Raw genomic sequence first — 57,671 nt, 5'->3', positions numbered from 1 at the left:
TCAAATGGTCGGCTCCAGGCTTGCTTATCGTCTGGTCCATCGGTTGCGATTGCACCTGCTGAACGGAGCCCGGATAACACAACTGGGGAGAATAAATATTCCGCTCCACCTGCTAAAACTAAATCCACTTCACCGCGCTTAAGCCAATACATGGATTCACCGATTGCATTGGCCGATGCAGCACAGGCAGTAGTGTACGTCATGACCGGCCCGCGAATAGTATACTCCATGGCAATCGCTGCGGCAGCTGCATTGGGAATTGATTTGGAAAGTAACCTGGGGCTCATTCGTTTGTCGGGATTCATTGTCAGTGAACTAGCTCCATCTGCCAATGATTCAACGCCGCCATATGCAGTTCCAACCGATATCCCCATCCGATGTGGTGGAAGATCAACAGACCAGGACTCCTCAGACGCGGATGATAATCCAGCATCTTTAATTGCTTCAGCTGTCGCAATAAGGCTAAGCTGAGTAAACCTGTCTGTTTTTTTGATGAGCTTTTTGGGAAGGTAGTCTTGCAGATTGATTTCGGGTAGTTGTGCCGATACTGGAATCCATTTCTGCCATTCGTTTTGTTTTGTTTCCTGGACAGCGGATTTTCCTTCTAATAAAGTATCCCAAAAGAGAGGGACACCGACACCAAATGGGGTGATGGCACCGACCCCAGTAACAACCACTTTTGGTGTAGATACTGTCATTGCTTTACCTCCTCCTTGTTTCTTGCGTTTTTTCCTAAGTATTGCTTAGCCATTTCAACTAAGCGAAATTTCTGCAGTTTTCCATTTCCTGTATATGGCCAATCTTTTTCATCAATAAACCAAACATAACGGGGAACTTTGAACTTTGCCAGTTGTTCACGGCATAAATATACAATATCACGTCTTTCAAGTTGTTTGCCAGATTTTAACTCAACAAAAGCTGCTCCAATTTCACCGGTAATGGCATCAGGTACACCAACGACATACACTTGCTTGACAGCATCGTGGGTAGAAATCACTTCTTCCACTTCTTTTGGTGCAACATTCTCCCCGGAAACAATATATAAATCTTTGCTTCGTCCCAGAAATTCGATATAACCATGGTCGTCAATCCTTCCCAAATCACCTGTATGAAACCAACCGTCTTTATCGATGGCAGCTACTGTTTCTTCCGGTTTTTTGTAATAGCCTTTGGTTACAATGTTTCCGCGGACGGCAAGTTCACCGGGGGTTCCTGGATTGATATCTTTTTTTGTGAATGGATCCACTACTTTGTATTGTGTATTGGATCCGCCGAATTCAGCTAAACCACTACTGCCGCCAGGTTTCATCCGTCCTACTCTGGTTGAGACAACTTCAAGTGGATCGCCTACCTCTGTATGAACGGTTGATGCCGAGGCTTCCGTTCCCCCATATGCTGAGCATATTTCGGTCAAACCAAGAACCTGCGTTGCCTGCTTCCAGACAGGAATTGGTGCGGGGGCTGCCGCACACAATAAGCTGAATAACGATGTCAGATCATACTTTTTTACATCTGGATAATGCAGAATAGAAAGCAACATGGAAGGCACACCGAGGAAGTCAGTTGCCTGTGTTTTTTCCATTAATGTCAACATAGATTTTGGTGTCGATTCCGTTGTTAATATAAGGGAACCACCCACGTATGTGGCAGAAAGGATCCCTTCAATATAGGCGAAAACGTGATACATTGGCAGGGTGGTAAAGACACGCCGTCCGTCTTCAAATGCCCGGCTGAGAGCGGTACTAAATGCACAGCGCAAAATCATATCATGGGTAAGCATAACCCCCTTTGGCAAGCCGGTAGTACCTGAAGTATAAATGATATCAACTACTTCATCGGGGTACTCACTGTCATGGATTCGTTTTTGTAATGCATCCTCAGAAGTGGATTGGGCCTTAGCCAAAAAGTCCTTCCATACAACAAAATTGCCGTCCGTTATTGTAGCTGCCTGGTTAGGGATACAAACTGCTTTCTTCAGCGACTTTTCGCCATCGATATCCTGAAGCTTGTCCTGGTTTATTAAACGGCCAATGATCGCTGCATAATTCGTCTTTTTAATCGTTTGATGAAAAAATAACCAGTTGGTATCGGATTGTCTTAGTGTGTATTCCAGTTCTTCTTCACGAAGCATCGTGTTGATTGGTACACATACAGCGCCAACTAAGGATATAGCGATTTTTAGGGGCATATATTCCAGCTTGTTTTCCATTAACAGGGCAACATGATCGCGGCGGTTAATTCCCATTGCCATCAATGCTTTGGCAATATTTAAGCTGTCATTCCACACTTGCCTGTATGTATATTCCCTGTCAGTCGTTAATAATAACGGTCGATCAGGAAACTTTTGTGCTCGTTCGGCAAAGTGGGCTCCTAATGTTTTTCGTTCCCAGGTAGGGAATTGACGTTCAATCTCCCTTCTGCGTTCGGTTACACTTTTTACCATTGATAACACTCCAATCAATTTAGGCTGTGCAAATTTCATTGATTAATTGTAAATAGTAGTTCATTCATATCTGTCTATATTTGTTGTTTGCCAATTACATGGAGAAACTCTCTTCTAATATGAGTATATTCTCATTGCTGGTTTTATATGTAATTTATCCTACTCTTAACGAGCAATAAGACTCCCACTTCAAGATTTTAGGGTGAATCAAAAAAGATAAGCGGGAGTCAACTGCATGACAAAGGTCCGGTGCTGTTTAACTACTATTCAGTGGAGGAGGAAAGGGGCAGGCTAAGAATATCAGATCCTTATGTCTTCGCCTGCACTAGACGTCTAAGTTCGTCGAACCCCCCACTGAATGAAGTTTTACTTTATTTATTTAGTTCGCTGGACGCGCCAAATTATCCTGATCGCTATCCTTTTGCTGCCACTTTTTCAACAAAGCGTCTGCATCTGATGTTAACGTTTGATACCCCTTCTTAGAAATCAATTGGGCGTTTTTGTCATGGTCAAGCAAGGCTTTGAAACCTTTCATGTGTTTGACCACTTTTTCGGAGCGGTTTTGCTTTTCGTAAAGATTGACCGCTGTCAGATGTGTTTTCAAAAGACGAGCAGCTACATCACTACTGAATTCGCCGTCTTTTTCAAGTTGCTCCACCGTTTTCTTGAGTTCAGCAGCGTTGGTGGCGGTATGAGCTGTTGTGAAATCATCCGCGGATCGCGGTTTCAACAAGTATACGCCCTTGAACACCGAACCGATACCGGTGATCGTCAGCTTATCGCCTTCCTGGTACGTTTCGGTAAATTCATCGTAATCAAAGCCGGAACGATTATCAACACGAATTCGGTTGGTTGTGTCCCCGCTCACGGCATCAAATTCAAAAGTCCCGTATGCGTCCGGATCTTCGATGTTTTGTACCTCGATGTTTTCAAGCTTCAATAATTGACCTTGGTTGACGTCATCGACGGCGTTAACCACTTTCGCTTTTGGCAATACACCGTCTCCCTCGTCTGTAACTTTAACTATATCTTCCAACTCGATTTCATCATTAAACGTTGTGCGTTTTGCTGTCACCGTCACCTTTTGACCTTGATGGAATGTGCCGTCAGATGGGAAGACATAGATTCCACCAGTGTCATCCTGGAGATAAAAACCGTCTCCACCCCAAATGCCAGGTTTTGTGGTGATCACCCCTGCAACTGTGACAAGTTCCCCATCCGATACTTTCCGTGCATCGGCAATCGATAGTTGATCTGGTATGGGGGTTTCATATGGCGGCAGTGGCTCAACGTCTACGTCCGCAATGTTAACCGATACTGTCTTCTTGTTGTTTCCTTTTACTTTCAAACGAAGTTTCGCATCTCCTGTATAATTGGGATCCAGTTTCAATGTGAGATCTTGATGGGCTTGTCCTGTTGCGTTCGCCGTCACATCAAATTCCTTACTATATCCAGGATTGGCTGCCCAACCGTCATCATTTTTGAATGTGGCCAGCTGCTGTCCATCCTTTTTGTAGATGCCTACTTTCATATTGGTGACGCGTTCACCTGGCAGCAGATCATCGACAACAAGCCGAATTTGGAATTCGTCTTTATTCGGTAATGTATCCTGATGAACGAAATCATAAGCTGGGTTGGATGCTTCTTCATCTGATCCGTACGATCCTGCAGCAAAAGTGCTTGGATCCCACCATTTATAGCCAGTCGGTGGTTCGGACCAAGGTTCATGTTCCGGTTCGGTTGATTTGGATAGATCTTTTTCGAAATCCTTTAGTGGTGTCTTGTCGCTAAGGGTTACCTTACCGTTAAATGATGTGTAATCCTCTTGTTCTGCCAGCCAATCCATGGTTTGGATTAAAAATGTCGCGTTGTTACCCTCTCCCCAAAACCCGTCATAGGTTGTCTTTACCTGTCCATTTTCTTCGCGAAGATACTTTGGCGTGGCATCTTCAACGGGCGAGGAATCCCCGATGAAAGCCGCTTTTCCTTTACCAACCTTGGCAATGGCCGCGAAGGCTCCTTCGTCAATTCCGCCACCGTTATAAACGCCTTCATCGACAGCCGGCCCCCATTTTGGTGGATTTTCCGGCAAATAGACCAATCCTTTGGCATGATTAGGATCCAGAATCGCCAGGGTCGCCCCGGCATGCATCTCTACTGTTTCCACGTCCTTCGTAATCCCGAAAGAATCATCTTCCGGTACGACCGTTTCGCCTGATGTTATATCCCCAATAGCATTGGAGCGAAACCGGATACCGAATTCCTCTCCCAACCAGTCCGTGCTTGTCACTCCTTGCATGGCCTCGGAATTTGCTTCTTCCTCTCCCATTCCTTTCGTAGGATCTTCGAAAGCACCGCGGCGATAACCATTGAATACTTCACCAGCATCCCAGCGGTTCAAGTTGCGGTCAGCGTTGTAATGATCTCCGATGAAGAAAATACTTCCGCCTTGTTTGACGTATTGAAGCATGGCATCCTGTTCCGATGATTTAAAAGGAATGTTTGCCTCCCCAAGCACAAAAACCTTGTAATCTTTCAAATCATCGTACGTAATAGGGGATGTCTTTCGCAATTCATCCACGTCATATCCCTCATCCGCGATGGCATGACCAAAATCGGAAAACGCCCCATCGATCACCCAATCTGCCGCACCCGCCGTTTCACCATGTGTGTTATCGAACAATACTTTTCCGCGGAATTCCCCTTGATGCGCAATATGTGGCGCTGGGTCAATTGCCGACTCTGCATGTACCTGGTTATTTGTTTGGCTATCAAGAGCCGGAAACGTGGCAATAATTATCAGGACAATCAATAGTCTTGCTAGTTTGCTAACGTTCAAAATCTCGCACCTCCAATATTTTAATAGTCTGAACAGTATGAGTTTATCATGAAAAATAGTCGCGCACAATCAGCCTTCAGGACCCATTTTTTAACATATAGCGGTATATCGGTCACTTTTTTGCTCCTCATGTACCTAATTATGTACACTCCGGTGCTCCAAACTACGCCACCTTGAACTTCTCGGCCCTTTTTATCCTCCTTTTTGAACGCACTCTGTTAAAAAAGTCCATTGAACAGGAATTGGTAAGACAAAAACCATCTAGTAGTTTATAACTAAACCGGTCATTCCACTGTTCCTCCTTTTTCAGACAATGCAATTTCAAGTAGTATTCAGGGCTGCTATTTTTTCGTGGATCTTAAGAAAATCTTAAGATATCTGTTCGCAGGTTCTTAAGATTTTTCTATTATGATAACATTATCGGCAAAATCGAGGTCTTGCGTTAGGTTAGTCGAAACGATTGTCATCTTGCAGGGCGATTAAAATGGTGTATTATATAAGATTTGTCCCATCTCTATATTTTTATTGGAACTACGGCTTGCGTGAAACTGTAAAGATTTTCATAATGAAGATAGACTTGATGGGTATCATGAACGACGATTGAACGCATTCATACAAAGGAGTGACCCTTTATGAACATACTGGTTTGCGATGATGACAAAGAAATTGTTGATGCAATCGGAATCTATTTGGAAAACGAAAGCTATCAAATTTTCAAGGCTGCAAATGGAATAGAGGCACTGGAAATCATTGAGGAACAGGAAATTCATCTGATTATCATGGACATTATGATGCCAAAGATGGATGGAATCAAAACAACGATGAAAATAAGAGAAATGAATAATATTCCATTGATCATGCTTTCCGCCAAATCAGAGGACTATGATAAGGTGCTGGGATTGAATATAGGTGCGGATGACTATATGACCAAGCCATTTAACCCCTTGGAGCTCGTTGCCAGGGTTAAATCGCAGCTAAGAAGGTATACCGCATTAGGAAGTCTTGTCGCGGAGAATCACGTATTTGGAACTGGGGGACTTGTTATTGATGATGAAAGTAAAACAATCACCGTCGATGGGGATATGGTTCATTTAACACCCGTACAGTATAAAATTTTAAAGCTGTTAACGGCAAACGCTGGAAGGGTATTTTCTATTGAGGAGATTTATGAAAAGGTGTGGAATGAACCATCTTTTAATCCGGAAAACACCGTCAGCGTTCATATAAGAAAAATCAGAGAGAAAATTGAAATCAATCCAAAAGAGCCAAAATATTTAAAAGTAGTATGGGGAGTTGGATATAAAGTTGAAAAAATTTAGCCATGCAATATTAACAAAATTAGTCGTTTTTATTATCGTCATTTTATGTTTCACAGGTGCCATTCATGCATTAGCCAAGGTCATGGTCGAGAATGATGGCCATGTAGGAATTATTTTTGAAGACAACTATTTCCACAGTATGTCCTATATAGAAGAAAGTGAAGGCCTAGTGAATGACCTCACGACTTTGCTAGGGGAATACAAGAATGAGGACAATGTTTTAAAGGGCAATACAATTGATGAAGATGATTTGCGGTTTGAAGAAGAGGACTTATTTTCAAATTACTTGGATTCGGAAGGTTCTGGTTCGGATCTTAGTCAAGAGAATAATTTTGAGCAATTTAAAAAGGAACATGCTGATAAAATCGACCACGTAAAGAAAAGGCTGATAAATGATGAGTTACGCGTCTATCATTACATTATGCAAAATATAGAAGACGTAAAGCAACCATTGTACTACGCCAGTGATGGTAAGAATGTTTATACAAACAGTAAGAAGCTGGATAAAAAACAGCTTCAAACCTATCCGTCTTATATCGCGCTGGACGAAAATAAAAGGGAGTTCTATCCAAAAGATATCGAGGCGAACAGGTTTACAGATCGAATAACCGGCCAAATGGATCAATTGGATTCCAAAAGTCATGTTTATATTGCCTTTCCAGAGGAGTATCTTCAGTCGAAAATAAAAGATTGGCAAGCAAATAAAGCACACGCAACCAAAAACATTTATCAGTTTATCGGATTTTTGGCAGGATTCATTGTTTCCTTTTTCTATCTAGTGATAGTGAGCGGAAGAAAGCCCGCAAAGGAAGGGGACGTACATATGCATGCAATCGATGCATTATACGTTGATATTAATATCGCGATTTGCATCGGGCTTATCACAGTATGGATTGCATTGCTGGATGTTGTCGCCTTTTACGATATCCCTAAAATAGTCATTCCAATCACGATTCCCATCTCTGCAGCTGGATTTGTTCTCTTTTATTCCCTTATTAGGCATATAAAAAAGCGAACATTCTTCAAGCATACCTTAATTTACCAAATTGTTTATTGGCTGGCTCGATTTGTAAAGCGTGTCTATGATAATGGAAATATTGCGGTGAAAACCGTACTGATCGTGATTGGTTATCCGCTATTGATTGCTGCAACATTTTTCATGTTCCCGATAACGATTGGAATTGCTGCCTGGTTTGCTTTAAAGAAGGTTCAATCCTTTCATAAGATAAAAGATGGGGTTGAGAAAATAAAAAATGGAGATATCCATCACCGCATTGATGTTGGTGAAAAGGGTGAATTCGCTGAACTCGCTGCTAACATTAACCGTATCTCCGATGGGGTGAAGTATGCATTAGATAATGAACTTAAAAGTGAACGATTAAAAACAGAACTGATTACCAATGTCTCCCACGATATACGTACACCTTTGACTTCGATTATCACGTATGTTGACCTATTGAAAACAGAGGAGGATCCATTAAAAGCAAAAAGCTATATTGAAGTACTGGATAAGAAATCGAAACGACTTCAAACGTTAACAGATAATTTATTTGAAGCCGCGAAAGCATCCAGTGGAAATATACCAGTCCATTTAGAACAAATCGATATTGTATCGTTAATAACGCAAGGATTAGGTGAGGTAGCGGATAAAATTGACGCATTGAATTTAGACTTTAAGTTCCATTATCCCAACGATAAGGTTTATATTCTAGCAGATGGGAACTTGTTATGGCGATCCATTGAAAATCTGTTATCCAATATATTTAAATATGCACTGCAGGGTTCCAGGGTTTATGTTGATATTGAGGATGACGGCGATGAAATCCTTCTCACCTTCAAAAACATCTCGGCATATGAGCTCAATGTTACACCAGAGGAATTAATGGAGCGTTTTAAAAGAGGTGATGATTCTAGATCCAGCCAGGGAAGTGGGTTAGGTCTATCCATTACTAGAGAACTGATTGAGTTGCAAAAGGGAAGATTTATGATCCAAATTGATGGGGACTTATTTAAAGCAATGATCTATGTACCAAAAGTGGATCATGGAGACTGAAAGCCCGATCAACCATTAGGGCAGGGTCTGGCCCTGAATCTCATCGTATTTGAGAAACATATTCAGATAGAGCCGGGAAGATACCATGTCCGTAAGTATCTTCCCGGCTTTATAGTTGACCCTTCATGTTGCATTTGGTAGTTGCATTTTTTACATTTACATTCCTCTACACCCAGCCCAGGTATCAGAAGATCATCTTCTTCATAGGTCAGGTCCTAGCAATGCTTCGGATACAACGTACTGATACTGATACACCCGGGCTAACATTCCATAAAAATCCACATATATTAAACCAAGTAACCCTCATAAAAAGGTGGAACAAACTATGCTGAAAGCTCGGATAGGCAGCAACTATTATGAAATGCTCGGAGAATTAGAAACGTACTTTCAACCGTTTCGAGACGGAATTATTGGGAATGACCAGGAATTTCTTTCGCCTGTTGGCAGGCAAAGGATCATCTATGCTGACTGGATGGCAGGTGGGCGTCTTTATCGACCAATTGAGGATAAATTATGCAACGTTTTTGGTCCCTTTATGGCGAATACCCATACGGACTCCAATATGACTGGGGCGTTTATGACCAATGCTTATGAAGAGGCGAAGCGGGTTATAAAGGATCATGTCCATGCGAGTGACAATGATTGTTTGTTATTTGCCGGTTCTGGAATGACGGCTGCTATCAATAAATTGCAACGAATCCTTGGAATAAGGGTTCCGGAAAAATATAAAGATCAACTACATGTAAGCGAACAAGATACGCCGATTATTTTCATTTCGCATATGGAGCATCATTCCAATCATACATCCTGGTTGGAAACGATTGCTGATGTTTGTATGGTTGAACCTGATGCAGATGGCAATATTAGTCCGTCTAATTTGGATGATCTTCTCAATACGTATAAAAACCGTAAACTAAAAATCGGATCATTCCTTGCTTGTTCCAATGTAACGGGGATCGAAACGCCATATCATGAATTGGCTAGTGTCATGCACAAACATGGTGGTTATTGCTTTGTTGACTTTGCAGCTTCGGCCCCTTACACCCACATAAACATGCACCCTGAAAATGATAGGGAAGCGTTAGATGCGATATGTTTCTCACCCCATAAATTTTTAGGTGGGCCCGGATCAAGTGGTGTATTGATTTTTCATTCCAAATTATATGCGAATAACGTTCCTGATCATCCGGGTGGCGGGACTGTGGCTTGGACCAATCCGTGGGGAGAAAAGCAGTATTTCGATGCGATTGAAAGGCGAGAAGATGGAGGGACGCCGGGGATACTGCAGGCGATTCGGACGGCGTTATGCATCAGGCTAAAGGAACAGATGGGGATCAAAAAAATAGTGAAGCGTGAACAAGAACTTGTTTCCTTACTACTGTACCACCTTAATGCTATTCCAGATGTACATGTGTTAGAAGGAGAGAAGACGAATCGTTTAGGCATCATATCATTCGTTGTTGAAGATCTTCACTATAACTTAATCGTGAAGCTGCTCAATGACAGGTTTGGCTTTCAACTGCGAGGCGGGTGCTCCTGTACAGGAACTTACGGGCACTACTTATTTTCGATCGATCAAGTGAAATCGAAAAAAATTACCGATCTGATTGATGCCGGTGATCTTTCGGTAAAGCCAGGCTGGGCGCGTTTCTCCCTTCATCCGACCATGACAAATCAAGAAATATATCAATTTATCTCCGCGCTGAAACAAATCATAAAACATAAGGATCAATGGAAAGAAGAATATCGATATGATGCAAAAACGAATGATTTCTATTTTGTTAACCAGAAGCGGGTGGATACTGCAGAATTATTTTTTTAATATCAAGTTTATTATATACAGGTAGCTCTCGACAAACGAGGAAAGGTTCATATTAAAGAAAGTTCAGCGGGATATAACATACGCTGTAACACGCGAAGAAATAACAATCCTTGAGATGACACTAGATGAATTGATGAGATCCATTTTCCGTCGTTATAAAAAACGGTTTGCTAATATATAAAGCAGGCCGTTTTTTGTTATAAAAAGATAGGGAGAAGTCTATGAAGCTATGTCGAGGACAAAAGCGACAAACAATTATTGAGAATTATACAAAAAAACATTAAACGAGCCTAAACAAATTCAGATCTTCATTATCATGAATCTGTGTTGGACAACTTGATGAAAAAGGCAGTCAAAAATTACAACAATCAAAATAACCAACTTCAGGAAGCTTAACAATAAATAAAAATGGACAAGAGTTCTAATAGAAACACACTAACCAAAAAGGACAAAGATTGATCTTGTGCTTTTATGTTTTTGAAATTACCTAAATTATCATTTAGCGCTCATTATCTTGGCCTCATTTATTGGTAACGGAACTGCAGCAGTGGGCGCACTTTTTATATGCTCTATTGCGGCAATGTGTTTTGTAATGGATGAATGCTTCCTATATCATATTTTCTGGATGTCTCCTTTTTTACCATAATGATCTATTCGTAAGTATTCTCCCCAAATTCTTTTTCTACCTGTTTCCGTTTCCATCCAGTTCGTTCGCGTGATCGTATGCCCGTTATAGGCAGCGTTAAACGTGTATGGTATAAAATGAATACCAGAAGGCAAATGTTTTGCCAGGGTTCGGTATTGACGTCCCGTTACGTGACTTTTACACACAAATAATAAATTGGTTACTTGATTAAAGTCATATACTTCTTTCGCATATAAGACGTTCTCTAACGTATTAGTCGATTTTTTTTCATATGTAATGATATTTTCAGGTATGCCTGCTGCTAATAAGTAAGATATGATAACATCGGCTTCTGTGACATCTTTGTATTTCCAATCTGGATGAGAGTTCCCTGTTTGACTTCTTCCCCCTGTCACAATGATAGTATCTACAAGCCCTTTTTTATATGCCTCAATTGATTTTTCCCAATGTCCAGGATGCGTACCGCTAAAGACGAACAAAGTATCACATTTCTTAAGTTCAATTTCTTTTCCAAAAACGAGAGTAGTTAAGCAGTCAATCTCGTAATCATTTAATGATGGTAACACTGGTTCCTTAGGTATCATTGGCTTCATTATTTTGTTTCTCCTAAAATCCCGTTAAAGGGTTATTTCGTTAATGGCCTAAATCTGTAATTGTTTATAATTCAGATAAGTGCCCTATAGTTGAAAAGTAAGATTAAATTATTTGCTTGCCAAAATAGTAAATTCCCAAGGTATGTTTTCGTCATGCTATCCCCGATGTTCATCGAATTTCTGTAACTTGAAACCGGACGTAATTACAGAATTCATAAGTTCACTAAGTGTATAATGCCTAATCAAAACACTTGGGAAATCTTGTTGATCTTCTTTATTAAAAAATTGTTTGTAGGCTAGATCTTCATTATGCAATTCCTTATCGAAGTAAACAGGAGTATAGTTAAAATCGGAACTTATACACTTTCCTAACGGATGATAATCACTTAGAATCATTCTTCCTCCCCATTTTAAAATTAAAAAAAGAATATCCATAAACTTACCAATATCGTTGAAATAGTGTAAGATACCACCTTCGAGATAAAGAATATCAAAATTCCCTGTGTATTTTTGAATGTTAATGTCATAAATATCGCCGATTACGTAATCTATAAAGGTGTTTGCGTATTTTGCCATCTCTAAAGCATATTTCCTGTTTTCTTCTGATAAATCAAACACTGTTACATCTGCGCCTAATAAAGATAATGGAATAGCTTTCCGTCCGTTTGAACCACATATATTTGCGATTTTCATTCCCCTGATATTTTTAAAATAATGTTGGTGTTTCTTTAGATGGCCTTTAGGATCTTTCAAAATTTTTTAGCCTTTTCTTCCGGGGAGCTATCTCTTTTTTCCCAGAACTCATACGCCGATATTCCCAAGCCTTTTTATTAATAATACTTTGATCGTTCATTGGAATGTCCCCACCTTTGTAAGGTCGATATATTTTGATGATTCAATAATATGTCTCATTAGCGAAAGAAAACGGTATATACTATAAAACACATAATGAGAATAAGAATTACTATTCCGAAGCTCTTCCAGCCTAAGCCGCCGACTAGATCAGGAAGGCCACTACCATGAATACTACTAGAAGGATTTTTCAATTCATCCTGCCGCATTCTTTCTCTTTTTTCTTCTGGTATTTCATTATCTCTATCCATTTTTTTACCCCCAAAAGTTATATGGCTAAGTCAATAAAATGGCCCAATTTAGTCACAATGCTTGTTCAACAACTGCCCGATTATGGTAGGTAGATATTCCAACGTAATTGTTAGCTCATTCACCTACATATGGAAACTCCTGACCTCCTTTTAAGCATCGATAGTTACCACTAGCGGCCTTGTTTTTCAACGCAGTTGCTCCAACCGATTGTTCAATAAAGCAATAGATAGTTTCTAAAATAATATAAAGATCTTACTTATATTTACTTACGATTTCTTCAGGTATATGACAATAATCATTTGGGCATCTAGTTAACCTATCCTGATGTTCTTCTGCACTTTTTACATAGTTTGTAAGAGGTAATACTTCCACAACTATAAGGTCATAATCATTTCTCTCACGAAGAAACGCCTTCGCTTCTTTTAAGTGTTCGGGATTTTCACTATATACCCCTGTTCTGTATTTCTCGCCAATATCCTGCCCTTGTTTATTCAAACTGTATGGATCAATGATTTCGAATAAATATCCCATTAATTCTCTTATCGTTACAACCGTCGGATCAAATTCTGTTTTTACACATTCGGCGTATCCATCATATTCACCCTTAAGTGTATGACTTGTTCCATTAGCTCTTCCTGCTTCTGTAAACGTAACTCCAGGTAACGTTTTTATAAAGGCTTGTACTCCCCATAAACATCCACCTGCTAAATATACTGCCTCCATATTGATTCCCCTTTTTGTTTAGAACACCAGAAATTATATTATTAGTCAATGAAAGAACAACCTCGTATATTCATTAACTTTCTATCCAGACGCTTACTATATAACGTGATTTTTACTCTTTAAAATTCTATTCTCCTTAGTATGTCTGTTTAAAAAAATATAGCTACTTAAAATGATACAGATTAGCAGTGTCAAATGAAACATAGTGTGAAGCGTATTCGGTACGATTCCGTTCATGACAGGCAGGAATGAATGTGTATCCCCAAACATATTATGGAACCTTTCTATTTTTTCCTCTGTTCCAGTCCCAAAAAGATACGGAATCCACCATGACATGATTGCCCCCAACAGAATAAACGAGGGATGAACGAGTAGCCAAATCTTTACTAAAAGGGGATATCTTTTCCCTATAAATAAGAGCACTCCTCCTAATATAAGTATTATTTGAACGGTGCCAATTAGGGTTGTAACGATTATTTCATGGAACGACTCTACTGAAGCAATAGCCTCAATATCATTTAATGTCCCCAAGGGAACTAAATCTTGCACAATCATAAACAGCAATATAACACTATATCCCAAAACTAACATCTTCTCAGATAGACGAATATTTCGTTTCATACACGAATCTCCAATCCATTAAAATATCCATTCAATACAAATCAGTCTGTGTAATGGCTCCATGGATTTGTAAAGTGTGCAAGAATGATTCTTTATAGCGTCCGGTAGCTTAATATTTAACATTCGCAGATCATTAAAACATTTCCATCCGGGTCTTTGAAATTAAAATAATGATTGTGTTCAATTCCTGTAAGCAAATGAATACCCTTATTACTCATAAAATGAAAAGCTTCTTCAATGTTTTTCGTATTGAAATGGAAGGCTGGTGTTTTAAATATTCTATCCTCTGAATAAATTTTGCTATCTAACACAATCCCCGTACTTTCCATAGGTATTACGTAAAGATGACCAAACTGAACTTCTCCATCTGTTTTTAATCCTAATATATTACAGTACCAATCTCTTGCTTTCTCTATATTTTTAACGGGGATAAATACTGTTCCTATCTCTTTTAATATGGGGCTATCCATAAAAGACACCTCTTTATTTTTTAATTTATAAATACCACGGTTAGTTAACAACTGTTTATATAACTATAACATCAAAAACCATAAACAATCAAAATATTCCCTAAAATAAAAGTGGTAAGGATGAAATTCTTCTATACCTTGTAATACGATGCACATCGTATTACAATAACTAAAAAGGGAGGCTCATCAAAATGGATCGGGAAATTATGAAAGGAAGCATCGATATTTTATTGCTGAACCTGCTGTCGGGCAAAGATATGTATGGCTACGAAATGGTGAAAGAGCTGAAAGAAAAGAGTGAGCAGCTATACAGTATGAGTGAGGGGACATTGTATCCAGCGCTAAAGCGAATGGAAAAAAAGGATTGGCTGTGTTCGTATTGGTCGGAAACGGAAAATGGACGAAGAAAGTATTATCGACTCACCGATGACGGAAGTGATATCTTAGAGCAAAAGTTGAAAGAATGGAATAATGTCCATAGCCTCATTACAAAAACATCAGGCGGTTTATCATGAATCGGACGGAAAAATATATCCAGCGTGTCCTTGAACAAATGCAAAGCCCACCCGATGAGCGCGAGGAGATGCGGGAAGAAATTCAACTACATTTGGAAGAAGCAAAAGAACGCTACGTGAACGAAGGACTTTCAGAAAGGCAAGCAGAAAAGCAGGCATTGGCCGATTTTGGGAAACCGAATAAAATCGGGCAGGAACTGCAGGAATCGATGTATCCGTATCAGCGCGGGTTGTTATATGCGATTGGGTTTGCGATGATTTTCTTTGGGGTTATCTTTTACCTGAATGAAACGTTTTTGCTGCATGAATCAGTCACGGGATGGCTGGCGATTCAGTTGTTCATGGGGACCATGGTTACGCTGGCGGCACTAAATATCGGGTTTGTTGGAAAATATTTTTACCTGCTTAATCTGTTAATCATGGTTTCGATTGCCTTGAGTGGCTTTGATTTGATGATGATGGAAACCCTCCCAATGGGGCAAAGCATATTTTTTGGTATTTATCTTGTTTCCTTAATCATTTGCAGTTTCATTTTTGTATTCCGAAACTCCTATTATTCGACTGGTAAGATGGAAAATAAGCAGCACAATTCAGTATTGGTCAAATTTAGCTATGTCATGAATTTATTATTCGGAGTAATGGTGATTGGAATCGGTTTATTTTTTATGTGGGCACTCGCTATTTTTGCTGGCCTAAGTCCGATTACATTTTTGCCGCTGCTTTCCATTATCGTCTGGCTCATTTTTTTGAAATTCCAGATGGGGTTTGTTGCGAAAAAACCGATGGTATCACTCGCAACGGGATTGTTGTTTTCAGCAGTAGCAGTCGTTTTACCATATATGATTCTTTTATTGCGATAGCCTGTGGAAAGAGAGGAGGTTTCGTGTTGTCTTTAAAAATGAAAAATTTGACGTTGATCACTAGTATGGTTATGTTGTTCCTTTTGTTATGGGGGGCAAGCTATTTTGCAGAACCGGCCAAAGGAACGTCTGGATTTGCTGAAAATCCTGACGTATCACCAGATGACGAAGAACTTGTTTTTTCGTATTATGATGATGGGGATGCTGCATTGTATACTGCTTCATTGGATGATGGCATGGCAACGTTATTAGCCGATCCGGAAGAAGGGGAATCCTATATCCGTCCTTCGTTTTCTCCTGATGGTGAGAAAGTTGCTTTTATTAAACAGTGGGAAGAGGAAGAGAAGCCATATGGGGAACTGATGATAGTTGACCGGACAACGGATGGCAAAGTAGTAGAACTGACAAATGGTGATAATTTGGTTACGGAGGCCGTCTTTTCATCGGACGGAAAGGATATTTATTTTACAATGGCTGGCGTATATAAAAATTATTCACCGATTGCTTCGGAGCGTCCGCATGATTTTGATATTTACCGCATGAATGTGCAAACAAAAGAGATCGAACAAATAACACACAGAAAGGCGTATGACATATCAGGTCTGGCAGCAGTTCCAAATGGCGAGCAAATCATGTATCAGAGCAATGATTCCATTGTATTTTATTCACCTGATGACGGCATACGATCAACGCTCGTACCTACAGGAGAATCTGCCCCTAAGGAACCGATCTTGTCATCTCCTGCGTTGTCATCAGATGGAAAGCGAGTTGTTTTTTCCGGCGTGGCCAATAAGGATGCGCATGGAACGTTTGTATATGAGGGTTTCCAGATGGATGTGGACACAGGGCGCGCGGAGCAGGTAACGTCTTTTCATGAACATGTTGCAGATGCGATGTATTTTAACCATCGAAATGCCTTGCTTGTGACCATTGACAAAAAGTTTGCCCAAAGTAATGATCCAGAATACAGTTATTGGCTGGTTGACTTGGATAACGAGAAGCGGAAGCGTTTAGGGATTACACTTCCGGATGATCAGGAGTGATGTGCTTGTGGAGGTGAGGGGGATACATAGAAAGTTTCGTACGGCTTCGATGTGGTTTATCGTATTTGGTTCCCTGCTGCTTGGTATTAATTGGACAGTACTACATTATTCAGAGCCGATTGCAATCGTTGGATATCTGCTTGTATGCATTGGTATCGTTCTGGCTTTTATTGCGATTTTTCGGGGAGAGCAAGGGAAAATATTTATTATGGGCATGGTCTTATATTTGATTTTCATCCTATGTGTGACGCTGTTAAAGCCTTTTGAACTTGTTCAATTAGTAGGTTGGTTGAAGCGAATCATTTAATAGATCTTAGAAAGGATGATTCGATATGAATAGTTCAAACGTACAGGAATGGCTTCCGTTGATTCTTGCAGGAATTATTGCGGCAGCTGTGATTGTTGTATTGGCGAGATTTATTCATAAAGCTGTACTTTATGCAATCACTACATTTGCGAGTTTATTGTGCATCGCGGCTGTTTTTATAAGTGTTTCACTTGTCGGTGGCTGGGAAGGGATGGGGATTGGTCTTTTTGCTGTTGCTGTTTATCTTGGGCTAATCGTTGGGACAGTTGGTAGTATGTTTGTGAGGAAAAGATAACGACTTTTTATAGAGAAGTGTATGATGAAGCGAATTATCTTATTTTCCTTGCTTGTGATTAACGCTATATACATCGTAAGTTTTCTATTCAATCTTGGCAGTTTGACATTAAATAACGTTTGGCTCGTCTTTTTGGTTATCAGTCTATGTATATCGGTCTTTTACTTTGCACATTTCAGAAGAATGCTGATGTTAATTTTTATTTATCGATTGTAGTCATCATTGTAACTATTGGTTGGTTAGGGTCATATGTTTTTTGTCTTATATATCTAATCTGATGGGGTAGAGAAATTGATGCGAAATGAGAATGTTTATTTGGAATTGTTTTAATGCTAATGTTGGTGCTTAATAAATAAAGGTTTGAGCAAACGGAAGAATACCATCAATTGATTATTCCATTCAGCGCCTGCTTATTTTAAACGGAGAGCTGATCAAAGAGGTGTGTCATGAAATTATATTTAAAAATATTTACAGGATTGCTTTTGGCTTTAACACTAACAGGATGTATAGGTGAAGATTATGATGTTGGTGTTCCAATTGCTCTTTTATACTTTGAAAATATTACGATGCCTGTGCAATTAACAGAAGCAAATATCAGTTGGAGCTCATCAAGTGGAGATGTAGAAAAAACAAAAGACGATATTCAAAGATTCGGATTATCACAAGATGAGCTGAAGGTTTCTCCTAACGAAAAAGCGTTCTTAAACTTTGAAGAGAACGAAGAAAATGGCGGAGATATTTGGACAGATCCAAAAATAACAGTTGCATTATTGAAAGATGAACAACGCGTCGAAATCGAAATGAATGATTCTAGAGAATTTCGATTTCCGATTGAAAAAGGGCATTATGTTTTAGCGGTTAAATTTATAAGTTCAGCGGGCACTGCACAATACGTGGGAAATATCTTGATTCAATAATATTATCAAGTTCATGCTACTAGTCGGTTTACAGAGTTATTTCAGAAATGCCAATAATTATATTGTTTGGGGGCCGCACTTATGGTAACGATGTTTTTTGCTAAGGAACCATTGCCATTATACCGACAAAACGTTTGTTGCACCAGAGTTTTTTATAATCCTGGTTATTTGGGGGATAGGAGCAATATTGGCATTTATCCTGTCTTTTAAGGATTCCAAAATATCTTTTGTATATATCTTTTCTATTCATGTGGGGGTCTCTTCCTGCAGGTTTTGTGATTGGGATGTACTTGGCTCAGTAGTTGAAAATAGTTGTTGTATTTTTTACATGTCAGGGAGAACACCAGTTTAAATTATTGCAATGTTCAGTTCACTTATCCACCGTATTTTCCAGAAACTTATTGGGAAGTCAGTTGCTGATTATATAAGGGAACGTCGGATAACCCAAGCAGCCAAGGAGTTAATAACGTCCGATCGCAGGGTGATTGACATTGCTTTGCATTATCGTTTTGGTTCACAGGAAGCGTTTACGAGGGCTTTTAAGAAAGTATATGATATGGCACCAGGACGTTATCGGAAATTGCTTAGAAAATTAATTTACAAAGGGGAGTCTATTGTGGTTACAAAAAATGAAGCACCTGCTGGTTGGCTGATGACAGGAGAAACACCATCGGATTATGAAACGGGTTTAGACAATACCGTTGTGCATAGCGGTAATTACGCGGCATATTTGCGGTCAAAAGATGAAAAAGCCCGAGGCTTTGCGACATTGATGCAACAAATTAAATCAGATCGTTATCGGGGAGAGCGAATTCAACTTTCTGCATTTGTTAAAAGTATGGATGTTAATGGCTCGGCCGGTTTATGGATGCGGATCGATCATTCTTCCGGAGAGGTGCTTGCGTTTGATAATATGATGAATCGGCCGATTAAAGGAACGAACCAATGGAATCATTATAGTGTCGTATTGGATGTTCCGGTAAAAAGTGATGTGATTTCGTTCGGAATATTATTAAATGGTCATGGTCACATTTGGATGGATGAACTTAGATTTGAAATGGTAGATGAAAGTGTTCCAGTAACACAACAAGATCCAGCGGAAGGTTTATCCGATGAACCTGTCAATCTTAACTTTGAAGGTAACGACTGAAAGTGATAGTTTTTTCGTTATTTAGTATGGTAGCAGACGATAGAGTAGGAGGTTTTACATGGAGAGGCGGGCATGATAATCTCATCGGCGTGAGCCAATATCCCTTTTATTATTGGAGGTTTGGCTCGTTGAACATGTCCGCAGAGGCTTCATGTTAAACTGATTACTATATAGCGAGGAGCCTCTTAGCTTGCCCAATTAGGATTAAGCAGCGTGAAGTTCAACAGCTTGATAGCTTATCTCATTACTGCGTCCGAGTGCGGAACTAGATCGATCCGTTAAAAGTTAATCAGCTACGACTTCATCTTACTAGTACAAAAAGAAAAGACATGAAATTCACTTTACTAGGATGCATGTTCATCAAATGAAAACATAGGATGAACTAATACGATTGCTGGAGGATTCTCATGTCTTTGTTGCCTATTATTCTTTCTTCTCTTTGTACAGGCCTAGGAGCTCTACCCGTGCTGTTCATAAAAAATGTTTCCCATAAAGGCAAGGATGTCCTGCTGGCGTATACAGCTGGGATCATGGTTGCAGCCTCGGCTTATGGGTTAATCCCATCTGCTATGAAATTATCAAATCTTACGGTGTTGGTTATTGGGGTATTAATTGGAACGCTGGTATTGACCGCATTGGAAAGTCTTATTCCACATACAGATCTGGACAATTCCGAACACCCGGATGATCATTCAAGTATTATTATATTATTTTTAATCGCGATGTCACTGCATAATTTGCCTGAAGGTCTGTCAGTGGGAATAAGTAATGCAGACAGTGACCAAAATTTGGGGCTGCTTGTATCTTTTGCGATCGGTCTGCAAAATGTACCAGACGGATTTTTGGTGGCACTTTTTTTAATAACACAAAATGTTAGTCGGCTAAAGGCAATCTTGTTAGCCGTCTTCACAGGGATGATTGAATTGTTTGCTGGATTAATCGGGGTGTTTTTTGGTGAATCCTTTGCATATATTATTCCTTATGGTCTTGCTTTTGCAGCGGGTTCCATGCTCTTTGTTGTTTATAAGGAATTAATCCCTGAAAGTCATGGGGATGGACATGAGCGGGCGTCAACGTGGGCGTTTATAGTTGGATTTCTATCGATGGTTATCTTGACGGAATGGTTTCGATAAATATTTTAAAATTACATAGAATCGTTTTTGGTACTGCCGATGACTTGATTAAAAAAACTAGTATGTAAACCGCAAATATTAGTTGTAAGTGCGATGGATGCTAAATATAGAAAACGTGGTATTGCCTTCTGCGTTAATGGAAAAACAACATCAATATTTAAGGGAGAAGGGTATAATGTGGTTCAAATAAACACAATGAATAAATGGCACAACTACGATAAGGATGGTAAGGTGGGGTCATTCACGTTCTTTATCGTTTATCATTGCAGACATAAATAAGGCTCCTCTCAATAATTCTTTTGCGAGGAGCATAGTTAGAAATTACTTTAATACCAAATTATGCGCTTCGTTTGCTGGCTATGGGGACTTTCCCTGCTTACGTCAATTGCTGGTCGGCAAATTTGCGGTATAGTGCATGTGATTGTGTCAACTCTTGGTGTGTCCCGCTTCCGGTCACCTTTCCTTTTTCGATAAAAATAATTTTGTCCGCATGAACAATGGTTGATAGACGGTGGGCGATGACAAAAGTTGTTCGCCCTTCCATTAACCGTGTTAAGGCTCGCTGAACGACACTTTCTGATTGACTGTCAAGACTTGCGGTGGCTTCATCCATCATAAGAATTTTTGGATCCCGCAAAAAAGCGCGTGCGATGGCGATCCGTTGCCTTTGTCCGCCGGAAAGTTTTACGCCACGTTCGCCAACTTCCGTATCCAATCCGTGGGGAAATGTACGAATAAATTGATCGGCATAAGCCATTTTAGCTACTTCCCATAGCTGTTCATCCGGTATCTCTTCCCAATTCTGTAAACCATAGCACAAATTCTCTCGTATTGTTCCAGCCATCATAGCACTATCCTGAGAAACATAACCAATTTGACTGCGCCATGATTTTGTCGATAAATCCTTAATCGGTGTGTTGCCAATTTTTATTTCACCGGAGGAGGGTTCATAAAAACGTTCCAGTAAGCCGAACGTGGTTGTTTTACCACCACCGCTTGGGCCTGCAAAGGCAACCATTTCACCAGGCTGCGCTACAAAGGAAACATCTTTTAAAACGGCCTCATCTTCATCGTAGGAAAATGATACATGATTAACGTGTACCGGTTTATTTGAGACATCAATATCCAACCCACCTTGTCCTTCTTCCAATGGGATCTCTAATATCTCGATAATCCGTTCTGTTGCTCCTTTTGCCTTTTGTAATTGCGTGAAAAACATAGCAAATGAAGTAATTGGCATAATGATTTGAAAAAGATAAAGCAGGAAAGCAACAAGAGATCCTGTTGACATGGTCCCGTTGGCAACACGTAAGCCGCCATAGGCGATGATCATGACAATGACGAGCATGATTACAAGTTGCATCAATGGCGCAATTAATGCTAATATTTTTGCCTCTTTCAACCCAAATCCGAGTAACTTTTCAATACCGGATAATCCTTTTGTTTCCTCATTTTTTTCTGCATTAGAAGATTTCATCAAGCGCATTTCACTAAGCGTCTGTTGAACATGCCCCGTGAAAATAGCTGTTTGATCCTGTAGACCACGAGATATCTTTGCCATTTGACGACCAAGCGGAATCATTATAGCGATCGTAATCGGAACAGCGAGCAGCATGACTATTGTCATTTTCCAGTCCATAATCAATAAAAATGTAACGGCACCAATGATGGAAATGATGCCTGTAATAAACTGTGGGAAATGCTCAGAAATTAAATCTTTTACGATATTCGTATCATTTACAACCCGGCTTACGGTTTCGCCGCTGGACGTTTTATCAAAATAACGGATAGGTAAGCGGATAAGCTTCACCCACATATTTTCTCGTAGTTTGGCTACGATTTTTTGTCCAACTGCGGTGAGAAGGTAAGTAGAAACGCCACTGACAACAGCTTGAATGATGAATGCAGCAACAATCGCAATGATGAGAGGGACGCTCAATGATGATACAGAGAAGCCATCGACTAAATTCTTGGTTAATAATGGGACGACAAGCCCAGCAAGTGTTGTAAACACACTCGCAATCAGACCGAAAGATAGTGCCAGCTTCGGAATATTTGTCGATAAAATAAGTGAAAAGAACGGTTTAAGCCCCTTTTGTTTAGTGTTCATACTGTGTAACTCCTTCGTTGGAGAAGAGTTCCCCAAATGTAATTCTTGTTTATAATTATAATATAGTGACAAGTGAATATTACCTTGATCTGGAGTAAATTGAATCGCATTGTTTAGCAGATTCATCCAAACCTGATCCAGTAATTTTTTATTTTAATACTATCTGCGTCATCCAGCAAAAGATACATTTTTATATGTTAGCCATCCCTTGTGGATCCGCGATAGAACGATGTGTCCACAGCTGTTTATCTAGCCGATAATGTTTTGTATCGAATACATGATGTTCTGATTCCAAGTAGATTAATTTGAGTTGAGGATCAGACCAACACGTTTGCTGATGTGTGAATATCGTCAACGACTAATTTTTGTCAATTTTACTCAGTCCCTTTTTCGTAATTGTTACTATTAGCATACAACAATTATAAATCATGCACGAATTTGGTACTTAGATGTTCACATGTTGCAAGGGAAGCACCTCCTTCCATCAACATAAAACAGCATATACCATTATTATGAACTGAATATGAACTCTGCATTAATTCCCAGAAAGTCATGGGGATAGACGTGATCGGGTGTCGACGTGGGCGTTTATCCCGCCTTAACGGGAAGTAAGACCCCCACTTCAAGATTTTGAGGGGGCAACTAAAAAAGATAAGTGGGGGTCAACTGCATGACAAAGGTCCGATTCTGTTCTTAGCCTGCACGATGTAGGTCACAAAGGCGTTGCAACTCAGACGCCTGAGAACTTAGCCTTTGTTCCTCTATTCAGTGGGGAGAAAGGGAAACCCCTACTGAATGAAGTTTCACTTTATATTTTTTTCGCAAAACGAGGGATCTCTTTTGATCTATTCTTCTTCAAAAGAGACCCCAGTTGTTTTCTTAAAATATAAGTTCGCTAGAGTATGTTGACCTAAGCCTTCAAGGCAATGATGGCTTATGCATCTGACATCGTAATATTCGCTTGCCTTTCTCTAAAGTCCACATCTGGATAATATGTATTTTTCACTAACAGGTTTGGCCCAAGACATTTCACTGCTGGGCAGTGGCAATTTAAACGTTGAGCAGTGCTTGATGCCATCCAGCGATTGTATGCATCGGGTAATGATGTGTTCTGAATGTTACCGAGTGAAGGTTCATCATCGCCAAAGTCTGTCACAATGATTTCCCCGGTAAAAATATTGACATTCAGTCGTGAACGACCATCCGGATCATTACGGACACTGACATTTTGTTCGCGGTACAGACGTTTGAGTAAATCCAGATCTTCCTTTGACGAGCTGCAAGGGTAAAAAGGCAATGTTCCGAACATCATCCAAACGTCCGCATTACGATAATCAAGCAGCCGCTCGATTCCATCCCGAATATCGGGGAGCGACAAGGTTTCCAGTTGACTGGCAAAGTCTACCGGATACATGGGGTGAATTTCATGGCGCGAACACCCCATTTCCAATACGTGATCATGAATACGTTCCAAATATGGGAATGTACGCTTGTTTAACATTGTCTCAGCAGATACCATCACACCTTCACTGGACAACTTTTTAGCATTTTCTACCATACGGTTAAAAAACATTTTGCGATTTTCTACGGAAGGTTTTCGTTCCATATTGGCAAATCCAGTTTCTGCAAATTCATCAGCCGTCCCCCAATTATGAGAAATATGCAGGACATCCAGATAGGGAACAATGGATTCGTATCTGTCGTACGGTAACGTTAAATTGGAGTTGATTTGTGTTTTTACGCCACGGTTATGGGCGTATTGCAATAAGGGGAGAACATGGTTTCGAATGGATTTTTTGTTCATCATTGGCTCTCCGCCTGTTATACTTAATGTACGCAGATGCGGGATTTCGTCCAAGCGTTTTAACATAAGATCCATCGGCAGCGATTCCGGATCCAGCTGTTGCAATGTATAGCCAACAGCACAATGTGCACACCGCATATTGCACATGGTTGTGGTTGTAAATTCAATGTTGGATAATACCATCTTTCCGAGTTCTTCTACATCCATATAGGCTTCCCATGGGTCATTCATGGGCGACATACGCTGTAATTTTGTTTGTAATGTCATTATGTTAACCTTCCTTTCTTGATTTTCTTGCTAATCATATGTATGTCATATTTCCTTCATTCCATTATTCGTTGTCAGGTGCTTGGACTATTGTAATGATACGGCAATAAAGGGGAAAATTCCACTCTGTTTTTTAAGAAGACAAACTCCCTATAATTGATGAACGGCATCTCCTCCATTCTTAAGGTGAAACTAAAAAAGATAAGCGGGAGTTAACTACATGATAAAGATCCGATTTTATATGGACTGCAGGGTGCATTTTCACTTTATTTGTGTTGCATAGATACACGCATTTTGGAATAATGGTTACCAACAGTTGAGCTTTCATAATGGTACCTGATTCAAAGGAAAAGGGCTGAATACGCATGATAAAAGCTGTCATATTTGATTTAGACGGAACCTTGTTACATCGGGACGAGTCCGTAAAAATCTTCATTAACAAGCAATATGATCGTCTACATAAATGGATGAATCATATCCCGAAAGATAAATATATAACAAGATTTATTGAACTGGATGATGGGGGATATGTTTGGAAGGACAGGGTTTACCAACAGCTAGTGAGGGATTTTGATATTAGGGGATTGACCTGGGAAGCATTGCTTCAGGATTATATGCAACAATTTCAGAATAGCTGTGTCCCTTTCCCGAACCTGTTTCATATGTTAGAAAGATTGAAAAACAAAGGTCTTATTCTTGGTATGATTACAAATGGAAAAGGCCAGTTTCAAACGGACAATATCAGAGCGTTGGGGATTGAAAAATATTTTGACACTATTCTTATATCTGAATGGGCGGGAATAAAAAAGCCCGATCCTCGGATATTTGAAAAAGCATTCGATTATCTCCATGTTTTACCGTCCGAAAGTATATTCATTGGTGATCACCCGGAAAAAGACGTCAATGCTGCTAAACGGGTAGGGATGAATGGTGTATGGAAAAAAGATAATAAGTGGGGTGTGGTGCAAGCGGATTATATTGTTACGGATTTAAAGGAAATACCTTATATGGTAGATAAGCTAAACAATCAGGATTAAACGTAAAAATAACAGGAGGTATCAGCAATGAAAAAATATATGATTTTTGCCATTAGTTTTATCGTGCTTTTTTCAGTATTCCAAGTCTTATCTGGCATGTTTCTTACGTCTCTATACACTCCGGATATAGAAGACGCGTGGAATATGAGCGATAATTTGTCACAAGTAGTTGTCATGAAAGGAAGTTCCTTTTTTCCTGCATTACTTGTTCCCTTTCTTTCTGCAACGATTGCTTATTTTATCACGGAAAGACTTGCAAAGATAAACAATGAAAATAAATAAAAGCTGCCTTTTCCCCAGCTATTTAATTGAAATAAATTGTTAGGGCGAGGTATGGAAACACTTGTTATTACTTGCCGGAAAAAAGGAATTTCCAATGTTTTTTCAAGGGATCTGTTGTATAATAGACAGTGAAGCAGGATGCGGCGCACGTCCCATTACAAAAGGAAGGTGTCTGCATTACATCCCGGCAAAGAAAGGGATGAGTCCTGTGAAACCAAATGATAGAACATTAGAATTGATAACTTTGATTGCAACCCCTTTTGCGGAATGCGAGTTGAAATATGACATTTAATCAATAATTGTTTTAAAGGGGTGTTTAAAATTATATTGACTGGAATTGGAAAAAGAATTAAGCAAGCTAGATTAAATAAAGGATTGACACAACAACAATTAGCTGATATGTGCGGCTTTACTAAAGGTTTGATATCACAAATTGAAAATGGGAAGACTTCCTCGGCAGTTGCCACTTTATCTAAAATCGCTAAGAAATTGGAAGTCCCATTATCGTGGATGCTAGAGGATAGTCCACAAAATAAATTAACAATCTTACCTCGTGCCAATCGTATTCCAAGTATAGGTGATCAAAAAATGGGGTATGCCTTTGAAATGCTTGCCAATCGTTCTCCATATAGTAAAATAGAACCGCTACTTGTAAGTGTGCATCCCGATGAACCACCAAAAAGCACTTTTACGCACGATGAGGATGAGTTTATCTATGTAATAAATGGATCAATAGACCTTTGGTATGACGGGCAGACCCATCGCATTGGGGAGGGAGATAGTGCCTATTTTGAAGGATCCACTCCCCATGTTTTTTTACCGGTGAACAAAACGGAAGCGAAGGTGCTTTCAATATACGTTCAATCTTACTAGCCTTTCTGGTGAATGAATACTTAGAAGTTTAAATGGTCAATTCGAAGTATTCAAGCTAAGGTCATGAAAGAGCTATTTGCTTTCATGACGATAATTACAGGAGCTTATAGTTTTCACTATCGAGCTCTCGACTAATTTGTGGTTTCACAACATCGATAGCTTGTTTCAATTTTAAAAGATTGATGCCTGTATCAATTCCCATTTCATGAAGCATGTAAACCACATCTTCCGTGGCAACGTTCCCTGATGCTCCAACCGCAAATGGACAACCTCCCAAACCGCCTGCCGATGAATCGAAACGGTCGATTCCTGCTTGTAGGGCAGCCAAGATGTTGGCAAGAGCCATCCCCCTTGTATCATGGAAATGCCCGGAGATCAGTATGTTTTTTGGAATTTCCTTTTGTAACCTTTGAAATAAATAATAAACATCTTTCGGGTTTGCCATGCCAATCGTATCGGCGACAATAAGTTCATCTACCCCGTAATTCGTAAATTCCTTGCACAGATTAATCGTATCTTCGGAGTCAGTTTTTCCTTCATACGGACAGTAGAAGGCTGTCGAGATACCAGCCCGCACAAAGTACCCTTTTTCTTTTAACTCTGCTATTAGTGGTTTTAGTTCTTTCATACTTTCTGATGTAGACTTGTTGATATTTTTAATGTTAAACGTTGAGCTCACCCCAACGAAAACGACGGCGTTTTTACAATCAGTTTGATATAGTCGTTCTACTCCTTTCTTATTAGGGGTTAATATAAAATTCTTGCCGCCATCTTTCAAACATTTCGTTGCTACCTCTTCAGCGTCCTTCATTTGTGGTACCCATTTCGGAGAGACAAAGGATGTTAACTCCATTTCCTGAATGCCTGCTTGTTTCAAAGCTTTTATGAAAGCTACCTTCACGTCTGTTTCTACAATTTTATCCTCATTTTGTAAACCATCCCGGGGGCCAACCTCTATAATGGTTACTTGTTTTGGCAAATACATACTTAATTCCACCCTTTATAATGATGTTTGATTTAATCTATAAAGTTATAATGAAATTTTACAAACATTTTATTTTAGGAAATATAAAATTTATGTTTACTTTTAAAAAACTTTATCATATAATCTAAGTATAATCAAATTAAACAAAGTTTAGTGATGATATACAAAAAGGGGTGATCTTTTTCATATTGAGTTAATGATATCTCCACTACTACTTTCATTGTTTTTTATTCAATAGTTCACTAAGATTCAATAATGAAAGGGATGAATGAAATGAAAACGTATTCTCTACCCGCTCTATATTATGAAGGTGAATCAAAAAATGCAGTCCCTCTTTTATCTGGAGAAAGTCATTTACAAACTGTAACAGCAGAACCTTGGTTAAAAATATCTGATGAGGGTCTGCAACTTGAAGGATTGTGCTTTAATCGTGAAGGTGATCTTTTTTTGCTTGAGGTCTTTGGGGGACAAGTATTCAGAGTGGATCTGCCCGAAAAAAAGGTTGCAAATGTCTTTAAGTCAAAAAAATCACATCCCGCTGCAGTTAAAATTCATAAGAACGGTCGGTTGTTTTTGTGCTATTTAGGTGATTTCTCAAGTACTGGTGGTATATTTTCAGTCGATTCGGATGGATCAAACATGGAAAACATTGTCCCGGATTCTACGGAATACTGTATAGATGATTTAGTATTTGACAGTAAAGGTGGGTTTTATTTTACAGATTTCAGAGGGTATTCTACCGACCTAAAAGGCGGTGTATATTATGTCTCCCCAGATTTCAAAACCGTTACACCGATTATACAAAATATGGCGGTTGCCAATGGCGTGGCGCTCAGTACAGATGAGAAGATACTTTGGGTCACAGAGACAAATGCAAACCGTCTACACCGAATTGAATTAATGGATGACGGTGTCACAATCGCCCCATTCGGAGCTTCTATACCTTATTATTTCACCGGTCATGAAGGTCCAGATTCATGTTGCATTGATAGTGATGATAATCTTTATGTCGCAATGTATGGTCAGGGAAGAGTGCTCGTTTTTAATAAAAGCGGTTATCCAATAGGACAAATCTTAATACCTGGTCGAGACAAGGGCCATATGTTGAGGTCAACGCATCCGGCATTTATCCCAGGTACAAACGAGTTAATTATATGCTCAAATGATATTGATTCTGGTGGAGGGTCTTGGCTGTATACGTGTAAAGGTTTTGCAAAAGGACATTTAAGCTATCAGTTTCAATGAAACATGATTTTATAAAAACAATTCTAAATGAAAATATGGAGATAATTATTTACTATCTAGAGGAGGAAATATAAAATGCCTGTATCAAATTCACGACTTGAAGGATTTTACAAAAAAACCATAACTGAACGACTCAATAATATTGCTGACCTTACTAGTATAGACAATTCAGAACTTGAAAAACTCGAATCAGGCAACGGGTTAAGTTCAGAAAAAGCAGATCGGATGATTGAAAATGTTGTTGGTAAATTTAATCTACCACTAGGGATTGCAACGAATTTTGTTATAAATAATAAAGATTATATTATTCCCATGGCTGTTGAAGAGCCTTCTGTTGTTGCCGCTGCTAGTAACATGGGGAAATTAACTCGAGAACATGGTGGATTTACGACATCCTATAGCGGTTCACTTATGATGGCTCAAATCCACGTTACTGACATTAAAGATGCTTTTGGGGCACGATTAGCAGTATACCAACATAAGGAAGAACTACTGCAAAAGGCAAATGAATTTGATAAAACATTGGTATCTCTTGGAGGTGGAGCTAAGGACCTTGAAATCCGTGTCCTTGAAGATACGAAAATGGGACAAGTCCTTACCATTCACCTTATCGTAGATGTTCTTGATGCGATGGGAGCTAATACAATAAATACAATGGCAGAGAAGCTAGCTCCAAGGATTGAACAAATCACGAAAGGAAATGTAATACTGCGAATTATAACGAACCTAGCCGATCGTAGGCTTGCACGTGCTAGTGTAACTGTTCCTGCTAAAGCTTTGGAAATGGACGGGTTTTCGGGTGATGAGGTTGCAGACGGGATTGTACGCGCATATCAGATTGCCGACGCTGATCCATATCGGGCGGCAACTCATAACAAAGGCATTATGAATGGGATTGATCCTGTTGTGGTTGCAACAGGCAACGATTGGCGTGCTATTGAAGCAGGTGCACATGCGTATGCTGCACGTAATGGAAGATACCGTTCGATGACTACATGGGAAAGGAACGTATCCGGAGATTTAGTTGGGACATTGGAATTGCCTATGGCTGTCGGTATCGTAGGCGGAGCCACTAAAACGCATCCTATGGCACAATTGTCATTACAAATTTTAGGAATTGACTCAGCGCAAGATTTGGCTGAAATTATTGTTGCAGTAGGATTGGCACAAAATATGGCTGGGCTGAAAGTTCTGGCGACAGAAGGTGTCCAGCGGGGGCATATGGAGTTACATGCACGAAATATTGCAGAACAGGCTGGAGTTCCAGCTGATGTAGTTGAGTGGGTCATTTCAGAAATGGTATCAAAAAAGGATGTTCGTACCGATAAAGCAAAAGAGTTAATTCAGGAATGGAACAAACAAAACAACTAACAAAAATTTAAATACCCCATTGAATATAAATTTCAACGATATTGAAATGGCATTTTCGAACATTGGTAGTTTTGTGGTATTGATTATGGTAAGCAGTCATATGAAAAAGTAACCCTCTGTAAACTTAAATTAAGGAGGAATGCTTTTTTCGCTTGAGATAAAAGTCGCCATATTTAATAGTAGATGTTTTGGGTCGTAAGTTAAAGCTTACGGCTCGTTTTTATAATTTACTTTCTATATTTATCCCACTCTTAACGGGCAGTAAGACTCCCACTTCAAGATGTTGAGATGAATCAAAAAAGATAAGTGGGAGTCAACTGCATGACAAAGATCTGATTCTGTTCGGGTCTGCACGATGCAGGTCACAAAGGCGTTGCAACTCAGACGTTGCGAACTTAGCCTTTGTTCCTCTATTCAGTAGGGGGGGGAGTGAAACCACCACTGAATGAGGTTTCACTTTATCTTAAAAGTAAATTGCCGATAAAAGTTACAAAAACGTCCGTAAAAACAGACGGAACGGTCCTCGAATGGAATATCTATGTTTTTAGTTGACTCCACAAAAAGGATCTGTCCCTCTGATTCAATCGATAACACTGTATCTGCTACCAGCCTCTTTTAAACAGATAAGAACTTCCATAAAGAATAGCCCCAATAATAGCAAACCAGAATGCGGATAGGCTTACAACATTCCCAAAGGCAGGAATTAATTTCGGGACAAAAACAAACAGGCAAATATCAATCATGCAAATGACCCAGAGCTGCAGGAACTCCACCCACTTTTTTGGTTGTTTCTCTTTAAACGACGTTCGCTTGATCCATTTAAATATAAATAGAATAAAACTAAACAGAAGTACAATATAAAATAAAACGGTTACTAATCCTTTGCCAAGTGAAATGGATATGGTATTTGTGCCCAGGTCAAACAAATAATACAAGGCTGGCTGCAAGATACCAGTTACTAGAGCAATAATTCCCAGAAATTGCAAAACAATATGCGTAATAAATGGAATTTGCTCCTTCTTTGACTCTTCTGGAAGCTCGCCAATTAGTTCTTGGCAATATGCTTTTGGATCATTCCCAAATACCTGTTTGGCAGAACGGCCTTCCGCTTGAGCTTGCAGAATATGGTCGAGCAATTCCAGTAAAATTTCTTCTGTTTGCTGTTCTGACTTATTGAAATTTAGCCGGATGTAAACAAGCATTTCCTCGTATAAAGCAAGGTTCTCTTCGTTTAAATGTTCCCGTTTTTCATTATTTAGTGCAATAAGTTCCTTTGCATTCATGTGTCATCTCCCCCTTGATCAGTCATTCGATCTACCGGCTGCTTAATTGTTTTCCAATGATAAATGAATTCTGCTAGAGCTTGTTCGCCATCTGATGTCAAATGATAGTATTTCCGCTTTGGCCCAGCTTCTGACTTTTGCATGACCCCTTCGATAAGTTTTTCCTTTTGCAAACGAAGCAAAATAGGATAAATGGATCCTTCACTAACATCCGCCAACCCGAACTGTTGTAGTTTAATCGATAATTCATATCCGTATGTCGGCTGCTTTCTGATAATAGACAGAATACATCCCTCTAGAATTCCTTTTAGTAATTGACTTCGTAATGTCATGCTCAAACACCTACCTTGTCTTACAAGATACCAAATGTAAAAATAGCTAACTTGTGTTGCAAGATAGCGTATACCCATTGTACAAATTATATATATAAAATGCAAGGTATTTTTGGTATGATAACTTTATGTATGAAATGAATTCAATGTGGGGAGTTTGACAAATGGAGTGGAAAAATATTTACCGCGGCATACTCATGGGAGCAAGCGATGTGATTCCTGGTGTGAGTGGGGGAACGATAGCAGTATTGCTGGGGATTTATGATCGGCTGATCGCAGCAATAAATGGTATTTTTGGTAGGGGTTGGAAACGTCAATTAAGCTTTTTGATTCCACTGGCTATTGGCGTTGGAATTGCCATCTTAGCATTAAGTAGATTGATAACATGGTTGCTTGACAATTATGTTGTACCTACTCAATTTTTCTTTTTGGGCTTAATTATTGGGATTTTACCATATTTGTTTCATCAAGCGGATGCAAAACGTACATTTCGGGTGAATCATTATCTTTTGTTGCTTATCGGTGCGATATTGATAGGATCGTTAGTATTTTTGCACAAAGGCAGTCCAGCCGAAATAGCAGAAATGACAACTTCTACCTATGTGTTGTTGTTTTTTTCCGGTTTTCTTGCCAGCAGTGCGATGATCCTGCCGGGGATTAGTGGCTCATTCATGCTGCTTGTCATTGGTGTGTATCCAACCATTATGCATGCGGTTAGTCATTTGCGATTGGATATTCTTGCTGTAACGGGAATTGGTATTGTGGCAGGAATCATTATTATGAGTAAAGTAATTCATTTTTTCTTAGAGCGTTTTAAACTTGCTACCTTTGCGTTAATCATTGGATCAGTAATTGGATCGATTATCGTGGTATTTCCTGGATGGCCCATCACGTTGCCGCTCGTCCTGCTCAGTATTGCAACTTTTGCAATAGGACTACTTGTTGCATACATTTTGGGACGAGTGGAATATACTAGCTGAAGCAAACCATAAGACATTCCGTTATTTAAGCCTTACAATAGAGTTAGAAGTCAGATAAGGAGTGTGTATGAAATGAAAAAGATTGCAAATGAAACAGAATTTAATCAATTGATTCAAAGCGAAAAACCGGTCATCATTAAATTCTTTGCAGATTGGTGTCCGGATTGCAAGCGAATGGATATGTTCATTGGTGACGTTATCGATGAATTTAGCCAATATGACTGGTATGAAATCAATAGTGATGAGGTCAAAGGAATCGCTGAAAAGTATGAAGTAATGGGTATTCCGAGCATACTGATTTTCCAAAACGGTGAAAAACTGGCTCATCAGCATAGTGCCTATACGAAAACACCTGAATCGGTAACTGAATTTTTGCATGAACAACTTGGGTGATTGAATTGTCTCATGGCCGATCGGGAAACCGGTTGGCCTTTTTTTAGGAACGATTACATTGACTTAAGCGATTGAGCCATATGCTGAGCGATCGAGAAATCAAGCCAAGCGCTCGAGAACACAAGCTGAGCGATCGAGAACACAAGCTGGGCGATCGAGCCATATGCCAAGCGATCGTGGGACAAGCCCTAAGCCGGAAACGTCAACCCCAAAAGAAAGAATCACCTCTCCTCTCGCTGAAACCTTTTCACCCCACTAATCGTAGTACAAGCTTATAGTTACATGAAACACTTCAACAAAGGATGTGACAGCATATGTATACAACCACTCAACCGGAAAATCAAATTTCAACAGATGCTATTAAGGTGTGGCGAATCAGTAATATCATACAGGATGTAATCGCACTCATTGTTTTGATAGGTTTGTTATGGACAGGAATACACTTTGCTTGGTTTCATTGGATTATCGTCATTCTTTGGATCCTGCTTGGGCTGACTCCAGTGGATGTGATCTGGTCCATTGGAATACAGCCAGTATTATTACATAAATATTGGCGGTACGGCATTACCGAGGAATTTGTCCAATTGAAACATGGAATCTTTGAACAAAAGTATACTGTGATACCAATGACGAAAATACAGTATGTGGAAGCAACGCAAGGTCCATTGCTAAAGAAATATGGATTATATACGATCAAAATTGGCACGATGCGCTCTTCGCATGAGATTCCAGCGTTACCAGAAGCTGAAGCATTCGTATTGCGGGAGAATATTGCAGAACGGGCAAAGCTGAAGGAGGCGGAATGATATGCAGCCGAAACGCATGCATCCGATGAAAATCGTATTCTCTTTTATCAAAACGATACGAAATAGCTTTGTCGTTATATTGTACCTGTTTATTATTAACTTTAATGATGTCTCCACGTTTATTATGATTGGCCGGATCGTGTTTCTGGCCTTTCTGTTATATCGACTGGCAGCGCTCACGATCGAGTGGTGGAAAACCACCTATGAATTCAAAAATGGTACCATTCATATTTATCGCGGGCTGTTTACCAGGTCGGATAATCGGGTCCCGGTGGAACGAGTTCAAAATGTGCAATGGGAAACACCGTTTTATTATCGAATGTTTCACTTGACCGCCTTATCGTTGCAAACAAGTGCTGCAGACAAAGAAGCATCGGTGGTGTTCGAGGCGATTAAACAAAAAGATGCGGAGCAAATCGAAACCCTTGTGCTAAATAAGGGGGCAACCTTGGAACCCCAACAAGCGAGTCCAGACGAGTTTGAACGATCAGTTGGCACGCAGGAGTTCCAAGTAGAAGAAACAACAGATTCGAAAACGATCCATTTCCGGCCAACACGAAAAGACCTATGGAAGGCTTCCTTTCTATCGTTTAGCTTTTTAGCTTTTATTCCTATTTTGGGAACGGTCTATCATCAGATGGATGAGGTGATGAACCTGGATGAACAGGCAAAAGGGCTGATCGCATTTTTAACAAGTTCGTGGCTGATGTTAGGGGCGTTCATTATCATGTTTGTGATCATCGCAATTGTTTTTGGAATGACACGAACGTTTCTGAAATACGGCAAATATGAAATAGCATCAGATAGAGAGCGCATCTATATTCGAAGTGGAACGGTGAGTAAAAGTGCATTTACGGTTCGTAAAGAAAATGTACAAGCCATTCGGATGAATCAAAATCCGCTTAAGAAGGTGCTAGGCTTACTGGAGGTTAGTCTGCTTAGTGCTGGGAGTCAGGAAGAAGAATCAGAGGAAGTTCATTCTCTTTACCCATTTCTCCCACAAGAGCGAGCTGCTGGTCTTATACAGGAACTGTTACCGGACTTTGCCATTGAACAGGAAGAAGAAATGGAGAAACTGCCTCGAACAGCTCTTTTCGTAAGGTTATTACGAATACCGTGGGTGTGGATAATTGCAACGATTCTCATTGTATGGTTGAAGCCCGTATGGTGGTGGGTGTCACCAATTATATTCCTGTTAACCTATGTCATGCGTGTCTTAGATCATCGCAATACACGCTTTCTGCTTCATGAGCAGTTTGTGCAATTTAAAACAGGGGGATTGTGGTCAACCGTGTTTATTACGAACCGGAGCAAAGTGATTGAGGCAGAGGTTGAACGCACCATCCTGCAGAGACGGTTTAGCCTTGCAACGATTCAAACGATCAATCGCACCAAGCCTGTTCATTTGGAGGAAATCAAGGATGTTCCCGTAGAAACGTCGAACAAGTTTATTACATGGTACCATGATCGATATAAGGAAATAGAAGTCAAGTGATTGAAAGAAGAACCAAGTGGGAATAAAGAAGAATAAAAAGGAGTACTATCATGCACCTGCTGTTCTCCCAATTTGCCAAGCCAACAGGACTGACCGGAGCATTTGTTGGCTGGTTTATGGCGAAGGAAAATGAACAAATAATTTGCTGGACACTGGATTTTTTAGATATCCAGGATCATGATCATATTGTAGAAATCGGTTTCGGACCAGGCCAGGCGATGAAAGAGTTATTGCTTGGCTCTAAACACCACCTGTCAATTACGGGCATTGATCCATCCGAAGTCATGGTATACCAAGCATTAAGGAAACTGAACAAATATATGAGGCATCAGTATCAGGTGCAGCTGTTTGAACAGGGGGCCGAGCCATTTCCTAAACTTTCGCGTAAGATTGATCACGTATTTGCGATCAACAATATCACATTTTGGAAAGATCCTGTTTCTACTTTAACTAAAATTAAACAGCAAATGAATCCTGGAGCTAAGATAGCGTTAACGCTAAAACCACATGAAAAAGGTGCCACCGATACCACTACAGAATTAATTGGCGGCCAATTAAAGGGACTGTTAACCCAAACAGGATTTCAGGAAATTGCCGTGTTTATCCATCCAACAAAACCAAATGATACGGTGTGTGCAGTTGGCATGAATAATGGATAAAATTGTTGATTTTGAGTAAAACTGCTGTCTGGAAAATTACAGAATTGCAAGAAGTTATGACAAATTATAAGTGGAATCGATCGAAAAAAGAAGGGATATCCGTAAGAAAGTAGAAATTATAGTAAGGACTAGTTATTTTGGCGAATAGAAGAAAGAAAAAACAGGGGATTATTGTTAAGAAAATAGGGGAATAAACTATGTGGAAGCAGTGGGATTGTCTCGTTTATAACTTGATAAAGATAACGATGCAATTCCTTATTGTCTGTACAATAAGCAGTAAGAAAGGATGAATTTTTTGATGAATACAGCAATTATTCCTGAGTTCACACTAAATGACGGCCTTGTATTGCCAGCAATTGGTTTTGGTACAGTTACATTAAAGGGAAGTAAAGGAGTTCATTCCATTCAAAGTGCGATCGATGCAGGATATCGGTTATTGGATACAGCGGTTAATTATGACAACGAGGGCGCAGTAGGGGCGGCGGTCAGTCGCAGCTCTGTTCCAAGGTCGGAACTGAAAATCACTTCAAAGTTGCCGGGACGTTACCAAACATACGACAAAGCAGTGACAGCAATTCAAGAGTCTCTGTATCGGGCAAATCTCAATTATTATGATTTATATCTTATTCATTGGCCAAATCCGAACCAAGATCATTATGTTGAGGCATGGCAAGCCATGATTGATGCCCAAAAATGGGGATTGATCCGTTCTATCGGCGTGTGTAACTTTTTGCCTGAACATATAGACCGCCTTATTCAGGAAACAGGGGTAAAACCAAGCATTAATCAAATTGAAATGCATCCCTTCTTTAATCAAGAACAACAAAGAAAGTATCACCAGGAACACGCTATTCAAACAGAAGCTTGGAGTCCTTTGAGCCGGGTAGGTGCATTATTCCAACATAAAACACTGAAAAGAATTGCAGATGATCATCATAAAGCAATCTCACAGGTGATTTTACGGTGGCACTATCAATTGGGGTCAATTCCTATCCCAAGATCTGCCTCCCTTGAACACCAACAGGAAAACATTGCCATTTTTGATTTTTCGTTGAGTGAAGCAGAAATGAGTGAGATTGCGGAATTAACCCGCCCAGATGGCAGATGGAACAATGAACTGGATCCGGCAGTTCACGAAGAGTTTTGATTCACAAGATTGACGTGCAAGGATAATACCTATACGAAAAAGACATGAATAAAAGCGGGATGTAGATGCACATCCCGCTTATACTAAATCAAACCTCAGGTTACGCTCATCACCAAAACGAATTTTACAATTTTGTAATGCCAGCAGATGTTTGTTAAGCTTTTTTGGTTTCAACTGATAAATTCGGGCAAACATATCCCGGTCAATCCCATTGTAATGAATCGTTTGGATGGTTTGTATGTTTAATAGACTTGATTCTGGATATGCATCACCGGGGTTTTCCCACTCGATCAGGAATGGCAGCATTGCTTCTGTATGGTTATACTGCGGGAAAAGCATCCGCCATTTTAAAACCGTACCGTCCGGCTTGGCTCGCTGTCCAGCAAATGGACCGGTGTAAGGGATAGCTTCCCGTTCGAAATGTGCAATATAGTCATCCATCTGGTTCGTTCGTAATGCAAATTGGAATGGACCAAGCAAATCATTGTCCACGACATAAACCAAATGCTGAATGAGTGGGTTCTCCGCATTTCTTGCCTTATCGAGATCGGTTACCCCTAGCCATTCCAAATAACTGTCATTGGAAAAATAGGACAAGTAATTATACGTGCCCCAATTAATATGTTCGCCACCCTTGATTGCTTTGATGGTGAATTGATTTCCATACTGTGCACTAGCCTGTTCCGCATTATTTCCAGCTATTACGATATGATCTAATGCTAACATGTCCTATCACTCCCCGTTTGGTTTGTCTGTCGAATTCGATGACCCTCGAGCTAGCTATTTGAATACTCATTATCAATCTCTATTTTTAACTTTGCAATATATTTGTTTTGCGTCTTGTTTCGTAAGCTACTGAAAAAGGTTTACCCGAGTGCAAAAGGAGATATGGCCATTTATTTTATCAGGCAATCTATTTTTAGTCTGATTTGTTTTCTTTAATCATGCGTTTCCTCACATAAGCCGCGCTTCAGTAGATCGATTTCTTTTAAAAAATATTGCATGGATTTGTCATACGTTAACTCTCTGGCAAAACTGAGAACAAGATTATGAAAGGCAACAGCGATTAAAATTTGGACAATGTGAAACACGTCAGCTCTATTTTCAATCGCTAGATTTTTTGTATTCATCAGTTGACGAATCTCGATCAATTGCTTTAATTTTTCCTTGCTGAAATTCTTGGTAAATGTGCGTTCCATTTGATAATTCATGTTTAAGAATGCATTCTTAAAGAAATCACGATTTTCCTGACTTTGGGAGTTTTTCAGCATCGATTGATACATGGCGATAGCAGTATCAAAAATATCACCGTCCGTCTGTCTGAGGAAGGTGACAAACTCGCGTACCCGCATTTTGCCGGACAGTTCCAGTATATAATAAAATGCGTCTTCCTTATCATGAAAATATTGATAGAAGCTCCCTCTAGGTATATCCGCCGTTTTTACAATATTGGAAATCGAAGCCTCATATAGGGACACCCTGGAAAATTCCTTCTTCACTGCTTGAATCAGGAGTTGTCTTTTTTTGCCGGGCAAATTGAAAAAAGTTGATCTTGGCATTTGTATTCCCTCAATTCCATCTGAAGTGACATGGTGTCACAATAAACAATGTGATTATTATAAATGACATAGTGTCACATGTCAATTTAAACCGTTATGGTGATGACAATTTGTATCTTTCCCACAGGAATATTGATATAGTACATGTAAAAGAAACTACTAAGGTGCGTGGAAGATATATGGATCAGCCAACTATTTTAATTGTGGAAGATGAAAAAAAGCTAAGCCGTGTGCTGGAGCTGGAATTAACGTATGAACATTATCAAACACAAATTGCTGATAATGGAAAAACCGCTCTTGAATTGCTAAGGCAAAAGAAGTGGGATCTTGTCTTGCTAGATATCATGCTGCCAGAACTCAGCGGGCTGGAGGTACTTCGCCGTGTCCGCCGCTTTGATCAGCTTACCCCAATTATCTTATTGACCGCAAGAGATGAGGTACATGATAAAGTAAGTGGATTGGATCTGGGTGCCAATGATTATATCACAAAGCCTTTTCAAATTGAAGAATTGCTTGCCCGTATTCGTGCGCATCTTCGCCATTATAAGGGAAGTGAACAGCGCAGCAATGTACTGGAATTAGGTGAGTTATATGTTAATTTACATACACGGCTGGTGAAACGCCAATCGAAAGAAATCGAACTTACCCCAAGGGAATATGATTTGCTTGTTTATTTATTGAAAAATGCAAACGTCGTCTTGACACGTGAGCAATTAATTGAACATGTATGGGGCTTTGATTACATGGGAGATACCAATGTGGTAGACGTTTATATCCGCTATCTCCGACAGAAAATGGATAAAGGGTTTGCGGTGAATTATATTCAGACGGTACGCGGTGTTGGGTATGTTATGAGGGATCGAAGCCAATGAAATTACGGACAAAAATTCAACTGTTTTCCAGCATCTTTATGCTCATTTTAATTATTCTTGTCAATGCTTCGATTTATTACTTGTTTTATCACGTTTCGATTAATGGGGAAATGGAGCAATTACAACAGCGAACAGAAATGATTGTCAGCGCATTAAACAAAAATCCAACGGTTCCGGTTTCCGACTTGCTGGATGGCTATCTCCCCGGTGAAGGAATGATCCGGGTGATTGCTCAGGATGGAGATATCAAGAATACAGTAACGAAGCGAAATAATTATCGCAGCCTTCCCGGTAAATTTTCAACATCAGAGAAGCGGGAATTTGTAACCGCAGAAACCGGGGAAGATATTGCTGTCATTTCTCAGCCAATTATCTGGGAAAACGGCGACATTGTAACCCTCCAGGTATCCAAGCATTTACTGGAGTTGCACCGAACGATGCGCGTCCTCTTATACGCAGTTATCATTGCTTCGGTTATCATGTTACTCCCTGTGGTCATTGCGGGAAGTGTGTTAAGTGTATTTTTATTAAAACCAATCAACAAGCTGATTCACACAATGAAGGAAAATAAGACGATGGGGAGGTGGAAAAAGATAACATTGGATGGACGTTCCAGAGATGAATTATATCAGATGGAAGCCACGTTTAATGAAATGATTGACCATCTAAAGGAGAATTTCGAGAAGCAAGAACAGTTTGTTTCCAATGCCTCGCATGAATTAAAGACACCCATTGCGATCGTTAAAAGCTATGCCCAATTATTGAAGCGGCGGGGCATGGAGCGACCAGAAGTTTTTCACGAGTCGGTTGGCGCGATTGATTCGGAAGCGGATCGGATGCAAAAATTGGTTGAACAAATGCTGTTGTTGGCTAAAAATAAACAAGAGGCGCATCGCCATCCGGTCAATCTTATAACACTATGTCAACAAGGTATTGCTGCCTTTAGCGGTGCCTATGAGCGAACAATTACCTTTAAATATGAAGTAGAAAATGTTTGGATACATGCGAATGCCGAACAAATAAAGCAGGTTATTTATATTCTACTTAGCAACGCATTGCAATATAGTGCCGATGACGTTCATGTACATGTAGATCGCCAGGGTGATCAGGCGATACTTCAGGTAGAGGATTTCGGGCAGGGTATTCAGCCGGAAGATCAGTCCAAGGTGTTTGATCGTTTTTATCGCGTAGATAAGGCTAGAAACAGGGATACAGGAGGAACTGGCTTGGGCCTGCCGCTAAAAAGAAAGATTGAGCGAGCAGTGCACCACGCGATACAGGAGGAACTGGCTTGGGCCTGCCGATTGCCAAAATGATTGTAACTGAACATAACGGGGGAATTTCTGTTACCAGTACGTTCGGACAAGGATCGTTATTTACCGTGAAGCTGCCACTTATAGCGGATGTTCCGGAAACATAGGAATGGTGGAGTTATTTCTAACTGTCTATCGTGTGCATATGTCAATGCTGTTCATCTAGATTATCTCCTTCTCAGCAAATTCTAATGTTTCTCACAGGGTATCTTCATTCATAGTTGATACATTGGATTTAGCAAAACGGTCTATGATGAAAATAGGAGGGAACGAACTTGGTAAAGAAAATTGGTATCATCATTGGGATAATGCTAGTCGCTCTATCTCTAGGATTTGGCATCTATCATTCCAGTGCGTCCAACTTAGAACCGGAATTATCAATGGATGAAATTAAACAGCTTGTTTCTGATCAATACCCAGGTACGATTACGAAACTGGAATTGGAAAAGAACAGCAATAAGGCTATTTACGAGGTTGAAATTACGGGGAATAATCACGTATATGAATTGCACCTTGATGGCAAGACCGGTGAAGTCGTTGACTTGCGAGAGAAAATGAAGCTGGACAGGGATCATGCCGGGCAAACGACTGATGCCGATGAAGATAAACCAGAAGAAGCAAATCAGCCGAAAAACCCTAATAATAACGAAAAAGAAGCATCAGATGCAGACACAGCTCAGGACAATAAACAGACCGGAAATAAACATATACAGCGGAAGCAAGCCGTTATCCAGTCGAAAAAGGCAATGGAAATCGCATTAAATGAATTTGCCGGAGAAATTACCGACTTTGATCTGGAGGAAGACGATGGCCGTTTGATTTATGAAATTGAAATAGAAAACGGGGATAGGGAAGCAGAAATTAAAATTGATGCGTATACCGGAGAGATTTATTCATTGTCGATTGAGAATGATGATTGAAGAAAAACCAGAAGCCCCCGTTGTTAGGGATGCTTCTGGTTTTCCCTATTACACAATCCGTCTTCTTATCGAGGACGAAATCACGTCAATAATTGTAACCATAATAATAATTCCTAAAAGGATGATGCCAACACGATCCCATGAGTGGCCGTTCAACGCGAAAATCAATGGCGCGCCAATTCCTCCAGCTCCTACAACCCCAAGAATTGTCGCGGCACGGACGCTTAATTCAAACCGGTAAAGGGTATAGGACATAAATGCAGGTAAAACTTCTGGTACAACTGCAAACCAGAGTGTCTGAATCTTATTTGCTCCTGAAGCGGTCAAGGATTCGGTTGCTCCGAGATTCGTACTTTCAATAGATTCACCGATTAATTTACCGAGCATACCAATCGAATGAACACCTAATGCCAGTATACCGGCAAATGGTCCAAGTCCAACAGCTTTGATAAATATTAAGGCTAAAATGAGTTCCGGAAATACACGGATCGCACTTAAAATAAATTTAGCTGTGGATGAGATCCAGCGATGTTTACTCATATTACGCGCTGCAAGTAAGGCAAGCGGAATACAGAGTATGGCCGAAATAAAGGTACCAAGTACAGCAATGGCAAGCGTTTCTAGTAGGGATCGTAACAAATCCTCTCCAGCCGGGTCATAGACATAGCCCCAGTCCGGGTGAAAGAGTCCATTGATCATTCCCTTCATTGCTGTTATTGCCGTATCTTTTACTTCAATAGCGGGTGCGCCCCAGAACGCCCAAGCATAAATAAGAAGTACAATCACAATAATAGTCCATTTTTTTATCTGTTTGTTTAGTGGTTTCTTTGCGCTTAATTTACTCATATTAATTTCTCCCGTAGTCGGTTACTGATCGCATCCACGATAATAACGACGATAAAGGTATAAATGATAATGGTTAATACACGGTCATATTGATAAAAGCTGAGAGCATTATTTAAGACTAATCCAACGCCGCCAGCCCCAACATAACCAAGAATGGCCGCAGCACGAATATTGATTTCAAAACTATAAAGAAAGTATGATATATAATGCGCAACAACCTGTGGAATAACCCCGAAGAATATCCACTGTATTTTATTTGCTCCAACCGCCGTCATTGCCTCCATCGGCCCAGGATCGATTGCTTCAATGGATTCATAGAATAATTTTGCGATAACACCGAATGAGAATACCGAAATAGCCACAATCCCGGCAATTTCGCCAATTCCAAAGATCGGCACAAATAAAGCAGCTAATAATAATTCCGGAATGGTACGGATTAAATTCATAATAAATCTGGCAAGCTGGTAAACGATTGGCAGCTTAAAGACATTACTAGAGGATAACAAAGCTACTGGAATAGCTACAATTCCTCCAAAGGTCGTACCCAGTACTGCCATTCGTATCGTTGCCAGCATAGGCTCGGTAATCGAAGCGAAATAGGACCAATCTGGCGGAAACATCTCATCGATGAGGGTAGCCATGCCTGGAAGCCCGTCAATAAGCCCGCCGATGGTCACACCCGTATTTCGTGCGCTACCCCAAATAATGAGCAGAATAAAAATAACTGTTAACAAAACCTTTAGCTTAGCGATTCTTCTTGATTTAATTGCGTTCATTGTTCGGTCTCTCCTAACAGCTCGTCTTGCCTGATTTGACGACCATAGATCTCGGAGAATACATCATCCGTTGCTTCCTCAACCGGACCATCATAAACGATTTCACCGGCACGGATTCCAATAATTCGGGTGGCATATTGCCGTGCCAAATCGACAAAGTGGAGGTTAACAACGGTCGTAATCCCTAATTCTTGATTGATTCGTTTCAAGTCATCCATTACTTGCTTTGTTGTGAACGGATCAAGTGATGCAACAGGCTCGTCAGCCAAAATAACCTTTGCTTCCTGTGCCAATGCTCTGGCGATAGAAACCCGTTGCTGTTGTCCCCCGGAAAGCTGATCGGCACGTGTATAGGCCTTGTCTTTTATGTTTACCCGGTCTAAAGCATTAAGTGCCAGGTCCACATCATGTTTAGGGAACATTCCCAAAATGGTTCGTAATGTGGAGTGGTAGCCAACGCGTCCGGATAATACATTACGTAAGACAGTAGAGCGTTTTACTAGGTTGAAATTCTGAAATATCATTCCAATATCACGACGAATACGTAACAGGGATTTCCCTCTTGCCCGTGTAATTGAATTACCATCAATGACGATTTCACCATCTGTAATTTCGTGAAGCCGATTAATCGAGCGCAGGAGTGTTGACTTTCCAGCGCCGGAAAGTCCGACAACTACAATAAAATCGCCCTTATTCATTGTGAGGTTTACGTTGTTTAATCCTTTGGTGCCATTGGGATAGACTTTGGAAACATTTTTAAATTCAATCATTTGTTCAATTTTGCTCCTTTATGGAAGTTTTCAAAACATACGTTGTAACAACCTTGCATGGAATCCGTTAACAATTGTATATACAAGGAGTTGTTGTTGTCGTTGATACGTTAAGGTTACGCTTGGAAGCTGTCAGAAAAGATTACCTGGATACCTAGTCATGATTGGTAATGACTTTCCAATTATGATTAACAGTTACATGGACGACAGGATGCTTTAAGAAATAGTTAGCAATAAGTTCTGACACATCGATTGGAATATCCTTTATGACGGGTTTGTCTTTGTACATAAAATATTCCCCGCCACCGCCTGTGCGATAATTATTCATGACAACATCATACAGGGCATTCATCTCTACTGGCTCACCCCTATGCTCCAGTTTGACGACACGTTCACCAATCGGCTTGGAAATGTCAAAAATATAATCAATACCTTCCCACATGTCATAGTTGTAATGCTGTGGCTTAGGCGTGGTGAACGCAGGATTTAATGCAACATCTCCACCTGTATATTGCTGGAAGTAAGCGGCTGAGCGCTCCAGTGCATCTTTCATATCCTGTCCACTAATGCGAATGACTTTTAGTGTGTTGGGATAAATGTAGTTGGATACGACATCACGCATGGTGACATCTTCTGGAAATCCCTTTGCTTGATTATCAAAAAGGGCCGTATTGGAAATGTCCACGTTTGCCGCTTCCATTTGTACGTGATTGATAAATTCAATCAATGGGTTATCTTCCATGCGAATGGCCATTGGATCATGAACGGTCATATCGCCTTTGATTTTCCCAATCGGCTGGTCAAGCCATTCTTGCGTCGCATTTTCATACACTTGAGTTTTAGCCAATAACTGTTCATCGGCTTCTACACTTGCAGACGATAGGAGTTCGGTGGTTGCGTCCATGCATTGCCAGTGCTCCTCATTCTTTTGCAGGGTTAACGTCACCTTCCCTAGCATAATTCCATTATTTCCCGGCTGAACAATAGGTACGCCATTGATTTGTTTTCCGGCAATCTGGCGATGCTGGTGTCCGGTTAGTAAGACATCGATTCCTTCCACTTCTGCACATAGCTGGTATCCTTGATTCTCACCTGTCAAAGTCTCTGATGGTTCTCCAGTATCCGGATCCCGTTCGAAACCTCCATGATAAGCGACAACAACAATATCGGCTTGTTCCTGGTTCCGTAAATAAGGTATCCATTTTTTGGCTGTTTTCACAACGTCCATAAATTGCAACCCTTCAATGTGCTCCGGTTTTTCCCAGTTTGGGATATAGGAGGTTGTCAGCCCGAGTATGCCAACTTTTACATCGCCAGGAAATGTTTTCATAATATAAGGTTTTCCATAGAAAGGATCACCATCCTTATTAACAATATTTGCAGCTAACCAGGGGAATGTGGACTCCGACACTGCTTGTTGAAGGATCGCCTGTCCATAGTTGAATTCGTGGTTGCCGAAAACTGCAGCATCATAACCGATCTCGTTTGCCAAATATGTCATTGGATTCGGCTGCTCCGGTTCCCTTTTTACATAATGGTACGTGAGCGGGGTCCCTTGAATTAAATCACCATTATCGATGATGACTGTATTTTTGTGTTTGTTTCGTTCCTTTTGGATAAGTGTGGCTATTTTCCCTAAGCCAACATGAGCATATGCATTTGTCCCATAGTTGATCGGATAGATATTTCCATGTACATCACTTGTTTCCAAAATAACGAGCTCGGTGGTTTCCATTGGTTCTCCCCCTTATCTTAGGATTCTTAGATGGGTAATTATCACTAAAAGTAAAGCATTTTACTTAACTTTACAAAACTAGTGTAAACGATTTAGTCGAATTTTGTAACCTTTATTTTATTATTGTTGAAAAAAGAAATTGGAACTGGATGCGGTCTGAAAGGTAAAGTAGACTTTATTTCTCTGATTTGCTGGCATAAGCATATTTTTTTTCGACTATAAATTTTCAAATAAAATATATATTTCCTCGTCAATTTAGTATATAATACGATATGTATTTACATAGATGTGGCAAAAGTGTGTAAAAAGGCTGGAACAGGAGAAATGTAAATTTTTAGTATTATTTTTTCACCTTTTACCAAATTTTTGTACATCAATTGTAAAAAGAAATCATATTTGGGGGTTCAATTTATGCTGAAGAAACTTGGACTTTTTCTGTTGACGATTGCGTTTGTTTTATTCATCGCAACAGGATGCAGTGGTAGTAAGGACGATAGCAAGGGAAAGGACGAGCCATTTGAACCGGAAAAGCTGAAAGTTGGTTTTGTTCCATCCCAAAATGCGGAGACGCTGGAAGCCAAAGCGAAGCCATTAGCTAAGTTACTGGAAGATAAGCTAGGAATTCCAGTAGAGGTTGCGGTAACAACGGATTACAATGGTGTCGTGGAATCGATGGGCGCGAAAAAGCTTGATATTGGTTTTCTCCCGCCAACTGATTATGTACTAGCCCATGAAAAAGGTTATGCCGATGTGCTATTACAGGCACTTCGTTATGGCGTTAATCCGGAAGATGGTTCGAATACGGACGATCTGGTCGAGTACTATTATTCCGGTCTGCTTACAAAAAAGGACGCTGATATTAACAGTCTAGAGGATCTAAAGGGGAAAACAATTGGCTGGCAGGCACCAACGTCCTCAGCTGGATATGTTTGGTCTGCAGTAGAAATGAAAAAGGAAGGCATTGATGCGCAAAAAGATGTACAAGGTGTTCAGTTGCAGGGTCATGATAAAGGGGTAACAGCCGTGTTAAACGGTGATGTTGATGCAGCTGCAATTTTCATCGACGCCCGTAATATTGTAAAAGAGGAATTTCCAGACGTATTTGATAAAACGAAAATCGTTTACACCACAGAAAAAATTCCAAATGACACAGTCAGCGTTCGTCCTGACATGAGTGATGAATGGAAAGATAAAATTGCTGATGCATTTATTGAAATCGGAGAAGATCCAGAAGGTCAAAAAATAATTGAAGATATTTATACACACGTTGGGTACAAGAAATCCAAGGACTCCAATTTTGATATTGTTCGCGAATACTCGGATAAAGTAGAAGAAATCGGTAAATAGTTATAGACGCAGAAAGGATGCTCGCACATGAGAATGCAGCATCCTTTTTTTAAAACACTCTATTCGCACTATTTAATAAAAAATCGAAAAAAAGTTTTTCAAGTGTGATATATGTCATAGCAGGTTAACCAAAGTGGCGGTAGAATAATAAGTGAGAGATTTGGGATGTCTCTGCTCTATTACCACTATATTTGTGCAAGCTGAAAATGTAAGCTTGCACACCATTTCGCGAAAGTAAAGCCATTATCATGGATAAGGCTTTTTACTTTCGCTTTTTACGTACGTTCTATAGGGTAATTCGCACTACTTTTTGAAACATAATTGTAATATTGATGTTTTGTAACATAACATAGCGGGTACTCAGCAAATAAGAAACTTCTAGGAGGAACCCGTCATGAATCAGAATAATGTGCTGGTCTACATCAATAATAATAGCAAGCAACGTTTAGATGTACTTGATCAATTAGATAAATGGCAAATTGATTATCAAACGAAAAATATTGCCGAAAACCCGAAGTACTTGGAAGAGCTACAAGCAGAAGGAATTTATGGAACCCCCGTTACGTTCATTAACGGGCAGCCAATTTTAGGCTTTCAAAAAGATAAAATGAAACTTGAGTTGGGACTGGAACGTAATGACAACGGCTGGTAGATAAGGCTTGCGAAGTGGAACTTGAAACAAGAACGTCACATTGGGCGGAATCATTGCATAAATTATAATGAAGATAACGTTAAAAAGAGGTGTTTACGAAAATGTCTCACAGGCCCTTTTTTTATCAGCAGCCATATCGGGCATATGGTGACATTGCCAATTATCAGCAGTTGAATGCCTATCATCAGCAATGGCCGCACCAGCAATTCCCCTATGTTTATCAAACGTATCCACCGTCCCCGTCTCCGTTTACGTACTTTGCTAAACCGCCACAGCCGACCAATTGGTATGCTCCGATAAATCAACAGCAACAGTCAGCGAATGTGCCTCATCCGCAGCCAAAGCAAAATGGACTTCTTGCTTTATTTCAAGATAAAGATGGGCAGGTAGATTTGGATAAAATGTTTTCAACGGTAGGGCAATTCGCTAACACCTTCCAGCAAATCACACCGGTTGTAAAACAAGTCGGATCGTTCATGAAGAATTTATAAAAAATAATATTTGCAACTTAATATTCATGTAACTTTTGTACAAATAAGCTGATTAAAACGTCCCCACAGTCAGCTTATTTCACTTATTCAGTGATGAGAACCAAGCCCAGAATTGCCGGAAAAACGATAATCGTCCTTTTGTATATGGGATAAAACAATATGAAACAGGAGAGCGTAAGTACATGTATGTGTTGCAGGAATGAAGCATTAGAGGAGAATGCATATGATTGGTTGTTTAATTATCCATGGCTATACAGGGGGTCCGTATGAGGTTGATCCATTAGCAGCCTTCTTGCTGGAAAATACGAACTGGCATGTTGAAGTCCCTACTTTGCCGGGCCATGGCAAACATTTATGTTTAACGGAAGAAAATGTCTCACATAAACGATGGATTCAAGCTGCCGAACGAACACTGAAGACGATGATTGAAACATATGACCAAATTTATTTGATTGGGTTTTCCATGGGCGGGATGATTGCCTCTTATCTGGCTACAAAATACAAGGTAACTAAACTGGTTTTGTTAGCACCGGCAGGTAAATATTTATCATGGAAACAAATTTTATTAGATGTCGGTGAAGTGCTTGTCGACGGTTGTAAAGGTACATTGCGGCAGAATAAATTATACCTGCACTATAAAAAGAAACTGGGAGCGGTCCCTTTAAAGGCTAACTTGGAGTTTTTGAAACTAGTTCGGTTTACAAGGCCATACTTAAAAAATGTGGATACCCCTGTACTGATTGCACAAGGGCAACAAGATGGGTTAGTCCCGTACAAAACAGCGTATTACCTGGAAAAGGAAATGACATCAAAGCAAAAAGAGGTCGTTTTTTTTGAACGATCGAAGCATTTGATCTGTTTGGGAAATGATAAAGATACACTGAATACGATTGTATACAGCTTTCTTACTAAAAAGTGAGTGGTAACATTGCCGCTCACTTAGTCTAAACAAAGGCGCGGGTACCCGGTTAACACCGTTCGTTGGTATTAGCGGCATAAAGCTTAGATTTTTACGCTTTTTTTAGTCTTTAAAAAATGAAATAACTAATCCGCCTTCACCAGAATAGGTCGATATCAGCGGTCCCATTTCTGTTAGTAGAGCCTCCTGGAATGGATACTTGTTACGGATTTCAGCCATAACGGTTTTTGCACGTTCCTCCGCATTACAATGGGACATCGCGATGATTTTGTTTTCCATGTTTTTGGTATATTCGCCGATCTGTTCAATAAATCGTCTAATTGATTTTTTATCTCCACGAACCTTTTCCGTGACTTCGATGGACCCTGATTCATTACCGTGCATGAGCAGTTTAATATTCAGTGTTTTGGCAATGGTGCCTTTCACCTTGTCTAAACGTCCACCCAGGATCAAATTTTCGAGTGTCTTTAAGACAAATAATGTGGTGGTTTGTTCCACACGTTCCTGCATGTGCGCTATGAGCTCAGCGAATGTATGACCTTCTTTGATGATTCTGTCCGCTTCATGAAGCAACAGTGCCAGCCCACAAGAGGCTGTCTTTGTATTAATGACTTCAATTTGGCGGTCGGGTTGTTCCTCAAGTAACCTGTTTTTCCCGGCAACAGCGTTTTCGAACGTACTGCTTAACCCTTTCGACATACTTAACATCAGAATTGGTTTTGCAGGATCTACTTGCTGATAAGCCTCATAAAAGTCATGCGGGCTTGGTGCAGATGATTGGGGAAGTGTATTCGAATCTTTTATTTTTTGATAAAAGTGCTTTAAATCAAAAGACGTACCACTTTTATATGTTTCTCCCTGGAAATTCAGATAAAGTGGGACAGAAATCAAGTCTAACGATTCAGATAACTTCCCGGGTACATCCGCTCCGCCATCCGTCATGAATTGAATTTGCATGGTGTCACCTGCTTTTTAAAGGATAATTTAATTATAACAGGTTTGGTCAGCAAATAGTGGGATATTCAACAATTCAACAAAGACCAACCGAAAACAATACGGTTTCAGTTGGTCTCACGCAGTTTATCCCGCCTTAACGGGTAGTAAGACCCCCCCACTTCAAGATTTTGAAGTGGAACTAAAAAAGATAAGTTGGGGTCAATTGCATGACAAAGGCCCGATTCTGTTCTCAGCCTGCACGATGCAGGTCACAAAGGCGTTGCAACTCAGATGTTCGAGTTCTTAGCCTTTGTTCCTCTATTCAGTTGGGGAAAGGGCAGACTAAAATCGTCACGTCCTTATGTCTTCGCCTGCACTAGCACGTCTTGTGCGTCGGAAGCCCGTACTGAATGAAGTTTCACTTTATTTTTTTCTCGAAATGGTGACGCTTCGTTTCCGCGATGTGCTCATAATAAATAGGAGCAGACCGAAGACAACGATTGTTCCACCCAGCCATTGAGAGGAAGTGACCTTCTCATGAAGAATGAAATAGGCCAAGATCGATGCGCCAATTGGTTCGAAAATAATCCCCATAGAGATCGTTGCCGTACTTAGCCATTTTAACGCCCAATTAAACAACGTATGGCCGAGGAACGTTGGAATAATAGCTAAGGCCAGGAAGATGCCCCAATGGTTGAGCGAATAGCCAAAGAATGGGTTATGTAACAGGATATTATAAATTATTAATGTTATCGAGCTGATACCGTATACGACAAACGTGTAAGGCATCAATGATAAACGTTTTCTTGCATGTTGTCCGAGCAGGAAATAGGCTGTAATCGCCACTGCTCCAATAAGGGCCAGCATATCACCCAATAAGGCTGTACCACTTAAACGAAAATCCCCCCAACTGATAATAAAGCTTCCAATTAGAGCGATGACCATGCTGATAATTGCCCCTTGTGAAAACCGTTCTTTGAAAAAGATATAGGTGCCAATAAAAGCAAATATTGGTTGAAGGGTTACCAGTACAACGGAGCTTGCAACCGATGTATAATTCAAGGATTCAAACCAGAGAATAAAGTGGAACGCCAGGAATACACCAGCAAAAGCGGAGAGAATCCAATCTTTTTTTTCAATTGCGCGAAATTCATGCCGGTGTTTAAGCAACACATATGGAGCCATCAAAATAACGGCGAGCAGTAAACGGTAATTGGCAATGATAGCAGCTGGTACACCACTTGCCAGTTTGACAAGAACTGCTGAGGTTGAGACGGCTATGACACCAATTACTACGACGATATATGGATTAAACGGAGGTATACGCATGTTAAATCTCCCTTGTTCGTAATCATGATGAGTTTGAATCGAATTTATTTTATCATGTTAAGGGAAAAAAATCACGAAGGAGTAGATATCCTTAGCATAAATGTGTTATGATATAATAACTGTTATGGAAGCATGAATTTTCAAGTGAGGCCCCTCCAGAAGTGAAGGATGCCTTTTTTAAGCGTAAGAAAAGTATAAATGAAGCTGTAATCAATCCCATTACAGGAAAAGCCAGTTACAGGGCTCGTGCTTCCTGTATCCACGCACGTGCTTCGTTGATTCGATCAGGTATAATGACCTTCCCCTTTTGACTTTCAAAAAGGAAATATACTTTGGCACGTGCCGGCACAAGGCAGGCTGTTTTTGTCTGAAAACATCAGGCAATAGTGTTGTTTGCACGAGATGTTTAACGCTTTTCTTATGATAAATAAATATATAAGTGCTTGAACAAGTACCGAATTGGATCAAAGGTCGAGGCGCACAGTTTCGAAGAGCTCAATATATATATCACCTGCAGTTGGTGTCTTTTGCAATAAGAGAAAGAGCCTAGTCGATATCCTTAAATTGTGTTCCTTGTATCAACGTATTTGGTGTGTGGGCGAAACGATATAATCCGCATATCCACCTTTAGGGACAACAATGAAGCACTTACACTTTTGTTCATGCGAATTTTAAAGTAAAAAAGGAGTAGACTATTAGGTGACAACATTCAACGATTTAGGTGTCTCGCAACCGATTATGAAAGCATTGGAAAAAATGGGCTTTGAGGAAGCGACACCAATTCAAGCAGAGACAATCCCGCTTGCCATGCAAGGGAAAGATGTAATTGGACAAGCACAAACAGGTACAGGTAAAACAGCGGCATTTGGTATCCCGATGATCGAAAAGATTGATAAAAGCCTACGCAAAATTCAAGGGCTGGTTGTCGCGCCAACGCGTGAATTGGCAATCCAGGTTGCCGAGGAAATCAACCGATTAGGCAAGTTCAAAGGGCTTCGTACGCTCCCTGTATATGGCGGACAGCATATGGAACGACAAATTCGCTCGCTAAAGGATGGGCCGCACATTGTGGTAGCAACGCCTGGCCGTTTGCTGGATCATATGCGCCGTAAAACGATTCGTATCGATCAAGTGAAAACGGCTGTACTGGATGAAGCAGATGAAATGCTCAACATGGGCTTTATCGATGATATCCGTGAAATTTTGAAAGGTATTCCGGAAGAACGGCAAACCCTGTTATTTTCTGCAACGATGCCAAAAGAAATTCGCGATATTGCGACACATCTCATGAAGAACCCGGAAGAAATTAAAGTGAAGGCAAAAGAAATGACGGTCGAAAATATCGATCAATACTTTGTCGAAGTTCCGGAGAAATATAAATTTGATACACTTACGAACCATTTAGATATCAACGGACCAGATTTAGCGATTGTATTTAGCCGAACGAAAAAGCGGGTGGATGAAATCACGGAAGGTTTACAAGCTCGTGGATTTCGTGCGGAAGGTATTCATGGTGATTTAACACAAGGTAAACGGATGTCTGTATTAAATAAATTTAAAAACGGCCGGGTTGAAGTATTGGTTGCCACCGATGTAGCAGCACGCGGGCTTGATATTTCGGGTGTGACACATGTATACAACTTCGATATCCCGCAAGACCCGGAAAGCTATGTACACCGCATTGGCCGCACAGGGCGTGCGGGGAAAACCGGGGAAGCAATTTCGTTTATTACACCACGGGAAATGGCACACCTGCATTTGATTGAAAAGACAACCAAAAGTAAGATGAAGCGTATTATGCCGCCTTCCAGTCAGGACGCATTGCGCGGACAGCAGCAAGTTACCGTTGACAAGCTTTTAAAAACGATTGAGAAACAGGATTTAAAAGCATACCATGAGACCGCCAATGAGCTTTTGCAGGATCATGATTCGATCACAGTTATTGCTGCAGCGTTGAAGATGTTGACCAAAGAACGGCGGAATGCACCTGTTCAAATTTCTTCGATTCAGCCAATTAGCGTAAAAAAGGCCCAGCGAAGTAAAGACGGGAACAGAGGAAAACGCAACTACTATGGCAATAAACGAAACCAAGGTGGACGCGGACAAGGCGGCCGCAATCAATATAGTGGCCGCAACCGCAAAGGGAATTTCCAAAAACGCAGAAACCGGGATTACTAGGGTTTTTCGAAATAAAAAAGATTCTCCTAGGGGAGAAGGTATAAAAAAGGATGCAAATCATACATGAATTTGCATCCTTTTTTTGATTGATATAATTTGGTTACCCCTCATAGCGTGTACCGAACGGATAACTGGTTCATTTTATCTTTCATTGCTTCAGTGAAGTCATGAAGATAAGGACAACAACCATTATTTGAAGAAACAGAATTAGAAGCTGAACTAGAATTTGAGGAAATAGCTGAGTTTAAGGAATACCTCACAACGAATAAGTCCCTTATATTTCCATGATAACTTTAATTTCTTCGTATCGAAGCATCACCCAACAGAAGAAGAAATTTCATGGTCGCTTATTTCAACAGAGCCACGGAAAATCGCGAAAAAAGATTTTGAAGGAAATCCGATAGGGGAATTAAAAGTGGACTTAGCTGCACGGTTTGAAGGCTGGGAAATGCTGATTAAGCAATTAATAGAAGCAACAGACCATATTATTGCAAAGCAACTTTATCGCATCGACTTAATGGAGCATTACTCACACGGTCGTGTTGTATTAATCGGTGATGCCTTCCATACAGCGGATCCGAACGCAGGTATGGGAACAACTTTAGCGTTTGAAGATGCGATGTATTTAGCAAAAATGCTACGTGATTACGATTATGAGGATGCCTTTAATTATTTCGAGCATGACCGCAAGCCACGTGCAGAAAAAGTGTTTCATAGTGCTAATTTATTAGATAGACAATTTAGTGCTTGATAATGTAGAGGATTATGCATTCTTTAATGATGGAGAACAGTCCATCTGGGATAAGTAGAATGAAACAAACCGATGCTCATGTTGATTTCATGCGGTCTGAAGAGCAATATAACCGTCATTGACTATTTATTTATCGGGATTAGTTTTGTTCATATGACCTACTCCCAATCTTTGAGAAAAGTGTACGACGACAACTGAACTGTTTCTTTCAGAAAATTTATGTGGCTATTATGTAAATAAATTTAATTATATTTAGAGAGTTAGTGCATGAAGTATATAAGAGAGGCAGTGGTATAACTAGTCAAAAAAATGTAAAGATGGTTTCGTTTATCATAAAAAGATAAGTGAAACCACTTTTCGTTGTGTTATTCTCATGATCCACCAGTAGATTTGAACAAATTTGTAGTGGGATAAGAGTGTGTATTCTTCATATTTGCTGTTGACTTAGATAAACTAAGAATATATAATAATTACTACACCAACCGTTCGGTATAGTTGATAGTGGATAGGGGAATTATTATGTCAAAAGAAAATTCTTTATTTCGTAACCGCACATTTAATCTTTTAATCATTGCTGGGATATTTGCTGTCTTAGGATTTAGTGTATTTTTAACAACGACCACATGGTATGCGGTGACGGTAATGGGGTCAGCGGGATCATTAGGAATGATCTTAATAGCCGCCACAGTGCCAAGGTTAATGATGATGACGTTTGGTGGTGTTTTAGCTGATAAGTATAAAAAGACAACTATCATGTTTTCTACTAACCTGATTCAAGGCTTTTTACTGTTAGTATTGTTTCTTCTACTTGTTAACGATCAATTGAATTTAACTTGGATATTAGTACTATCAGGATTATTCGGAGCTTTAGATGCCTTTTTCGGACCGGCTAGTTCTGCTATGATTCCAAAAGTCGTGAAAAAACATCAGTTACAACAAGCTAATGCTTATTTTCAAGGTGTCGATCAGCTTGCTTTTATTGGTGGACCAATACTTGCAGGATTGGTTATGGAAGCAGCAAGTATAGAATTGAGCTTTTTAGTAGCTACCATATTAGTATTCATGTCAGCGGTAATTATCTTTCCACCATTTATTAAAGAAGCGGCAGTTGAAGATATTGGAAAAGCTACCCCGTTACAAAATTTTAAAGATGGATTTTCTTATCTCAGAAAAAACCGTTTTCTGGTGGTTGGAATTCTTATTTTGATAACGGCGAACTTTTTCGTCTTTGGATCGATACACATTGCCGTTCCTATTCTAGTTGAATTACTTGATGGAAGTCCTATTCATCTTAGCTTTTTAGAATCGTCTCAAATGGTGGGGATGTTAATTAGTACAATGATATTAAGTGTTGTTAAAATAAATAGGAAAGGGTTCGTGTCCACATTCGGATTATTTGCTACACTAATTACAGCACTGATATTTAGCCAAGTATCGAATTTAATGATCCTTACGGTAATTGGTTTCTTTATTGGATTTTTCATGTCATTTGTTTATATCCCATTTTTCACTGCTGCACAAGAACAAACGGACAGCCAGTTAATGGGAAGGGTAATGAGTATCATTTTTCTAGCTATGAATGGATTTGATCCACTTGCATATGGTTTGGTCAGCATGCTTACCGCAACTGGCTTTAATATTCAATACGTGTTACTCACATTTTCTTTAGTGGGCTTGATCATAGCTGCCATTATTGCGCTAAGAGCCAAAGATTATGTGCGGAATTAATTATATAAATAGAAGGTGATGGAATGAGGGTAAACAATAGAAAAGAGTTAATTTTTCAAGCTGCAATAAAAGTAATTTCCGAAAAGGGAATCAACAATTTTTCCATTCAGAATGTCTGTGACGAAGCAGAAATTAGTAAGGGGGGTTTGATGTATCATTTCGCTTCAAAAGAAGTCTTAATAACATCATTACATGAATACATCATTAGCTATATTGAACAATTAATCATGGATGAAAAGAGTGTCAGAGAAACATACACTGAAGCTTATCTTCATGCCTGTCTACTGGCTGCAAAAAGTGATGAGACAAAAACATACATGTCATTATTTAATTACGAGGTTAATGAAGAGACAAAAGTTCTCTGGGAGAAGTTTTATGAAGAGGTAGTAGAAGAGTTGTCTAAGGAACTTTCCGATGAATGGGTTACTTTAGTCGTCTTAACAACAAATGGAATATTCACTAAAGATAATTACTACTCTGAAACCGAGCTTGAGTCTGTATTAAATCTCTTAGTAAATTTAATAAAAAGCCGTTGATTGCGATATTAATTTGTATTTGGCAAGTAAAAAATGTATGAAATGGCATTTAAAATTGTATGCCACTTGCCACCCCTAATTATTCATGTAA

The 57,671-nt window shown here is 39.9% G+C and carries 56 protein-coding genes and 1 pseudogene (1 of these 57 running past the window's edge); 35 read left to right on the top strand and 22 right to left on the bottom strand.

The features are described 5' to 3' along the window. The 3 genes from WMZ97_RS09890 to WMZ97_RS09880 form a co-directional block, all read right to left on the bottom strand. Positions 1–698, bottom strand: partial view of a beta-ketoacyl-[acyl-carrier-protein] synthase family protein gene (locus WMZ97_RS09890; protein ID WP_343271923.1) — the 5' portion only. Its footprint begins 568 nt before the window's first position; the window shows 698 of its 1,266 coding nt (coding positions 1–698); the start codon lies at positions 696–698; the stop codon falls past the left edge of the window. Further along, positions 695–2,443: an AMP-binding protein gene (locus WMZ97_RS09885; protein WP_343271922.1), complete on the bottom strand. Its 1,749-nt coding sequence runs from the start codon at positions 2,441–2,443 to the stop codon at positions 695–697. The genes WMZ97_RS09890 and WMZ97_RS09885 overlap by 4 nt, the downstream gene beginning before the upstream one ends. Before the next feature lie 379 nt (positions 2,444–2,822). Continuing rightward, positions 2,823–5,282: an FIMAH domain-containing protein gene (locus WMZ97_RS09880; RefSeq protein WP_343271921.1), complete on the bottom strand. Its 2,460-nt coding sequence runs from the start codon at positions 5,280–5,282 to the stop codon at positions 2,823–2,825. Between the two features lie 632 nt (positions 5,283–5,914). On the opposite strand from WMZ97_RS09880, the gene WMZ97_RS09875 reads away from it, so the two are divergent. The 3 genes from WMZ97_RS09875 (at position 5,915) to WMZ97_RS09865 (ending at position 10,476) form a co-directional block, all read left to right on the top strand. After that, positions 5,915–6,601, top strand: a complete 687-nt coding sequence (locus WMZ97_RS09875) for a response regulator transcription factor (protein WP_343271920.1) — start codon at positions 5,915–5,917, stop codon at positions 6,599–6,601. Continuing rightward, complete coding sequence (locus tag WMZ97_RS09870) at positions 6,588–8,654, top strand: HAMP domain-containing sensor histidine kinase (RefSeq protein ID WP_343271919.1); 2,067 nt, start codon at positions 6,588–6,590, stop codon at positions 8,652–8,654. The genes WMZ97_RS09875 and WMZ97_RS09870 overlap by 14 nt, the downstream gene beginning before the upstream one ends. Positions 8,655–8,979: 325 nt before the next feature. Beyond that, positions 8,980–10,476, top strand: coding sequence for an aminotransferase class V-fold PLP-dependent enzyme (locus tag WMZ97_RS09865; protein WP_343271918.1), 1,497 nt, complete (start codon positions 8,980–8,982; stop codon positions 10,474–10,476). A 612-nt stretch (positions 10,477–11,088) separates the two neighbouring features. On the opposite strand, the gene WMZ97_RS09860 is transcribed toward WMZ97_RS09865, so the two are convergent. The 6 genes from WMZ97_RS09860 to WMZ97_RS09835 form a co-directional block, all read right to left on the bottom strand. Beyond that, a complete protein-coding gene (locus WMZ97_RS09860; protein ID WP_343271917.1) occupies positions 11,089–11,715 on the bottom strand; it encodes a YdcF family protein in 627 nt (208 codons plus the stop codon). A 156-nt stretch (positions 11,716–11,871) separates the two neighbouring features. Continuing rightward, positions 11,872–12,468, bottom strand: a complete 597-nt coding sequence (locus WMZ97_RS09855; protein WP_343271916.1) for a class I SAM-dependent methyltransferase — start codon at positions 12,466–12,468, stop codon at positions 11,872–11,874. 158 nt (positions 12,469–12,626) lie between these two features. Then, entirely contained in the window at positions 12,627–12,818 is a 192-nt protein-coding gene (locus WMZ97_RS09850) for a DUF6366 family protein (RefSeq protein WP_343271915.1), read from the bottom strand. A gap of 253 nt (positions 12,819–13,071) precedes the next feature. After that, on the bottom strand, positions 13,072–13,542 hold the full coding sequence (locus tag WMZ97_RS09845) for a peptide-methionine (S)-S-oxide reductase (protein ID WP_343271914.1): 471 nt from the start codon (positions 13,540–13,542) through the stop codon (positions 13,072–13,074). 96 nt (positions 13,543–13,638) lie between these two features. Then, on the bottom strand, positions 13,639–14,163 hold the full coding sequence (locus tag WMZ97_RS09840; RefSeq protein ID WP_343271913.1) for a hypothetical protein: 525 nt from the start codon (positions 14,161–14,163) through the stop codon (positions 13,639–13,641). A gap of 116 nt (positions 14,164–14,279) precedes the next feature. Continuing rightward, positions 14,280–14,633 (bottom strand): VOC family protein, encoded by a 354-nt coding sequence (locus WMZ97_RS09835; protein WP_343271912.1) that lies wholly within the window; start codon positions 14,631–14,633, stop codon positions 14,280–14,282. Between the two features lie 191 nt (positions 14,634–14,824). Here WMZ97_RS09835 and WMZ97_RS09830 point away from each other — a divergent pair, with 191 nt between their 5' ends. The 9 genes and pseudogenes from WMZ97_RS09830 (at position 14,825) to WMZ97_RS09790 (ending at position 20,853) form a co-directional block, all read left to right on the top strand. Then, positions 14,825–15,148: a PadR family transcriptional regulator gene (locus tag WMZ97_RS09830; RefSeq protein WP_343271911.1), complete on the top strand. Its 324-nt coding sequence runs from the start codon at positions 14,825–14,827 to the stop codon at positions 15,146–15,148. Then, the gene (locus WMZ97_RS09825) at positions 15,145–16,008 is read left to right on the top strand and encodes a permease prefix domain 1-containing protein (RefSeq protein WP_343271910.1); all 864 of its coding nucleotides are present in this window, start codon (positions 15,145–15,147) and stop codon (positions 16,006–16,008) included. The genes WMZ97_RS09830 and WMZ97_RS09825 overlap by 4 nt, the downstream gene beginning before the upstream one ends. Positions 16,009–16,034: 26 nt before the next feature. Next, the gene (locus tag WMZ97_RS09820; protein ID WP_343271909.1) at positions 16,035–17,051 is read left to right on the top strand and encodes a TolB family protein; all 1,017 of its coding nucleotides are present in this window, start codon (positions 16,035–16,037) and stop codon (positions 17,049–17,051) included. Between the two features lie 7 nt (positions 17,052–17,058). After that, positions 17,059–17,358: a hypothetical protein gene (locus WMZ97_RS09815; RefSeq protein ID WP_343271908.1), complete on the top strand. Its 300-nt coding sequence runs from the start codon at positions 17,059–17,061 to the stop codon at positions 17,356–17,358. A gap of 25 nt (positions 17,359–17,383) precedes the next feature. Then, the gene (locus tag WMZ97_RS09810) at positions 17,384–17,653 is read left to right on the top strand and encodes a YesK family protein (RefSeq protein WP_343271907.1); all 270 of its coding nucleotides are present in this window, start codon (positions 17,384–17,386) and stop codon (positions 17,651–17,653) included. Positions 17,654–18,099: 446 nt separating this feature from the next. Beyond that, the gene (locus tag WMZ97_RS09805) at positions 18,100–18,570 is read left to right on the top strand and encodes a hypothetical protein (RefSeq protein WP_343271906.1); all 471 of its coding nucleotides are present in this window, start codon (positions 18,100–18,102) and stop codon (positions 18,568–18,570) included. A 361-nt stretch (positions 18,571–18,931) separates the two neighbouring features. Further along, positions 18,932–19,138: pseudogene (locus tag WMZ97_RS09800) on the top strand (helix-turn-helix transcriptional regulator); the annotation flags it as partial. A gap of 48 nt (positions 19,139–19,186) precedes the next feature. Further along, complete coding sequence (locus WMZ97_RS09795; protein WP_343272046.1) at positions 19,187–19,720, top strand: hypothetical protein; 534 nt, start codon at positions 19,187–19,189, stop codon at positions 19,718–19,720. Positions 19,721–20,127: 407 nt separating this feature from the next. Continuing rightward, positions 20,128–20,853: a ZIP family metal transporter gene (locus WMZ97_RS09790; RefSeq protein WP_343271905.1), complete on the top strand. Its 726-nt coding sequence runs from the start codon at positions 20,128–20,130 to the stop codon at positions 20,851–20,853. Positions 20,854–21,229: 376 nt separating this feature from the next. Here the strand turns inward: WMZ97_RS09790 and WMZ97_RS09785 are convergent, their stop codons facing one another. After that, the gene (locus WMZ97_RS09785; protein WP_343271904.1) at positions 21,230–22,963 is read right to left on the bottom strand and encodes an ABC transporter ATP-binding protein; all 1,734 of its coding nucleotides are present in this window, start codon (positions 22,961–22,963) and stop codon (positions 21,230–21,232) included. A 934-nt stretch (positions 22,964–23,897) separates the two neighbouring features. Continuing rightward, a complete protein-coding gene (gene yfkAB, locus WMZ97_RS09780; protein WP_343271903.1) occupies positions 23,898–25,034 on the bottom strand; it encodes a radical SAM/CxCxxxxC motif protein YfkAB in 1,137 nt (378 codons plus the stop codon). A 365-nt stretch (positions 25,035–25,399) separates the two neighbouring features. Between yfkAB and WMZ97_RS09775 the strand changes: the two genes are divergently transcribed. The 3 genes from WMZ97_RS09775 (at position 25,400) to WMZ97_RS09765 (ending at position 27,226) form a co-directional block, all read left to right on the top strand. Beyond that, positions 25,400–26,071: an HAD family hydrolase gene (locus WMZ97_RS09775; protein WP_343271902.1), complete on the top strand. Its 672-nt coding sequence runs from the start codon at positions 25,400–25,402 to the stop codon at positions 26,069–26,071. 27 nt (positions 26,072–26,098) lie between these two features. Then, on the top strand, positions 26,099–26,353 hold the full coding sequence (locus tag WMZ97_RS09770; RefSeq protein WP_343271901.1) for a hypothetical protein: 255 nt from the start codon (positions 26,099–26,101) through the stop codon (positions 26,351–26,353). 327 nt (positions 26,354–26,680) lie between these two features. Beyond that, positions 26,681–27,226: a helix-turn-helix domain-containing protein gene (locus WMZ97_RS09765; RefSeq protein ID WP_343271900.1), complete on the top strand. Its 546-nt coding sequence runs from the start codon at positions 26,681–26,683 to the stop codon at positions 27,224–27,226. Between the two features lie 94 nt (positions 27,227–27,320). Here WMZ97_RS09765 and WMZ97_RS09760 read toward each other — a convergent pair whose 3' ends face one another. Then, the gene (locus WMZ97_RS09760; RefSeq protein WP_343271899.1) at positions 27,321–28,211 is read right to left on the bottom strand and encodes a hydroxymethylglutaryl-CoA lyase; all 891 of its coding nucleotides are present in this window, start codon (positions 28,209–28,211) and stop codon (positions 27,321–27,323) included. A 273-nt stretch (positions 28,212–28,484) separates the two neighbouring features. Between WMZ97_RS09760 and WMZ97_RS09755 the strand changes: the two genes are divergently transcribed. Both WMZ97_RS09755 and WMZ97_RS09750 read left to right on the top strand, forming a co-directional pair. Next, positions 28,485–29,456, top strand: coding sequence for an SMP-30/gluconolactonase/LRE family protein (locus tag WMZ97_RS09755; protein WP_343271898.1), 972 nt, complete (start codon positions 28,485–28,487; stop codon positions 29,454–29,456). 75 nt (positions 29,457–29,531) lie between these two features. After that, positions 29,532–30,827, top strand: a complete 1,296-nt coding sequence (locus WMZ97_RS09750; RefSeq protein WP_343271897.1) for a hydroxymethylglutaryl-CoA reductase, degradative — start codon at positions 29,532–29,534, stop codon at positions 30,825–30,827. Positions 30,828–31,429: 602 nt separating this feature from the next. Here WMZ97_RS09750 and WMZ97_RS09745 read toward each other — a convergent pair. Both WMZ97_RS09745 and WMZ97_RS09740 read right to left on the bottom strand, forming a co-directional pair. Then, entirely contained in the window at positions 31,430–32,110 is a 681-nt protein-coding gene (locus tag WMZ97_RS09745) for a DUF1129 family protein (RefSeq protein ID WP_343271896.1), read from the bottom strand. Further along, positions 32,107–32,442, bottom strand: coding sequence for a PadR family transcriptional regulator (locus WMZ97_RS09740; RefSeq protein ID WP_343271895.1), 336 nt, complete (start codon positions 32,440–32,442; stop codon positions 32,107–32,109). The genes WMZ97_RS09745 and WMZ97_RS09740 overlap by 4 nt, the downstream gene beginning before the upstream one ends. Positions 32,443–32,606: 164 nt before the next feature. Between WMZ97_RS09740 and WMZ97_RS09735 the strand changes: the two genes are divergently transcribed. The 6 genes from WMZ97_RS09735 (at position 32,607) to WMZ97_RS09710 (ending at position 37,922) form a co-directional block, all read left to right on the top strand. After that, entirely contained in the window at positions 32,607–33,422 is an 816-nt protein-coding gene (locus WMZ97_RS09735) for a DUF368 domain-containing protein (RefSeq protein ID WP_343271894.1), read from the top strand. Positions 33,423–33,494: 72 nt separating this feature from the next. After that, complete coding sequence (locus tag WMZ97_RS09730) at positions 33,495–33,815, top strand: thioredoxin family protein (protein ID WP_343271893.1); 321 nt, start codon at positions 33,495–33,497, stop codon at positions 33,813–33,815. A gap of 314 nt (positions 33,816–34,129) precedes the next feature. After that, positions 34,130–34,621 (top strand): PH domain-containing protein, encoded by a 492-nt coding sequence (locus WMZ97_RS09725; RefSeq protein WP_343271892.1) that lies wholly within the window; start codon positions 34,130–34,132, stop codon positions 34,619–34,621. Between the two features lies 1 nt (position 34,622). Then, on the top strand, positions 34,623–36,116 hold the full coding sequence (locus WMZ97_RS09720) for a PH domain-containing protein (RefSeq protein WP_343271891.1): 1,494 nt from the start codon (positions 34,623–34,625) through the stop codon (positions 36,114–36,116). A gap of 50 nt (positions 36,117–36,166) precedes the next feature. Next, positions 36,167–36,775 (top strand): class I SAM-dependent methyltransferase, encoded by a 609-nt coding sequence (locus WMZ97_RS09715; protein ID WP_343271890.1) that lies wholly within the window; start codon positions 36,167–36,169, stop codon positions 36,773–36,775. A 298-nt stretch (positions 36,776–37,073) separates the two neighbouring features. Then, a complete protein-coding gene (locus WMZ97_RS09710) occupies positions 37,074–37,922 on the top strand; it encodes an aldo/keto reductase (protein ID WP_343271889.1) in 849 nt (282 codons plus the stop codon). Positions 37,923–38,000: 78 nt separating this feature from the next. Here WMZ97_RS09710 and WMZ97_RS09705 read toward each other — a convergent pair whose 3' ends face one another. Both WMZ97_RS09705 and WMZ97_RS09700 read right to left on the bottom strand, forming a co-directional pair. Beyond that, a complete protein-coding gene (locus WMZ97_RS09705) occupies positions 38,001–38,648 on the bottom strand; it encodes a VOC family protein (protein ID WP_343271888.1) in 648 nt (215 codons plus the stop codon). A 212-nt stretch (positions 38,649–38,860) separates the two neighbouring features. Then, on the bottom strand, positions 38,861–39,481 hold the full coding sequence (locus WMZ97_RS09700) for a TetR/AcrR family transcriptional regulator (RefSeq protein WP_343271887.1): 621 nt from the start codon (positions 39,479–39,481) through the stop codon (positions 38,861–38,863). Between the two features lie 179 nt (positions 39,482–39,660). Here WMZ97_RS09700 and WMZ97_RS09695 point away from each other — a divergent pair, with 179 nt between their 5' ends. The 4 genes from WMZ97_RS09695 to WMZ97_RS09680 all read left to right on the top strand — a co-directional run bounded on the left by WMZ97_RS09695 (position 39,661) and on the right by WMZ97_RS09680 (position 42,586). Continuing rightward, positions 39,661–40,353: a response regulator transcription factor gene (locus WMZ97_RS09695; RefSeq protein WP_343271886.1), complete on the top strand. Its 693-nt coding sequence runs from the start codon at positions 39,661–39,663 to the stop codon at positions 40,351–40,353. Beyond that, the gene (locus WMZ97_RS09690) at positions 40,350–41,669 is read left to right on the top strand and encodes a HAMP domain-containing sensor histidine kinase (protein WP_343271885.1); all 1,320 of its coding nucleotides are present in this window, start codon (positions 40,350–40,352) and stop codon (positions 41,667–41,669) included. Before WMZ97_RS09695 ends, WMZ97_RS09690 begins: the two co-directional genes overlap by 4 nt. Continuing rightward, positions 41,645–41,773: a hypothetical protein gene (locus WMZ97_RS09685; protein ID WP_343271884.1), complete on the top strand. Its 129-nt coding sequence runs from the start codon at positions 41,645–41,647 to the stop codon at positions 41,771–41,773. Before WMZ97_RS09690 ends, WMZ97_RS09685 begins: the two co-directional genes overlap by 25 nt. A gap of 168 nt (positions 41,774–41,941) precedes the next feature. After that, positions 41,942–42,586 carry a PepSY domain-containing protein gene (locus WMZ97_RS09680; protein ID WP_343271883.1) on the top strand — a complete coding sequence of 215 codons (645 nt, stop codon included), beginning with the start codon at positions 41,942–41,944 and terminating at the stop codon, positions 42,584–42,586. 48 nt (positions 42,587–42,634) lie between these two features. On the opposite strand, the gene phnE (WMZ97_RS09675) is transcribed toward WMZ97_RS09680, so the two are convergent. The 4 genes from phnE (WMZ97_RS09675) to WMZ97_RS09660 all read right to left on the bottom strand — a co-directional run bounded on the left by phnE (WMZ97_RS09675) (position 42,635) and on the right by WMZ97_RS09660 (position 46,713). Next, entirely contained in the window at positions 42,635–43,432 is a 798-nt protein-coding gene (phnE, locus tag WMZ97_RS09675) for a phosphonate ABC transporter, permease protein PhnE (protein ID WP_343271882.1), read from the bottom strand. After that, on the bottom strand, positions 43,429–44,208 hold the full coding sequence (phnE, locus tag WMZ97_RS09670; protein ID WP_343271881.1) for a phosphonate ABC transporter, permease protein PhnE: 780 nt from the start codon (positions 44,206–44,208) through the stop codon (positions 43,429–43,431). The genes phnE (WMZ97_RS09675) and phnE (WMZ97_RS09670) overlap by 4 nt, the downstream gene beginning before the upstream one ends. Continuing rightward, the gene (gene phnC, locus WMZ97_RS09665) at positions 44,205–44,978 is read right to left on the bottom strand and encodes a phosphonate ABC transporter ATP-binding protein (protein WP_343271880.1); all 774 of its coding nucleotides are present in this window, start codon (positions 44,976–44,978) and stop codon (positions 44,205–44,207) included. Before phnC ends, phnE (WMZ97_RS09670) begins: the two co-directional genes overlap by 4 nt. A 154-nt stretch (positions 44,979–45,132) precedes the next feature. Beyond that, positions 45,133–46,713, bottom strand: coding sequence for a bifunctional metallophosphatase/5'-nucleotidase (locus tag WMZ97_RS09660; RefSeq protein ID WP_343271879.1), 1,581 nt, complete (start codon positions 46,711–46,713; stop codon positions 45,133–45,135). Positions 46,714–47,124: 411 nt separating this feature from the next. On the opposite strand from WMZ97_RS09660, the gene WMZ97_RS09655 reads away from it, so the two are divergent. The 4 genes from WMZ97_RS09655 to WMZ97_RS09640 all read left to right on the top strand — a co-directional run bounded on the left by WMZ97_RS09655 (position 47,125) and on the right by WMZ97_RS09640 (position 50,122). After that, entirely contained in the window at positions 47,125–48,060 is a 936-nt protein-coding gene (locus tag WMZ97_RS09655; protein ID WP_343271878.1) for a phosphate/phosphite/phosphonate ABC transporter substrate-binding protein, read from the top strand. Positions 48,061–48,454: 394 nt separating this feature from the next. Next, positions 48,455–48,712, top strand: a complete 258-nt coding sequence (locus tag WMZ97_RS09650; RefSeq protein ID WP_343271877.1) for a glutaredoxin family protein — start codon at positions 48,455–48,457, stop codon at positions 48,710–48,712. A 101-nt stretch (positions 48,713–48,813) separates the two neighbouring features. Next, entirely contained in the window at positions 48,814–49,203 is a 390-nt protein-coding gene (locus WMZ97_RS09645; RefSeq protein WP_343271876.1) for a YppG family protein, read from the top strand. A gap of 223 nt (positions 49,204–49,426) precedes the next feature. Continuing rightward, a complete protein-coding gene (locus tag WMZ97_RS09640; protein WP_343271875.1) occupies positions 49,427–50,122 on the top strand; it encodes an alpha/beta hydrolase in 696 nt (231 codons plus the stop codon). 102 nt (positions 50,123–50,224) lie between these two features. Here the strand turns inward: WMZ97_RS09640 and WMZ97_RS09635 are convergent, their stop codons facing one another. After that, positions 50,225–51,079 carry a DegV family protein gene (locus tag WMZ97_RS09635; RefSeq protein ID WP_343271874.1) on the bottom strand — a complete coding sequence of 285 codons (855 nt, stop codon included), beginning with the start codon at positions 51,077–51,079 and terminating at the stop codon, positions 50,225–50,227. A 402-nt stretch (positions 51,080–51,481) separates the two neighbouring features. Next, complete coding sequence (locus WMZ97_RS09630) at positions 51,482–52,387, bottom strand: DMT family transporter (protein WP_343271873.1); 906 nt, start codon at positions 52,385–52,387, stop codon at positions 51,482–51,484. Positions 52,388–53,086: 699 nt separating this feature from the next. On the opposite strand from WMZ97_RS09630, the gene WMZ97_RS09625 reads away from it, so the two are divergent. The 4 genes from WMZ97_RS09625 to WMZ97_RS09610 all read left to right on the top strand — a co-directional run bounded on the left by WMZ97_RS09625 (position 53,087) and on the right by WMZ97_RS09610 (position 57,580). After that, on the top strand, positions 53,087–54,565 hold the full coding sequence (locus WMZ97_RS09625; protein WP_343271872.1) for a DEAD/DEAH box helicase: 1,479 nt from the start codon (positions 53,087–53,089) through the stop codon (positions 54,563–54,565). A gap of 415 nt (positions 54,566–54,980) precedes the next feature. Beyond that, complete coding sequence (locus tag WMZ97_RS09620) at positions 54,981–55,316, top strand: FAD-dependent oxidoreductase (protein WP_343271871.1); 336 nt, start codon at positions 54,981–54,983, stop codon at positions 55,314–55,316. 519 nt (positions 55,317–55,835) lie between these two features. Then, positions 55,836–57,044 (top strand): MFS transporter, encoded by a 1,209-nt coding sequence (locus WMZ97_RS09615; RefSeq protein WP_343271870.1) that lies wholly within the window; start codon positions 55,836–55,838, stop codon positions 57,042–57,044. 23 nt (positions 57,045–57,067) lie between these two features. After that, positions 57,068–57,580, top strand: coding sequence for a TetR/AcrR family transcriptional regulator (locus WMZ97_RS09610; protein ID WP_343271869.1), 513 nt, complete (start codon positions 57,068–57,070; stop codon positions 57,578–57,580). Positions 57,581–57,671: the final 91 nt, after the last annotated feature.

This window comes from Lentibacillus songyuanensis, assembly GCF_039548255.1.
GTDB lineage: Bacteria > Bacillota > Bacilli > Bacillales > Amphibacillaceae > Lentibacillus_C > Lentibacillus_C songyuanensis.
This window is presented reverse-complemented; position numbering and strand designations above follow the sequence as displayed.

Coding starts and splice junctions, on each gene's coding strand:
- WMZ97_RS09760 (WP_343271899.1), bottom strand. CDS start 28,211: ATGTATTTGCCAAAACAAGTAACCATTATAGAGGTTGGCCCCCGGGAT.
- WMZ97_RS09755 (WP_343271898.1), top strand. CDS start 28,485: ATGAAAACGTATTCTCTACCCGCTCTATATTATGAAGGTGAATCAAAA.
- phnC (WP_343271880.1), bottom strand. CDS start 44,978: ATGATTGAATTTAAAAATGTTTCCAAAGTCTATCCCAATGGCACCAAA.
- WMZ97_RS09700 (WP_343271887.1), bottom strand. CDS start 39,481: ATGCCAAGATCAACTTTTTTCAATTTGCCCGGCAAAAAAAGACAACTC.
- WMZ97_RS09630 (WP_343271873.1), bottom strand. CDS start 52,387: ATGCGTATACCTCCGTTTAATCCATATATCGTCGTAGTAATTGGTGTC.
- WMZ97_RS09705 (WP_343271888.1), bottom strand. CDS start 38,648: ATGTTAGCATTAGATCATATCGTAATAGCTGGAAATAATGCGGAACAG.
- WMZ97_RS09650 (WP_343271877.1), top strand. CDS start 48,455: ATGAATCAGAATAATGTGCTGGTCTACATCAATAATAATAGCAAGCAA.
- WMZ97_RS09790 (WP_343271905.1), top strand. CDS start 20,128: ATGTCTTTGTTGCCTATTATTCTTTCTTCTCTTTGTACAGGCCTAGGA.
- WMZ97_RS09695 (WP_343271886.1), top strand. CDS start 39,661: ATGGATCAGCCAACTATTTTAATTGTGGAAGATGAAAAAAAGCTAAGC.
- WMZ97_RS09875 (WP_343271920.1), top strand. CDS start 5,915: ATGAACATACTGGTTTGCGATGATGACAAAGAAATTGTTGATGCAATC.
- WMZ97_RS09740 (WP_343271895.1), bottom strand. CDS start 32,442: ATGACATTACGAAGTCAATTACTAAAAGGAATTCTAGAGGGATGTATT.
- WMZ97_RS09720 (WP_343271891.1), top strand. CDS start 34,623: ATGCAGCCGAAACGCATGCATCCGATGAAAATCGTATTCTCTTTTATC.
- WMZ97_RS09885 (WP_343271922.1), bottom strand. CDS start 2,443: ATGGTAAAAAGTGTAACCGAACGCAGAAGGGAGATTGAACGTCAATTC.
- WMZ97_RS09865 (WP_343271918.1), top strand. CDS start 8,980: ATGCTGAAAGCTCGGATAGGCAGCAACTATTATGAAATGCTCGGAGAA.
- WMZ97_RS09635 (WP_343271874.1), bottom strand. CDS start 51,079: ATGCAAATTCAATTCATGACGGATGGCGGAGCGGATGTACCCGGGAAG.
- WMZ97_RS09835 (WP_343271912.1), bottom strand. CDS start 14,633: ATGGATAGCCCCATATTAAAAGAGATAGGAACAGTATTTATCCCCGTT.
- WMZ97_RS09715 (WP_343271890.1), top strand. CDS start 36,167: ATGCACCTGCTGTTCTCCCAATTTGCCAAGCCAACAGGACTGACCGGA.
- WMZ97_RS09725 (WP_343271892.1), top strand. CDS start 34,130: ATGTATACAACCACTCAACCGGAAAATCAAATTTCAACAGATGCTATT.
- WMZ97_RS09655 (WP_343271878.1), top strand. CDS start 47,125: ATGCTGAAGAAACTTGGACTTTTTCTGTTGACGATTGCGTTTGTTTTA.
- WMZ97_RS09845 (WP_343271914.1), bottom strand. CDS start 13,542: ATGGAGGCAGTATATTTAGCAGGTGGATGTTTATGGGGAGTACAAGCC.
- phnE (WP_343271881.1), bottom strand. CDS start 44,208: ATGAACGCAATTAAATCAAGAAGAATCGCTAAGCTAAAGGTTTTGTTA.
- WMZ97_RS09710 (WP_343271889.1), top strand. CDS start 37,074: ATGAATACAGCAATTATTCCTGAGTTCACACTAAATGACGGCCTTGTA.
- WMZ97_RS09770 (WP_343271901.1), top strand. CDS start 26,099: ATGAAAAAATATATGATTTTTGCCATTAGTTTTATCGTGCTTTTTTCA.
- WMZ97_RS09610 (WP_343271869.1), top strand. CDS start 57,068: ATGAGGGTAAACAATAGAAAAGAGTTAATTTTTCAAGCTGCAATAAAA.
- WMZ97_RS09775 (WP_343271902.1), top strand. CDS start 25,400: ATGATAAAAGCTGTCATATTTGATTTAGACGGAACCTTGTTACATCGG.
- phnE (WP_343271882.1), bottom strand. CDS start 43,432: ATGAGTAAATTAAGCGCAAAGAAACCACTAAACAAACAGATAAAAAAA.
- WMZ97_RS09750 (WP_343271897.1), top strand. CDS start 29,532: ATGCCTGTATCAAATTCACGACTTGAAGGATTTTACAAAAAAACCATA.
- WMZ97_RS09660 (WP_343271879.1), bottom strand. CDS start 46,713: ATGGAAACCACCGAGCTCGTTATTTTGGAAACAAGTGATGTACATGGA.
- yfkAB (WP_343271903.1), bottom strand. CDS start 25,034: ATGACATTACAAACAAAATTACAGCGTATGTCGCCCATGAATGACCCA.
- WMZ97_RS09640 (WP_343271875.1), top strand. CDS start 49,427: ATGATTGGTTGTTTAATTATCCATGGCTATACAGGGGGTCCGTATGAG.
- WMZ97_RS09805 (WP_343271906.1), top strand. CDS start 18,100: ATGAAATTATATTTAAAAATATTTACAGGATTGCTTTTGGCTTTAACA.
- WMZ97_RS09735 (WP_343271894.1), top strand. CDS start 32,607: ATGGAGTGGAAAAATATTTACCGCGGCATACTCATGGGAGCAAGCGAT.
- WMZ97_RS09840 (WP_343271913.1), bottom strand. CDS start 14,163: ATGAAACGAAATATTCGTCTATCTGAGAAGATGTTAGTTTTGGGATAT.
- WMZ97_RS09850 (WP_343271915.1), bottom strand. CDS start 12,818: ATGGATAGAGATAATGAAATACCAGAAGAAAAAAGAGAAAGAATGCGG.
- WMZ97_RS09785 (WP_343271904.1), bottom strand. CDS start 22,963: ATGAACACTAAACAAAAGGGGCTTAAACCGTTCTTTTCACTTATTTTA.
- WMZ97_RS09615 (WP_343271870.1), top strand. CDS start 55,836: ATGTCAAAAGAAAATTCTTTATTTCGTAACCGCACATTTAATCTTTTA.
- WMZ97_RS09860 (WP_343271917.1), bottom strand. CDS start 11,715: ATGAAGCCAATGATACCTAAGGAACCAGTGTTACCATCATTAAATGAT.
- WMZ97_RS09745 (WP_343271896.1), bottom strand. CDS start 32,110: ATGAATGCAAAGGAACTTATTGCACTAAATAATGAAAAACGGGAACAT.
- WMZ97_RS09830 (WP_343271911.1), top strand. CDS start 14,825: ATGGATCGGGAAATTATGAAAGGAAGCATCGATATTTTATTGCTGAAC.
- WMZ97_RS09730 (WP_343271893.1), top strand. CDS start 33,495: ATGAAAAAGATTGCAAATGAAACAGAATTTAATCAATTGATTCAAAGC.
- WMZ97_RS09810 (WP_343271907.1), top strand. CDS start 17,384: ATGAATAGTTCAAACGTACAGGAATGGCTTCCGTTGATTCTTGCAGGA.
- WMZ97_RS09825 (WP_343271910.1), top strand. CDS start 15,145: ATGAATCGGACGGAAAAATATATCCAGCGTGTCCTTGAACAAATGCAA.
- WMZ97_RS09645 (WP_343271876.1), top strand. CDS start 48,814: ATGTCTCACAGGCCCTTTTTTTATCAGCAGCCATATCGGGCATATGGT.
- WMZ97_RS09690 (WP_343271885.1), top strand. CDS start 40,350: ATGAAATTACGGACAAAAATTCAACTGTTTTCCAGCATCTTTATGCTC.